Source organism: Mangrovibacillus sp. Mu-81 (genome assembly GCF_036867415.1).
GTDB lineage: Bacteria > Bacillota > Bacilli > Bacillales > Bacillaceae_B > Rossellomorea.
The window spans coordinates 1-47,947 of sequence record NZ_JBAJHU010000019.1 but is presented as its reverse complement, the minus strand read 5'-3'; the positions used below and the strand labels follow the sequence as shown (position 1 = coordinate 47,947).

Genomic DNA, 47,947 nt, shown 5'->3' with positions numbered 1-47,947 from the left:
GGATATAATATTTTTTTGCACAAATTGTTTTTTATAACATATAGTATGTTATAATCTATATGAAACCTATTTTATCGTCGCGGGGTGGAGCAGTTCGGTAGCTCGTCGGGCTCATAACCCGAAGGTCGCAGGTTCAAATCCTGTCCCCGCAATACCATTTTTGCTAAAACATAATATTGAAAGATATTTTGCTGACGCAAAAATCTTTGGTCTGGTAGTTCAGTTGGTTAGAATGCCTGCCTGTCACGCAGGAGGTCGCGGGTTCGAGTCCCGTCCAGACCGCCATTACTTTACACGTAAACGAAACTTTGGTTTCGTTTTTTTATTGTTTAAATATTTTTAAGTTTAAAATAAAAATTGAAAAGTTAAAAATAAAAAGGTAGAACGTTGAAAATAAGTTGCTGAAAGTTGAAAATAAAACATGAAGAGTTGAAAATAATAGGGGGATTTGTCCCGATATGCGAGTAAATCCGGCGATCTGTGTAGTCTAATTATGGCTCATAAAAGAATTTCATACTCTCATTTCTGTTATGCTGACTCTTTTTCATTAATTTTCAACAAAAACTTACTTCCCTATTCATATTGCAACACCTGCCCTTTACTCAAATACCCCAAAAAGGGTAAACTACATATATATCGTCCCTTAGGTGCTATCCTAAGGGTTTTTTATACTCTATTTAAGTTGGGAGATAAATATGGATCAGTTTGAAATCATGACGAATACCCCTGAAGAGACGGGGGAGTTTGCTGAGAGATTGGCACGTTACCTGAAGGCGGGGGATGTGATAACATTGGAAGGTGACTTGGGTGCCGGGAAAACGACGTTTACGAAGGGTCTTGCGAAAGGGCTTGGAGTGAAGAAGACGGTGAACAGCCCGACGTTTACCATTATTAAAGAATATAAGGGGCGTCTGCCTTTTTATCATATGGATGTGTACCGCCTGGATGATTCCTTTGAAGACTTGGGATTTGATGAGTACTTTGAAGGTGGGGGAGTGACGGTTGTCGAGTGGGCACACTTAATTGAGGACCAGCTTCCGCAGGAGTTATTGAGTCTTTCGATTTACAGAGAAGACGATACGGTACGGAAGATTGTGTTAAAGCCTTACGGGGAAAGGTATAATGAGTTATGTAAGGAGATTATTTCATGAAGATATTGTCTATTGATACCTCCAATTATCCGCTCGGAATTGCGTTGATTGAAGAGGGGAAAGTGATTGGTGAGTATATCACTAATTTCAAGAAGAATCATTCTGTAAGAGCGATGCCGGCTGTTGAGCAGCTTTTGAAAGATTGTGAGACGGAGCCGAAAGAGCTTATGAAGATCGTGGTGGCAAATGGCCCTGGTTCATATACAGGTGTCCGTATTGGGGTGACTATGGCAAAGACGCTTGCCTGGTCGCTCAATATTCCGTTGATCCCTGTTTCCAGTTTGGCGGTACTCGCTTCTTCCGGACGTTATTTCAACGGATATATTTCACCTATCTTTGATGCGAGAAGAGGGCAGGTTTATACAGGCTTATATAAGTGGGATGGAGATGTGATCAATCAGATTGAAGAAGACCGGAACCTCTTACTGGCAGACTGGGCGGAAAAGCTGAAAGAGTATGACAGGGAGATTTTATTTGTCGGTAACGATGTAAGCATTCATGAGGCAGTGATAAAAGAAGTGCTGGGAGCTCAGGCGAAGATTGCTCCTTATGTGAGCCATAATCCGAGGCCATCCGAGCTTGCTTTTATAGGCTCTCAATTAGAAGAAAAGACGGCTCACGAAGTCGTTCCTAATTATATTCGGATGGCGGAGGCTGAAGTGAAGTGGCTGGAGTCTCAAAAAAACTCTTAATTGAGAAAAAGGATCGTTAAGAAAAATGGATATTCGGTTTATGACGGTTGATGATTTAGATGCTGTGATGGAGATTGAGCATAGTTCGTTCAGTATCCCATGGAGTCGAGAGGCTTTTTATAACGAGATTGAACAGAATCATTTGTCCACGTATCTTGTTGTGGAAGACGGGGAACATATAGCCGGATATTGCGGTGTCTGGCTCGTTGTGGACGAAGCGCATATCACCAACGTTGCAGTGCTCCCTGATTATAGGGGGCAGGGTCTTGGTGAAGCCCTCATGCAAAGAATCATGGACATTTCGAAAGAAGTCGGTGCACGTTTGATGACGCTTGAAGTCAGAGTGAGCAATGAAGCTGCAAAAGGGTTATATAGAAAGATGGGTTTTCAGGACGGCGGAATCCGGAAGCGGTATTATTCCGATAATCAAGAAGATGCTTTAGTAATGTGGGTGAATTTATGACAAAAGATACGTATGTGTTAGGAATAGAGACAAGCTGTGATGAAACAGCTGTCGCCATTATAAAAAATGGGACGGAAATCGTGACAAATATCGTTTCTTCCCAAATCGAAAGCCATAAACGTTTTGGCGGGGTGGTTCCGGAAATTGCTTCCCGTCACCACGTCGAGCAAGTGACATTCGTTTTAGAAGAGGCACTGAAGCAGGCAGACATGACAATGGAAGAGATCGATTGCATTGCCGTTACAGAAGGGCCTGGTTTGGTCGGAGCACTGCTGATTGGTGTCAATGCTGCCAAAGCTCTGGCGTTTGCTCATAACAAGCCGTTGGTAGGTGTCCATCATATAGCTGGACATATCTATGCAAACCGGTTAGTGAAAGAAATGAAATTTCCTCTGCTCTCCCTGGTCGTTTCGGGGGGGCACACGGAGATTGTGCTTATGAAAGGGCATGGCTCATTTGAAGTAATCGGTGAAACGAGAGATGATGCCGCGGGTGAAGCGTATGACAAGGTAGCCAGAACGCTGAATCTTCCTTACCCGGGCGGCCCTCATATCGATCGGCTGGCGCAGGAAGGGGAAACGAATCTGGATCTCCCAAGGGCTTGGCTGGAAGAAGGCTCATATGATTTCAGTTTCAGCGGTTTGAAATCAGCAGTTATCAACACGCTGCACAACGCCAAGCAGAAAGGCAAGACCATTTATCCACAAGACCTTGCCGCAAGCTTCCAGGCGAGTGTGATTGATGTACTGGTAACCAAAACAGTGAAAGCGGTAAAGGAGTATAATGTAGAACAATTGTTATTGGCTGGAGGAGTAGCTGCCAATAAAGGACTGCGTGCTGCATTAGAAGAGGCGTTTACAGAACTGGACACAGAACTTATTATCCCTCCATTATCCTTATGCACCGACAATGCGGCGATGATCGCAGCAGCAGGGACAATTCTTTTCGAACAAGGTAAAAGAGGGAACATGACAATGAACGCCAATCCCGGATTGGATATAGAGAATTTTTGATTATAAAAAGCTTCGAGGAGGGTAATTTTGAACCTTTTCGAAGCTTTTTTATTAGTAGAACATATGTTTTTATCAACAGACTGTGGATAAGTTGTTAATAACTTAAGGATAAATGTGAACACCCTGTGAAAAAGATATGGGTAAATAAGCGGGTGGATGTGCATAACTCCCACTCATCTTGTGGATAATGTGGAAAACTTCTATGGATAACGGATATTCAACATCCGCCCTGTGGATAATGATGTGGAACAAAAAAAGGTTTGAGTAACACGGTGTTACTCAAACCTGTGGATTACTGTTCTTCTTGGAGAATCTCTTCTAATTCTGTCCATTCTTCTAACAATTCATCAAGTTCTTCTTTGGAAGCATTCAGTTTGTTATTGATATCTTGGACTTTTTCGTGATCCTGAAAGATATTGGGGTCACAAAGCAGTTCTTCCTGTTCTTCGATGACCGCTTCGAGTATCTCCATTTGAGCTTCAATATCTTCCACTCTTCTTTTTCGCTGCCGTTCAAGCTTTTTCGCTTCTTTATCGATTTTGTGACTTTGTTTCTGCTGAGTGGACGAGGCGGCAGCAGGCTGCCCCTTTTCGGTAAGCTCAAGTGCAGCCAGTTCTTCCTGTTCTTGCAGCTTCTCCATATAATAATTATAATCGCCGAGGTATTCGGTCGAACCGTTTTTAGAGAGTTCAAGCACCTTGGTCGCAATTCTGTTAATGAAATAACGATCGTGAGACACAAACAGAATGGTGCCTGGATAATCGATGAGTGCATTTTCCAGCACTTCCTTACTGTCGAGATCCAAGTGGTTCGTCGGCTCATCGAGTATGAGGACATTCCCTTTTTCCATCATCATTTTTGAAAGGGCAAGACGCGCTTTTTCTCCTCCGCTCAGTGTAGAAACGGGCTTTAAGACATCTTCCCCGGAAAACAGGAAGTTCCCGAGAACGGTTCTGATATCTTTCTCGTTTCTCAGCGGATATTCGTCCCATAGTTCATTGAGCACGGCTTTGTTTGAGGAAAGCTCAGCCTGTTCCTGGTCGTAGTAGCTGATCGAGACATTCGATCCGAATTTATAATCTCCTGAGAGAGGAGCAAGCTTATTCACCAGTGTCTTAAGCAGAGTCGACTTTCCGATTCCATTTGGACCTACCAGAGCAATGCTGTCGCCTTTTTTTACGGAGAAATCAATGTGTCGGGAGATTTCTTCAACATTATCGTACCCAATCGAAAGATCATTTACTTTCAGGACATCATTTCCGCTTTGACGGTCGATCTGGAAAGAGAAGGTGGCTGATTTCTCATCACCTGACGGCCTGTCCATCAGATCCATGCGTTCGAGCTTTTTGCGCCTGCTCTGGGCCATCTTCGTTGTAGATGCACGGGCGATGTTCCGTTGGATGAAATCTTCAAGCTTGGCCACTTCCTGCTGCTGGCGTTCAAACAGCTTCAGATCCTTTTCATAATCTTCAGCTTTTTGCTGCAAGTATTTGCTGTAGTTGCCGAGGAACTTTTTGCTTCGTTTTCGGGAGATTTCATATACCTGGTTGACGACATTATCCAGGAAGTAACGGTCATGGGAAACGATCAGGACGGCTCCTTCATAGCTTTGTAAATACGTTTCGAGCCAGGATAAGGTGGCGATGTCCAGATGGTTGGTAGGTTCATCAAGAATGAGAATATCAGGATTTGTCAATAACAGTTTACCGAGTGCAAGACGGGTCTTCTGTCCTCCGCTCAACGTGGAAATTTTCGTTTCGTAGTCGAAATCCGCGAAGTTCAGTCCGTGCAGGACAGAGCGGATATCCGCTTCGTACTGATAACCGCCAGACTCTTTGAAAGAAACCTGAAGCTCATCGTATTCCTTTAACACGCGCTGGTAAAGTTCTTCATTTTCGTAGACAGAGGGATCGGCCATCTGTTTTTCCAATGCACGCAGCTGCTTTTCCTGAGCTATCAGGTCTTCGAAAACGGTCAGCATTTCTGCCCATATGGAAAGGCCGGATTCGAGTCCCGTGTTTTGGGCAAGGTACCCGATCGTGACTCCTTTTGGTTTCGTGATTTCGCCGGCATCATAAGATAAGTGGCCGGCAATTATTTTTAACAGAGTCGATTTTCCTGCGCCGTTTCGGCCAACGAGCGCTACCCGATCTCTCGTCTGTATTTCAAGTTTGATATTCGAAAGGATGGTTTCTGCACCAAAGTTTTTGATCAGTTGATTCACTTGTAGTAGAATCATGCGTTTCACCTCTATTTCATAGTGCTAGTGTACCGTATTTGAGAGGAAAACGGCAATCATACATATCGATGAATGACTGTTAATCTTCATACATATAGGATAGAATATAGTGTATGATGGGTAGGAGAGCCTGAAAAAATGTTTTTCTGTTCATTTTGGAAGCGTTGTCAGACGGTCCAAAGTAACAGGCTTTGAATAGATGTGGGGGAATGCAATATGAACCAGGATACAACGAAAATTCCACAGGCAACGGCTAAGCGGCTGCCGCTTTATTACCGTTTTATCAAGAATTTATACTCATCCGGCAAACAGAGGGTTTCATCCAAGGAACTAAGTGAAGCGGTGAAGGTGGATTCTGCCACCATCCGCCGGGACTTTTCCTATTTTGGTGCGTTAGGTAAAAAAGGGTATGGATATAATGTTAACTATCTACTCTCTTTTTTCAGAAAGACGCTCGATCAGGATGCACTGACTAAGGTTGTACTGATCGGAGTCGGGAACCTGGGTACGGCTTTTCTTAATTATAATTTTATTAAAAATAATAATACTAAGATAGAAATGGCCTTTGAGGTCGATGAGTCAAAAGTGGGAACCCAGGTGGGAGAAGTACCGGTATTTCATTTGGATGATCTGGAAGAAAAATTGGAGAATCAGAATATTGAAGTGGCAATCCTGACTGTGCCGGCATCTTCTGCTCAGAATATCACAGACAGACTGGTCTCTTCAAAAATCAAGGGTATCCTTAACTTTACGCCTGCAAGGCTGACGGTACCGGATCATATCCGGGTCCATCATATTGATCTGGCTGTAGAGCTGCAATCGTTGGTTTACTTCTTGAAGCATTATTCTGAGGAAGACACGGAAATGTCACAAGATGGAATCATATCGGAATAGCCATTTTACATGAATTGCGATATGATAGAGATGTAAAAAGAGGAGGTGTCTCATTATGCCAGGTCCAGGTAGCCTCGTATTAATCGCTATTGTTGCTTTACTGATTTTTGGTCCTAAGAAATTACCGGAATTAGGGAAAGCATTCGGAAATACTTTACGTGAATTTAAAAATGCAACAAAAGGCTTAGCAGATGATGACGATAAATCAAAAGATGCCAAGTAATAGAGTAGGATGAACGCCATGAGTCAAAGTCAGAAAGACATGACATTGTATGAGCATATAGGAGAATTACAAAAACGACTCATGATTGCAGTCGTTTTCTTCTTGTTGGCGGTCATAGCGGGTTTTTTTCTCGCCGGTCCGCTGATCACGTATTTACAGCATGCCGATGAGGCGAAGAACATGACCATGAATGCCTTCAGGGTGACAGACCCCCTGAAGATTTACATGGAGATGATTATCTTCGTCGCTGTAATCATTACTTCGCCGGTCATCCTCTATCAGGTATGGTCGTTTGTATCACCTGGTCTTTATGAAAGAGAGAGGAAGGTTACACTCAGTTACATACCTGTGTCCGTTCTTCTATTTCTTGGAGGCTTGTCCTTCTCATACTTCATTCTGTTTCCATATGTAGTGAAGTTCATGATGGGACTGTCGGAGAATCTTGAAATCCAGCAGGTCATCGGTATCAATGAGTACTTCCATTTCTTATTTCAAATAACGATCCCGTTCGGTTTTTTATTCCAGCTTCCCGTGGCGATGCTGTTCCTGACGCGTCTGGGGATCGTCACACCAATGGTGATGGCACAAGCAAGGAAAGTCTCTTACTTTGTCCTCTTCATCATTGCCGCTTTCATCACTCCTCCGGATATCATATCCCATTTGATGGTGACAGTGCCTCTATTCATCCTGTATGAAATCAGTATCTGGATTTCAAAGATTGGATATAAAAAGGTACTTGAAGCGGAACAGAAGCTTGAGATGGAACAATACGAAGAAGATAAAAATAAGGATTGATCCCAATGGGACCAATCCTTATTTTTTGTTCTTGAGCTGTTTTCTGATTTTGAAGTGAATCATGACCATTCTGAGCCCCGAACCGAAGTCAAGGGTGGCCAGAAAGACAAGTATATAGGTGAAAAATCCCCAACCATCATCTCTTACATTCTGAATTGCAAAGTATGTGAAAAGTATTCCCAGCAGGAGATAGATCACACCCGAGAATAACGGTGATCTTCTCATAAAAATAATCCTCCAATAAATCCTTGAATTTTTTCAGCTTCATTCATGATCTTTTGAATATCGTCCTTATAGATAGATTGGATTAGAACGACAGATGTATTCATCGCAACATGAGCAAAAATTGGCACGAGTATTCTCTTCGTTCTTACATATAAGAAAGCGAAGGTAAAGCCCATCGCAGAATACAGAATGACATGCTCCGGCTCAAAGTGGGCAAGCGCGAATATAATGGAACTTACCAGCGCCGCAAAGAAGAAATTCATCTTCTCATAAAGGACGCCGAAGATGATCTTACGGAACACGATCTCTTCTAAAATCGGACCGATCACGGCTGCCACAAGCATTGTCACTGGCACCTTTTCGATGATCCCGATGATCATCTGGGTATTCTCGGATCCCATTTCAATCCCGATGGCATATTCAATTTGGATGGCAATGGACTGAGCGAAGAAGGCGATGAAAATCCCTGCAACGGCCCAACCGATCGAACTTCCTGAATTGAGAGGGGCACTGCGCTCAAGCCGCGTACTTGTTTCACTTTTTCGAAGGATGGCCCATACAACAATCAGTGCCAGGGAAAAGCTGATAATCAGCCAATAACCGGGAACAAGCTGCTTGACCTGTTCTGCAGGCTGACCCATCACATCCGTCCCGATTTTATAAAGAAGCGGGACCCCGACAATACTTGAAAGCTGCATGACAATATATGCAATCAATATATATCCAAAATGTTTTTTCAACGTTTCGTCTCCTTTAATCGTCATCTTGTTCAATTCTACTAATAATCGCTCAACTCTTCAAATAGTAGCCTTTGGTGCGGGAAGGGTAGAAATCCGGAATACAAAGACAAAACCGGACATAGGATAGAGAGGTGTGAAAAAAGGGGGAAAATGACGAAAAAATTTTAAGCAGGACACTTGCAAAATGAAAACGAATTAATTAATATAATAATTGTGTTAGCACTCACGACAAACGAGTGCTAATAAAAAATACTTACATATTTTCAAGGAGGTTGTTTCACTTGTTAAAACCACTAGGTGATCGCGTCGTTATCGAGCTAGTTGAGTCAGAAGAAAAAACAGCAAGCGGTATTGTGCTGCCGGATTCCGCAAAGGAAAAGCCGCAGGAAGGTAAGATTGTTGCTGTAGGTACAGGTCGCGTTCTTGACAGCGGTGAGCGCGTAGCTCTTGAAGTGTCTGTCGGCGATCGAATCATCTTCTCTAAATATGCAGGTACAGAAGTGAAATACCAAGGCACAGAATATCTGATCCTTCGTGACAGCGACATTCTGGCTGTTGTAGGCGAATAATCAACCAATCAAATATAAAACATTACTTTAAACAATAAGAGGAGGACTTTGAATATGGCTAAGGATATTAAATTTAGCGAAGAAGCACGCCGTTCCATGCTTCGTGGGGTAGATCAATTAGCAAACGCAGTTAAAGTAACTCTTGGACCAAAAGGACGTAACGTGGTACTCGAGAAGAAATACGGTTCACCACTTATCACAAATGATGGTGTGACGATTGCTAAAGAAATCGAACTTGAAGATGCATTCGAAAACATGGGTGCAAAGCTTGTAGCTGAAGTAGCAAGCAAAACAAACGAAATTGCCGGTGACGGTACAACAACTGCAACGGTCCTTGCACAGGCGATGATCCGTGAAGGTCTTAAAAACGTAACAGCCGGGGCTAATCCTGTAGGCGTACGTAAAGGAATCGAAAAAGCGGTTCAAACTGCAGTGGAAGAATTAAAAGCTATCTCCAAGCCGATCGAAGGCAAAGATTCAATCGCGCAGGTTGCTGCAATTTCAGCTGCTGACGAAGAAGTCGGTCAATTGATCGCAGAAGCAATGGAGCGCGTTGGAAACGACGGCGTCATCACAATCGAAGAGTCCAAAGGATTCACGACTGAGCTTGACGTAGTGGAAGGTATGCAATTCGACCGTGGATATGCTTCTCCATACATGGTAACTGACTCTGACAAGATGGAAGCGGTTCTTGAGAATCCATACATCTTGATCACGGACAAAAAAATCGGCAACATCCAGGAAGTACTTCCTGTTCTTGAGCAAGTGGTACAACAAGGCAAGCCGTTATTGATCGTTGCTGAAGATGTTGAAGGTGAAGCACTTGCTACATTAGTAGTGAACAAACTTCGCGGCACATTCAATGCAGTGGCTGTCAAAGCTCCTGGATTCGGTGACCGCCGTAAAGCAATGCTTGAAGACCTTGCCATCCTAACTGGCGGTGAAGTGATCACGGAAGATTTAGGTTTAGACCTTAAATCTGCAAACGTCACTCAACTGGGCCGTGCAGCGAAAGTTGTCGTAACAAAAGAAAACACAACAGTAGTAGAAGGCTCTGGAGATCCACAAAAGATTGCAGGACGCGTGAATCAAATCCGTGTTCAACACGAAGAGTCTACTTCTGAATTCGATAAAGAAAAATTACAAGAGCGCCTTGCCAAGCTTGCAGGCGGTGTAGCAGTCGTGAAAGTCGGTGCTGCAACTGAAACTGAGCTTAAAGAGCGTAAACTTCGCATCGAAGACGCCTTGAACTCTACTCGCGCAGCGGTGGAAGAAGGGATCGTTTCCGGTGGTGGTACTGCCCTTGTGAACGTATACAACAAAGTCGCTTCAATCGAAGCAGACGCAGACGTAGCAACTGGTATCAACATCGTGCTTCGCGCACTTGAAGAGCCAATCCGTCAAATCGCTCACAACGCTGGACTAGAAGGTTCTATCATCGTAGAGCGCCTGAAGAAAGAACAAGTGGGTGTAGGATTCAACGCAGCAACTGGCGAGTGGGTTAACATGATTGAAAAAGGTATCGTTGACCCAACTAAAGTAACTCGTTCCGCACTTCAAAACGCAGCATCCGTTGCAGCAATGTTCTTAACTACTGAAGCAGTAGTTGCAGACATTCCTGAAGAAAACGCTGGCGGCGGCATGCCTGACATGGGCGGTATGGGTGGAATGGGCGGCATGATGTAATAACGCCCAAAACCTTACTGTGAAAAGGTTCGAGGCTTTGTTAAAAATGACATACTGCTTGTCATTTGAAGAAACAAACCCCTATATATGTTATTTACCTCCCAAAAGTTCTCTGAGCTTCTGGGAGGTTTTTACTTTATTTAGAGGACTTTTTATTCGTAAACATCTTTAAGCTCCTCTAAAATAACTATTTTCAAAAAATACTACTTTATCGGCAGCGTGTCATCCAAGTGAATATTTGGTTATGGAACTTTGTACTGCATTAATAATCTTTGACAACCCCTGTACAAAATGCTACCATTGCATTTAAATTCAAAACATTAAAAATTTTAATACTCTTATGAAGAGAGGCGGAGGGACTGGCCCTATGAAGCCCGGCAACCATTTAACAACTGTGTTAAAAAGGTGCTAATTCCAGCAAGGCATATTGCTTTGGCAAATGAGAGGGATGAAAAAGGATTCGCCAGCCTCTCTATGTTCTACTAGAGAGGCTGTTTATGTTTATAAAATAAAAATTGTTTTGCTAAAACTTCATATCAAAAGCTTCAGGTGCTGTGTGGATCATCTACGCGGCTTAAAAGGGAAGACCGGTGAAAAGCCGGCACGGTCCCGCCACTGTATTGGGGAGCAACTTATCGAGTAGCCACTGTTTTATAGGGAATGGGAAGGGATAAGAAGCAATGAACCTAAGTCAGGAAACCTGCCTGTTGTATGCGCTAGTACTCTACGGGGATATAGGGGAGGTGAGAAATACGTGCTCAGTAAACCAGAAGGTTCGAACTCTAGTTAATTATACGTATCAATCTCTCTTTTCTTTTTTTGAAAAGGGAGATTTTTTAGGTTCGAAACTAAGATTTGTATGGAAAAGGAGAGGTAACCCATTATGGAAAAAGTGATAAGCTCGAATGTAGGATACCCAAGAATTGGGGAAAAACGTGAATGGAAACAAGCCCTGGAACAGTTTTGGGCAGGAAAGTTAGAAAAAGAGGCATTCTTAAAGCAAATAGAAGAGATTCGCCTGCAGCATCTTAAAAAGCAGAAGGAGCACGGAATTGATTTAATTCCTGTCGGGGACTTTAGCTTGTATGATCATGTCCTGGATACGGCTGTTATGTTCGGTTTAGTACCGAAACGTTTTAACTACAGCGGCGGGAAGGTGTCGCTTGAAACCTATTTTGATATCGCTCGAGGAACGAAAGAGGCGGTGGCTGCTGAAATGACAAAGTGGTTTAACACAAACTACCACTATATCGTTCCAGAGCTCAATGAAACAGTACCTGCTCTTGTGGAAAATCGTCCGCTTCAATTTTTTCAAGAGGCGAAGCAAAAACTTGGTATTCATGGTAAACCAATTATTTTAGGTCCGATTACATTCGTAAAGTTATCAAAAGGATATGATAAAAGTGACTTTAAAGCAGTTGTCGAGCAATTTGTCCCGCTTTATGCGGAAATTTTACGTGAACTAGAGACAGAGGGAGTGGAATGGGTTCAAATAGATGAACCAATCTTAGCAACTACTATTCCAAGAGATGAGCTTTCTTTAGTTAACGAAGTCTATCAGGCATTACATGATGCAGCACCAAACGTTAAGGTGATAGTGCAAACTTATTTTGATAGTATTGAGCATTACAAAGAGGTCGTATCACTTCCTGTTCAGGGAATTGGTCTTGATTTTGTCCATGATAACGGTCAGAATCTTGCAGCATTGAAAAAGTATGGTTTTCCCAAGAATAAGGGACTTGCAGCTGGAGTTATTGACGGACGAAACATTTGGCGTGCCGATCTCGAAGGAACAATGTCACTTCTAAGCGAAATTGAAGAGGTTGTTTCAAAAACAAGACTAATTGTTCAGCCATCATCAAGCCTATTGCATGTTCCTGTGACAGTAAAAAATGAAGAATTGCTCGATGAGATTCTAAGAAATGCACTGGCATTTGCCGATGAAAAATTAGAAGAAATTAGTACACTTACAAATGGCATGAACAATGGAAAACGAGTGATACAAAAAGAAATCGATGAAACCACAAAAGCAATTCATGAAATAAACCAATCATCGATTCGAAATAATACGCAAGTTCGAGAAGCCATTCGCAGCTTACAGAAGGATCAAGCAGAGCGGAAGGCGCCATATACAGTACGAAGAGGGCTTCAAGAAAAGGCTTTCCAATTACCATTATTGCCTACGACAACTATTGGCAGCTTCCCACAAACGAAAGAAGTAAGAAAACAGCGGTTAAAATGGCGGAAGGGCGAATTAACTGACAATGAATATGAAGTCTATATTAAGGCAGAAATAAAAAAGTGGATCGATATTCAAGAAGATCTTGGTTTGGATGTGTTCGTACATGGGGAATTTGAACGGACAGATATGGTTGAATACTTTGGAGAAAAATTAGCCGGCTTTCGATTTACAAAATACGGCTGGGTTCAGTCATATGGTTCCAGATGTGTGAAGCCTCCGCTAATTTATGGTGATGTTGCTTTTAAGAAACCAATGACAGTTGCAGAAACTGTATATGCCCAATCATTAACAAACAAACCGGTAAAAGGAATGTTGACAGGTCCGACTACGATTTTAAATTGGTCATTTGTCCGTAATGATATTTCACGCTACGAGGTGGCAAGACAAATTGCACTTTCGCTTCGAAAAGAGGTGGAAGCACTAGAGGAAAATGGAATCCGCATGATTCAAGTGGATGAGCCGGCCATTCGGGAAGGGCTGCCGTTAAAACGTGAAAAATGGGCAGGCTATCTGGATGCGGCGGTTTATACATTTAAATTGGCAACATCCTCTGTTCAAAATGAGACCCAAATCCATACCCATATGTGTTATTCAGACTTTAAGAATATTATTCATGCAATTAAAGCACTCGATGCGGATGTTATTTCTATTGAAACATCAAGAAGCCACGGGGAGTTAATTCATGCCTTTGAAGATAATACGTATGATAAGGGAATCGGTCTTGGTGTATACGATATTCACAGTCCGCGGGTACCATTACTAGAAGAGTTGACCAGAAATATTCATCGTGCGCTTCAAGTACTTGATCCAAAGCTATTCTGGATTAATCCCGATTGTGGCTTAAAAACCAGGGGTATGGAGGAAACTGTTGCAGCACTTCAGGTGATGGTGAAAGCGGCAGAACAAACGAGAGAAGAGCTGCTCGTGAAATAAGGAACAAAGTAAGTCTGATAAAGATGAATGTAAAAAAAGCACCTGACTCCTGACACGTTACTGCATTAACGTAATCGGGAAGAAGGTGCTTTTTCCTTACTATAAAAGGTGATATAATTCAGGAGCCTCTACTGTTTTAATAAATATTTTCACCATGAATAGGCAAGTCCTGTGCTAATGATAGACCCCGTTCTCCTCCTCATAACGTATTCATCAATACGTTGATGAAATGCCATCAACAACATAAAATACTTGCTTCAAATAAAAAGAGAGCCACTCCAGCTCTCCTAAATCCTTCACAAAATCAACGACTCATTAAACTTCTTCAACAACTTCCCAAAAACTTCACGTTCTTCGTCCGGCCATTCCTCTATGATCTCCGATAACCTCTTTAAACGCGCTTCCATATGTTCTTTAAAGACACTTTTCCCTAGTTCTGTGATGTCCAGTTTATAGGATCTCCCGTCCAAAGGGTCAGGAATACGGTACAAGAAACCTTTCTGTTCGAGGGAGGCTGCCTGTCTGCTGATGGTGGAAATGTCGAGCATGAATTCTTCTGCCAGCAGTTTCACGCCTGCTGCTCCTTTATTGGCGATTCGTCGCAGCAATAAATATGCGGAGCGGTCGAGGCTGCCCAGTTTTTTGTTGGAAGAGAGATTGGTTGCCCGGCGGATGAGGATGGCGAGCTCCAATTCAATCATTTCTAAATGGTTTTCATTCATACGATAACCCCGCAATACGAACAAGTATATCTTCTATGATACCACATAAAAAGATCGAAGGTTATTGACTCGGCGTAATTTAGTTGTATAATACAATTATAAACTTTCATCATACAACTAAGTTAGAAAAGTTTAAATATATATAGAAGAAAAGGAGAATATGCATGTCATCTATTCAACCATCTGTCCCGCCTTCAATAGACCCGGCCGATGTAGAAAAAAAAGGGATCCTGGCACAGCCGAAAGCGGTCTGGGCTGTTTTTTTTGCGTGTATTATCGCGTTTATGGGTCTTGGGTTGGTGGATCCGATTCTGCCGGCAATCGCGAGTCAGCTGGATGCCTCCCAAAGCCAGGTCACGCTGCTTTTCACAAGCTATAATGCCGTGATGGCGGTTGCGATGCTCATTACAGGAATGCTTTCATCTAGAATTGGGGTGAAAGGCACGCTTCTTTCGGGTATCGTCATCATTGCCCTATTTTCAGCACTAGGAGGGTTATCGAACGATATTTGGACACTCGTCGGACTCCGGGGAGGCTGGGGGCTGGGAAATGCGTTGTTCGTTGCCACTGCTTTAGCGGCGATCGTGTCGCTTTCAAACAGCGGAGCCGCCAAAGCGATCATTCTTTATGAAGCGGCGATCGGTCTTGGGATTTCCGTCGGTCCGCTTCTTGGCGGCTGGCTTGGTGCTATGTCGTGGAGAGGCCCATTTCTCGGAGTTGCGACACTCATGGTCATTGCCTTTATCGGGCTGACCATCTTCATGCCGAAAGCAGAGAAGTCTGCACGGGTTGAGAAGAAAACAACATTTGCTGATCCTTTTCGAGCGTTGAAGCACCGCTCATTATTCGTGTTTGGTGTTGCTGCAGCACTATATAACTTTGGTTTCTTTACGCTTCTTGCTTATGCTCCTTTTGTGATGGGGCTTGATGAACACGGACTGGGTTATGTATTTCTTGGCTGGGGCGTGCTGCTGGCCGCCACTTCTGTGTTCATGGCGCCAAAGCTGCAGCAATGGTTCGGGACCATCAAGTCGATGTGTGCCATGCTCACACTATTCGCCATGCTCCTGCTGGCGATGGGCCTCTGGACATCTGTGCAGTGGGTGGTCATTGCAGCCGTGATTCTGGCGGGTGCATTCCTGGGTAACAACAATACCCTGATTACTACAGCCGTCATGAACGCGGCTCCTGTCGAACGTTCGACAGCCTCGGCAGCCTACAGCTTTCTCCGTTTCTTGGGAGGGGCGATTGCTCCTTTCACTGCGGGGAAACTTGCTGAGATCTACAATCCTAGCCTGCCGTTTATAGTCGGTGCGGGATTTGTCTTTCTATCTGTCATCTTCATCCTTATGAACAAGGAGCACCTAAAGCATGTCGATCATGCAGGAGCCGGACATTAGAATATTGCAGCGTCTCAGAAAAAAAGGTCTCTCATCTTTCACAGGTGAGAGACCTTTTTTGTGCCTCCTTTTGCAGTCCATGCATCCAATTCTCACGTTCAAGGGACAAACATCCTATCTATTATTTTCAGCTCACATAGAATAGATTGAATGGTTCTATTTAATAGAGTCATTAAATTTACATGAAGGCAGGTGAATAGTATGACAGACCACTATAAAAAGTGTAAACGAAAGGTGAAAAAAGGATCTGCTTTCAGAGCATTTTCCACTGAAAGTCAGGTTGTGCCGGCAGATACGTCTGTGAAGTTATTCTTTAAAGAGGAAGAGTTTGACCTCGGACGTGAATATGACCGCTGTGACTCGATTTTTATCCCGCGGAAGAAAGGCATTTATTTAGTGACCGGGACCGTGGGTTTCATACCCGACAGCTTCGAAGAGAATTACCGGACAAGAATCGAAATAAGAATAAACGGCAATCCGTTTGAGGCGGCAGATAATGACTTCTGGGGAACGGGCGTCCCGTTCACAAATGGAGTGCAGGTGACAGCCATTTTGAAGCTTAATGCCGGTGATGAAGTTGAAATTTATACGGAAAGCTCTATTCCGGGCGTTACCGCAATCTCCCAGCCTGGTTTTAACGTTACTGCTTTTGCAGCATCGATTCTGGAACGTATAAACTAAAGCGCCCCTTCATGGAAACTTTATATTGAAGAGCTTACCCGATAAGCTCTTCTTTTTTAAAGGGGGGATGTGAAGTCCTGAATCAAAAGCATGCTCAGGTAATAATTTTTCCAGAAAATTCATCTTGTGTAGGTTTATAATAATAGTCAGAATGGGAAAAAAGCATCAGGAACCAAAATTTGTCTGAACCGTACATATGTGAGGATGAAGAAATTAAATAACCTGGAGGAGAATGTCATGAATCGTAGAAATCCCTTAGCGATGTTGCTGTTATGTATAATATCCAGTCTCATGCTTCTTTCTGCTTGCAGCAGCTCGGCCGATACGCAAGCCGGGAAAGAGGAAGAGAAGAAAGAACATAAATATGAAAAACTCGTAAAGGAAAAAAATAAAGAATTGGAGCTTGAACCAATTGAACTGACTTCATATAGTGATGAAATCGGGATGACGCTTTCGGGACCCGAACATAAAGAATTTGCCGCTAACGGAAACGTCGTCGTGGAAGGCGAGATCGAGAAGCACACCGGTTTGAAGTCGGACTATGCCTGGATCAAAGTCCGCTCTACGGGGGAAGGACCGGCAGGCGATCAACTCGAATATTACACTCCGATCGAGGACGGGAAGTTCAAGCAGACAATTCACTTCTTCAATGGCGAGGGAGAATACAGCGTGAAAGTCCAGCTGCCGAGTAAAGATCAGGAGAATTACTTTTATGATACGGCAGCATTCACTGTCCACAATGTAAATCCCGAGATGAAACGGGATGTGACGTATACTCCTTTCGGCCGTGATGCCGGACTGAATGTAAGTCTTGATTCAAGTTTCACTAAGGAAAATGAGGTATTTGCGCTTCAAGGTAAAGCAGGCGAACTGACAGAAGAAGATACCATTATGCTGAAGTTAAGAAAGGATACTGACACATGGACTCATGTCATCTCTGTAAAAGATGGTAGATTCTCTTATGATGTCCCTTTATTTTATGGGAAAGGGGTTCATGAACTTGAAGTGCTCGTCCCAGATGAGGAGCGCGAGAATTACTATCAGACTGCTACGACTATATTAATAGATAACGAGTCCAGTCGAACGATGAGTCCGATTGAATACTCAGACACGTACATGGAGCGAGGGGTCACATTAGAAACACCGCTATACGGCGGGGATGAATCAGAAGGTTTGTACACGGTGAAAGGCAGCATTGACCCTAAGGCTGAGTTCGGACCCCAAACCGACCATATCTATATCACCACGAAAAAAGGCGAGGATGAAGCACTAGACGTCATTCCAGTTGAAGACTTCACATTCGATGACTCCTTTTATCTCCGCTTTGGTCCGGGCACGTATGAGGTGACGTTGAGTGTACCGGAGATCAAAGAAGAAAACAGCGACTCTTTCAGATTCTATGGATTTGCCAAGTTCGAGGTCGAGTCAACAGGTGAGGACAAACGGGATCTGCTTCCTTCAAGAGGAGTAGAGTCCGACGATCCAAAGATCAAAGAATTGGCACAGAAGCTGACAGAAGGCAAGAAGGCCGATCGCGACAAAGTTAAAGCAATCTACGATTACACAGCCAAAAATGTCACCTATGATGTTGAGAAACTGGAGGACGAAGAATTCGAATGGGATGACAGTGCATTGAAGACACTCGAAGAGAAAACAGGCGTATGCCAGGACTATGCCTACCTTGCGATTGCCCTCTTGAGAGCGAGCGACATTGAAGCACGATTTGTAGAAGGGATGGCAAGCGGGGGGTGGTGGCCGCAAAGGCATGCCTGGGTTGAAGCAAATGTGGATGGCGAATGGCTGACCATGGATCCCACATGGGGTTCAGGCTATATTAAGGATGACAAATTTGTAGCGGATTTCAACGAGAAGTATTTTGACCCGGATAAGGCCGAATTTGAAAAGACACATACCCGCACAGGGGTATCGTACTGATTCTGCTTTTAATAAGTTCTTTGTAATGTAATAAAAAATGAAGTTGGGACAAAAGTATTTTAGTCTAAGTGAAACCCGAACTATTTTGCATACTAACAGGCAAATTAGTCCGGGTTTTTACTTTGTTCAATGTAACTTTAAGGTTTTAGCACTTTCCAGCGGTTGATTGGAGTGCAAGACGAAAACTCCTGCCGAGGAGGCTCACGGGCTAGCCGCGGAAAGCGAAGTCTTGCACGGAAATCATTAGCGGTATTAAGAACATACACTGAAATTGTTCACCTTTATGTCGTGGTTTTATTTATTTTTGACCCATCCTCTTTTTTTATTTCTTCAGTAAATCGCGGATCTCCATCAAAAGTTCGATTTTGGGGTCAACCACGGGGGCTTTTTCAGCAATCTCTTCTTTTCGTTTCAACCGATTGAATGCCTGGATAAATACGAAGAGGGATAGGGCGATGATAAAGAAATCGACAATCGATTGAATGAATAGCCCATATTCAATCAATGCATCCCCAACCGAAACCGTTAAATGTTCGAATCTGATGCCTCCAAGAATTGTACCCACCAGCGGCATGATTATGTAGTCCACTAAGGCGGATACGATCTTCCCGAAGGCAGCGGCAATGACCACTGCAACGGCTAAATCGATCACATTTCCTTTCAGGGCAAACTTCTTGAATTCTTTCAACATATGGGACAACTCCTTTTTAAAGAGATTAGCGATACTTAAGTATTCCTATCTTGCCCCAATTAGAAGTTCACAAGACCGCGAAATACTAGATCTATGATAAAGTAGAAGAAAATAGGAGAGGAAAGGAATATAAATGACTACAAAGCTATATTATGAGGATGCTTACATCAAAACATTTGAAACAAAGATACGTGAACAGCGACAGGATAACGACGGGCGCTGGTTTGTTCTACTCGAACAATCCGCATTCTATCCCACAGGCGGCGGTCAGCCGTTTGATGAAGGGTCGCTTAATGGAATTCAAGTCACGAATGTAGAAGAGGTAAATGGAGAAGTCCGTCACTACATAGAGAGACCAGTTGCAAATACCGCTGTAAGCATACAGGGGGAAATCTGCTGGAACAGGCGTTTTGATCACATGCAGCAGCATGCCGGTCAGCATATCCTCTCAGCTGCGTTTGCAGAAGTATGCGGATATGAAACCATCAGCTTTCATCTGGGCAAAGAGATCCTGACGATCGACCTGTCTGTAGAGAGGCTGACGGAGGAAGAAGCATCAAAGGCAGAAACTCTTGCCAATAAAATAATAGGGGAAGCGAGACCGATTCAAACGAGATGGATGACAGCCGAGGAAGCAGCGGACTATCCACTGCGCAAGCAGCCTTCCGTTTCAGAGGATATACGCCTGGTCATCATCCCGGACTTTGATTACAACGGGTGTGGAGGAACGCATCCCCGCTCAACTTCGGAAGTCGGAGCAATCAAAATCCTCGATTGGGAAAAGCATAAAAACCATATCCGGCTCCAATTTGTGTGCGGCAGCAGAGTGCTTGAACAGCTCCACGGGAAGCATAAGGTCATAAAAGAACTGACGGCCATCCTGCAGGCACCGCAAGACAAGATGGCAGAAGCCGCTCAACAGCTGATTGAAAGAATGCAATCTCAGGATAAACAGCTGGAAGAAACCAATCAGCAGCTCTTAGAATACGAAGCGGATGCATTGATAAAAGAAGCCATTCCTGCAGGAGAAGACTCGACTTTCATTTCATATGCCTATCAAAACCGCCCGATCAAGGAACTTCAAACCCTTGCACGGCTAATCGTCATTGAAAAAGAAGATGCGGTTGTCTTTTTCGTCGTCCAAAACGAAACGAAACTACAACTGGTTGGAGCGAAAGGTAAGAAAGTGAATCTCAACCTGAAAGAGGTTGCACCCAAGATTTTCTCGAAGATCAACGGAAAAGGGGGAGGCAAAGAAGACTTCATCCAGGGCGGTGGAGAAGCAGTCCTTTCCCCGGAACAATTAATCGGACATATCGAGAGTTCCATTCTATAAGCCGAGGAACAACAGAACCAATCAGCCCGCTATACTAAACAGGAAAGCTCCCCTTTCACCGAATGGGGAGCTTTTGATATGACACGGGGTATTTATTCTAATTACCGCTCACAAATAATTACAAATACCTACTAAATTTAACATTTGTAATAATTCACCTAAAACTTACCATGTTTAAAACAATTCCCAATATTGATTTATATACATAGGAACTATTGACTCGCAACTATATACCTTGTTTTCTGTCGAAAAAAACACCGCTTATAGTTCGTTAGAATCATACAAAATTCGACAATCTCCAACAGTCATTGACGTTAGTAGCATCCGATGATAATTAATATATAGGAAAAAATTATGAAGAAAATATGACAAACATGTTTCTAAACGTGAAATTGGTGGTAAATAAGAGTTGAATTAATTCCAAAATATTGAAAAGTGATATGAATGTATCATTTATGGATGTAATTGCCATCGAAATATAATCTCACTCGTAAATACAACATGAGGGAGGAGAGCTGCTTCAAGAATTGTGTCATTCAAATACTCTATTAACTGTTATTTATAGAAAGAAAGGAACATAGTGAATGCTTGAATCGAAGAGAAAAGCTATTATTTTTATTGTTTTATCCATTTTGTTAGCTGTGACGGCGGGGTTTTTAGTTTTGAAAAAAGTTCAGGCACTTAATACGAATTTGGGAACCAGCGTTAAAATATTCGTAGCGGATAAAGAGATTGCGTCACGCAGCCTTATCACGCCTGACAATGTCAAAACAGAAGAAATCCCAAAAAAATTTCTGAAAGACTATCATGTTACGGATGTTGATGACCTAGTCAATAAAGTGTCAGTTGTTCCATTGGCGACAGGAGATATGATTACTACAAACATATTAAAGCGAGCTTCCTCAGTAGTGGATGAGAACAATAGACTGATAACCTTGATGCAGAATGAACGTGTCTTCTTTGATGAACCCTTGGAAGCACTGGATCGGGTCGATATCATCGTTTCTCACCGTTTTAATGATAAAGAAGAAACAACGGTATTTATGAGAGATGTGAAAGTAGCCAGGGTTGCAAAGGACAAAGGTAAAGATTTCAAAGGGGTTCAGCTGGAAGTATCGATGGAAAAAGCACCCGAACTGATCCACATGCAAAACTATGCCGACAGCCTCAGGATCATCAAAGCGAATGTTGGTAAACAGGAAGCAACTCAAGAAGGCGAAGCAGAAAAAGCGGAAGAGACAAAGGCTGAACCTCAATCGGAAAAGAAAGAGGAACCAAAACAGGAAGCCAAGGAAGCTCAACCGAAAAAAGAAGACTCAAAAAATGAGCAGCCTGCTAAACCGGAAGAAAAACCTAAACAATAATAGACAGTTAGAGAGATAACGGAGGGGCCTTATGAGTAAGGAAAATCAGATATTCCTCATTGGAGAAGAAAACGATTTAAGCAAAAACATAATTGAACTGCTGAACACTTCTTATGAAGTGATTTATATACCTGAAGAATCCTGGTCCACAGAACTTAGAAAATATGAACCGAGTGTGGTCGTCTTTTATCAGGGAGATTCCAACCTTCCAGTAACCCTGAAGATTAAAGAACTCAGAAGAGACTTTCCGGATTCTGCTGCGATATATGTACATACAGAGCAGGATTTCGAGTTGTTAAGGGAAACTACCCGTGCTGGAGTGGAAGATTTTATCCTCATACCTGAAGAGGAACCTTCGATAAAAGAACGGATCAATTTTATTCTCCAGCATACACAGACGAAATCGGAAACTGCTGTATCATCAGGGAATTATAGAAGGGGAAAGGGTCAAATTTTTGCATTTTACAGTGGAAAAGGCGGATCAGGAAAGACTTTGCTCAGCACTGCTTTTGCCCAGACGCTGAAACTGGAGTCTACAGCACAGGTCATTCATATTGACTTTAACCTGCAATATGGCGGTTCTGAGACATATTTGGGAATAGAGAGTAACCGCTCTTTAATTGATCTTCTTCCTGTCATAAATGAAATCAATGAGCATCACTTGAAGAATATCTCCGAGATGGAAACACACTCAAAGTTAGAAGTGCTCGTCAGCCCAAGGGATGCAGAAATGGCTGAAAAAATAGACGAAGAATTTGTAATAAGGCTTTTGAGGGCATGTAAAAGAACATATGATTTTATCATCATTGATTTGCCTTCAATAATGGATGTGAAGACATACACTGCTTTGGAAGAGGCAGACCGGGTTTATTATGTAATGACTCTTGATACCCCTGCAATCAGAGTCCTCAAGCATGTTGAAGACCTTCTTAAGAGATTGGGGCCGCAGACATTGGAACAGATGGAGCTTGTTGTGAATTTTACAGGACGAGAAAACGAATTAACGAAAAAAGATATTGAGAGATTTATTGACCTGCCTGTAACTGTTGAAATCAGAAGAGATCTTAAAGGTGTACAAGCAGCTATTAATCAAGGGCAGCCGTTAAGAAAAGAAGTAAAAGAGAAGAAGTTGACGGCACCTGCAAAAGATATACAAAAGTGGGTTACTTCAATGTTGAAATAGAAAACAGAATAGAAAGAAGGAGGTGGATACATGTCACTCTTTCAAAGAAACCAGGTTAAAAAACCTGAGAAGGATTACAATTATGAGGGGAGTAGTAAGTCCTCATCAAATCCCTATATAGATGAATTGGTTGAACACTATAAAGCCAGATTGCTGACAGAGACAAACCTCGAAGAATTGACTAGTCTACAATCTGGAGAACGCCGCCTTTCTATTGAACGATTAGTTAACCAATTCATGGCTGAGGAAAAAGTTGTCATACCGAGTCATGAAAAAGAATCAATGTTAACCAGATTAATCGACGAAAGTGTTGGTTTTGGACCTTTAGAAGGGCTGTTAAAGGATGAAACGATAACGGAGATCCTGGTTAACGGACCTTCTGAGGTGTTTATTGAGAAGCATGGTAAACTGCAAAAGTCGGATGTTACGTTCAAAAATGAAGAACACGTTCGCCATATCATTGATCGTGTAGTCGCTCCGCTCGGAAGGCGGATTGATGAAAGCTCACCAATGGTGGATGCGCGCCTGCCTGATGGAAGCCGTGTAAATGCGGTTATCCCTCCAATAAGCTTGAACGGGACACTCATTTCCATTCGTAAATTTAAGAAGACTCCATTTGAGATGGAGGACCTGATGAACTATAACACCTTCACAAATGAGATGGCATTCTTTCTAGAATCAATTGTAAGAGCAAAAATGAATATCCTTGTATCTGGAGGAACGGGCAGCGGAAAAACAACTCTTTTAAATGCCATGGCAAAATCAATACCTATTAAAGAACGGGTCATCACCATTGAAGATTCTGCAGAATTAAAGTTGAACCGTGCAAGTGTGGTAGGGATGGAAGCGCGTCCAGCAAACGTGGAAGGTACGGGGGAAGTATCGATTCGACAATTGGTAAAGAATGCTCTTCGTATGCGTCCCGACCGAATCATTGTCGGGGAGGTCAGGGGATCGGAAGCCTTCGATATGCTGCAGGCAATGAACACCGGGCATGAGGGATCTATTACAACAGTCCACGCTAATACCCCTTCTGATGCGATAAGCCGTGTAGAAGGAATGGTTGTAATGGCGGGGATGGATCTCCCAACTCATATTATCCGCGAGTATATTGTGGGAGCGTTGGACTTTATTGTACAGGCCGAACGTTTATCTGATGGAACCAGGAAAATCATGAATATTTCAGAAGTGTTTGTCAACGATCATAACCAGATCGAAGTTCAGGATATTTTCACTTTCGAACGAACTGGTCTCGGTAAAAATGGTGAAGTGATCGGACAATTCAAGCCAACGGGCATAGTGCCGCGCTGTCTGCATCACTTAAAAATACATGGAATCGAAATGGATGAGACCTTGTTCCAAAGACGGGAGGGTATGGATCATGCAGCTATTGACGGCCTCCATACTCTATAGTCTAGCCGTTTTTTTATTCCTTTGGGGTCTGTACTTCCTTTTGGGATATAGAAATCAAAAAAGGGAATGGAAGCAAAAGGTCAATAAATGGTATCCGGAGCAAAAAAGAAAAAGTTCACTTAGCCTCTTGGGAGATCGATTTGATAAATCCGAATCGTCACAGCCTCTTGCACTAAAATTGCAAGGTTCTAATATTGCCCTTCTTCCATCGGAATACATAGGGGTCCACATTCTGGGGGCGCTGGTACTATTTGTTCTCCTATTCAATATTTTTAAGCTTCCAGGAAATATCACGATTATATTAATCCCTGCCATCCTGTTCGCTTCTCATTTTCTATTATTCTACTTAAGAAAGAATAAATATGAGGATCGGTTCAATAGTCAGCTTGCAGATATATGCCGGCTGTTGGGAAATGGAGCCAGATCAGGTCTTACGATAAACCAGGGCATCGAAATGGTGGCAAGAGAGGCGGGGGCACCTGCAGGGGAGGAGTTCAAAAGAATTTCGAATGAGCTAAAGCTGGGGGTTCCACTTGAAACGGCACTCCGGTCCATGCAAAAGAGAAACAAGTCTAGAGAGTTCCAGTTATTTATTGCAACCATACTTATACAGAAGAAAACAGGCGGGAACTTGGCTACTACTCTTGAGTCAATGTCCAATACCCTCGAAGATCGGAAAGTACTGAATCAAACGATTAAGACAATGACTTCCGAACAAAGATATATTTCTATCATCGTTCCTGCAATGCCGATCTTCATTGTGCTCATGATGAACAATATCATAGAAGGATTTACTGATTCACTAAAAACTGTACCCGGGATGATTATTCTTGCCCTGTTTCTTTCGGGAATCGTACTCTCATTCTTTCTAATTAGAAAAATAACAAATATAAAGGTGTAGCCTATGGATGCCATAATTATTCTAGCCATAATCTTATTCTGGATTACTTTCGTCATTGCCATACGTCATTACTCTGTCTATATAAAAGAAAAGAGGATGCTCCTGGAGCATGTATCTGACGTTACAGAGGTAAATGCATTTGATAAGAAAAGTCGAAAGAAAAATAAAACAAGCTTATTTGAAAAACTAACAAAATATGCCGATGAATTTACCGATTTGGGTCAAAGAATCAACTTCTTCAGTGAAGATCATGACGTGAAAGATTGGCTCCAGAAATCAGGAAACAAATACGGGCTGACAGTTGAGAGGTTTCAAGGTCTTAAGATTGTCCTGTTATTAATTGGATTTATTGCGGGTTTTTTATCCCTGGTAATTGGCCTGCCTTTCTCACAATATGCCATTATTTTTAATCCGATTATCGGATATTTCCTGCCGATAATACTGGTAAGAAATCAAGCAAAAAAACGCCAGGAAGCATTGCGCCAAGACCTGCCTGATTTCCTGGATACAATCAGTACCAGCTTGCAGGCAGGCGTCAGCTTAGACCAAGCTTTAAGGGAGGTGATCCGTTTCTTTGAAGGACCGCTCAAGGATGAGTTCTCAAGGTTCAATCATGAAATTGATCTGGGTGTACAAAGGGAAACGGCCTATCGGAATTTGCTGAACCGAAATGATAATCCTGAATTCCAGAGTTTAATAAAGTCATTGTTGCAAGGGCTTAAGCTCGGGGTGCCGATTGCAACGACATTTAAGGTTCAAGCAGAAGATATGCGCCAGTTCCGTGAAGAACAAGTAAAGGAGCTCGCAGCTAAAGCTTCACCAAAAGTTACACTCGTAACCACTTTTGTGGTTGCACCGGTATCAATCCTTATGATTGCAGGCTTGATGTTGCTTAATCTTATTTATGGCGAGAACAGTATTTTTAAACTACTAAACTTATAAATGGAGGATACACACAATGAAAAAAATGTCAGAACTTTATACAAAATGCTCAATCAAGTTAAACGGAATGGTACGTAATGAAAGAGGATCACAGACTCTAGAGTGGATTGGAATTGCCGCAGTTGTTGTCATTGTAGTTGGAGTGATTTCAACAGCATTTTCCGGTGATCAACAATTCGGTAAAGATGTAGTAAAGAAATTCTCTAAAATGATTGAACAAATTGGTGGGGGCTGAGAACAGTAAGTACTCACATAGGGGTAAGAAACTAAAATTTCATTAAAGGAAATGGACAATTAGATATCCTTTTCCTTGGTGTGCATAAGTATTTGGGGAAAGTCAGGAGGAAAAAAGAATGAAAAAGAACATTATGGTAATTTTATTTACAGTTCTCCTGGTACTAACTGGTTGTAATGAAGACGAAAAAAAAGTAAATAATTCTAATGATCAAAAGACAGCGGAGAATTCTGTTAGTGAAAAGGAAACTACTGAGGAAGATAAAAAAGAAAAACATTTCAATGTTGAAGATCTTCCAGCTGTTCCAAGTACACCAGAAGGAATTGTAAATCAAACTCCCGGGATCTTTGCTGGAAAGTATGTAGAGGAAGATCCTTGGACAACTAAGATGCTGGAAAAAATGAAAGAGGTTCCAAATCTGCCGGAAAATGCTACAGAAGAAGAATACGATCAGTATTTTAAATATATTTATTCTTTAGCAGCAGACGATTTCCCGGATCCGCAGGAGTTAATAAAGAAATGGGAATACGCTATATCTGGTACTCCTGAGGCTACAGATGAACGCTTTCAATTCAAAGAAAATTATAATATAGAAATTATCCTTGATTCCAGTGGAAGTATGAACAATATGGTTAACGGGAAGACCCAAATGGATTTAGCTAAGGAAACCATCAATAACTTCTTATCTACTGTTCCGGATAAAGCTAATGTCTCATTAAGAGTTTATGGACATAAGGGTACTGGTTCTGACTCCGATAAAGAGTTAAGTTGTTCGAGCGTAGAACAAGTATATGGGTTTGAAACCTATAACAATGAGAAATTTAATAAAGCGTTAAATAAATTTACTCCAAGTGGCTGGACGCCAATTGAAGAGGCATTAAAATCTTCCAAAGAGGCGTTCTCAAAATATGATGCAAAAAACAATACTAATTTAATTTATTTAGTAAGTGATGGAATTGAAACATGTGATGGTGAACCAGCAGAATTCGCTAAAACTTTACCGACGTCTAACATTAAGCCAATTGTAAATGTCATTGGATTTAATGTAGATGGGGAAGCACAGAAACAATTAAAGGCTGTAGCGAAAAATAGCGATGGAATGTATACAACTGTAACAAGTGCAGAGCAGTTGGAAAATGAATTCAACAGAACAAAAGAAGTTCTTGAGAGCTGGAATCAATGGAAAGAAGACGCACTTTATGATTTGGATGGGAAAAGCACAGATGTGTTTTTTGATATAAGAGATTACTCCATTAACTATGATCAAAAAGCTAGATCACAAGAGAATAGAATTTGGAAAATAATACAGATTTCCAATTTAGAAGAGTTAATAACGGATGAACAGGAAAAAGAATTAACGGAAAGAAGAGAAGACATGGAAGACTTGACTACCGAAGCTTTAACTAAGATCGAAAAAGATCTAGGTAATATCGGTGACAAAAAGATAGAGGAGATCGAAAAAGAAATAAATGAAAAGTATAACTCAAGCGTCCCTCAAGAATAATTGCGATGAGTAAACGTAAAACCTTATAATCGGAAAGGAATTAAGAACGATGTATGAAAAAATAACAAGTAAGGTTGTTGTTACAATCGCTCTACTCATCGTTCTTTTCCAATCATTTTCTTTTCCTATCTATGCAAGCGCAACAATCCAGCCTTGGAAAGGGAATCCTTGGTCTGGACAGGATTGGAAAGGTACCCCATGGGATGGGAAAGACCTTCAGTGGGAAGGTGAATCCTGGGAAGGGAATCCGTGGGAAGGAAAGTCAACAAGCGGAAATGATTGGGAAGGAAACGGTACTGAAGGCCAAGGAACGAGCGGACAAGGGACAAACGGACAGTCTTGGGAAGGTTATCAATGGACAAATGCCCCCTGGTATATGGACCCTTGGCTAAATAATGGTTGGACACCGAATGGGTTTGAAGGAAGTCCTTTTAGCGGGAATGGAACCAATGGTGATCCGTTTTCGGGTAATGGTACAAACGGAAATCCATTTTCAGGAAATGGGACCAGTGGCAATCCCTTTGCCGGGAATGGCACTAGCGGAAATGCTTTTGAAGGTAGTACAACCGCAGGTAATGGTACTGAAGGAACCTCATTTGAAGGGAGTCCTACAGATGTAAAGCTGCCATTGGGTTATGAGGTTGCAAAGTATATTTCGAATGATATCATTGGCGGACAAGTGAATCTGATTAGTGACTTTAATAGTTTTGATTTTGAAGCTAACCCAAATGGATTTAGGCCAAATGCGACTTTCTTTTCATCACTTATGTTAAATGGAGTGAAAGTTGGATTAGGTGACAAAACGCCATGGTTTGTTAATGGGGTTGCTGATGCTCATGATGGTGTTCTTAAAACAGTTGATGCCGTAGGAGCTGCTAAAGATTATAAGTTAATCAAAGATGCTGCAACATTGGCTCAGAATGGTGGAGCGAGTAGAGGAGCATTAAATTTAGCTGATAATGCTGATTTATTGTCAAACTTATCAAAAGTTGGTTCGATATCTAAACTAAACGTTGCAACTGCTGCTGTAGGTGCTGGATACTCAGCCTTTGAATTAGGGTTTAATGGGGCAAAAGCTTATGAAGTATTAAATTCTGATGTAGCTGGCAATCAAAAAGTTTCGGCTGTAGCTGAAGCGACAAGCAGCTTTGGAGATTTGATGATGAACGCGGGAGTAGTTACAGCTGCAATCCCGGGAGGGCAAGCAGCGGGTGCCGTAATGATTGCAGGGGGAGCTGCAATATGGGGTGCATCCAAATTAACTAAGCTGGTGGCTGATAATTGGAGTGGAATTAAAAAGTTCTCGAAAAATCCTGTTAAAAACACAGCAAAAGCTATTGGTAAAGGGATAAGTACAGTAAAAGGATGGTTTAGTTAAACCCTATGATAAGTAGAGGGGGAGATTGATTTTTCTCCCCTTCTTTTTATACTCTAACCATAAAGGAAGTTATATCATGAATGTGAACCTCTTAAAAAAGGAAGCAAATAAACATAAAAAATTTCTTGAAAATAAGGTGATGTTGAATCCATATAGTTACACAGTTAATAACATTCCTTATTACTTAGTAATTTATCAAAAAGGCGAGAAATTTAAAGGATATGCTGTAATATCAGAATCTGGATTTAAGAAAACAGATGCTTTAAATGCTTTTGAAAGGTTAATCATTTTTAATGTCTATGTTAATCGTTTTTTTGAGATAGAAGAATCGAAAATGAAATTAAAACCGGAAACATTTGTGAATATAAAGAGGGTTATTCAGGATTACCTAAGTCATGAGGAAGTTAATGAAAAGTTGAGTGAAAGTATAAATTTACTTACGAACCTTGAAATGCTCTTGAAAGATTTACAGCGGCACCTAACTGAATACACTCGACATTATGATAATGATATATTAACCACTAATAGAATAGATGAAGAAGAGTTGCACACTTTATGGAAGACTCTTTCGTACGTAAACCGTATTCAATACCTTCAAGGTAAAGAGCTAATTGGTAACTTCGAGACATTAACAGATTTGTACAAAAAAATGAAAGAATTAAAACTAGATAAAAAACTTTCAGAATATGACATGAACGTTTTCAAAGAATTGACTAGCGAAATAAATACCACAAAGAGAAGTATAAATTCATTAGGGTTCGAAAAAGAGCACGCAAGTTTGTCAGAAAGAGAGTTTGTTGAACTCTCTATAAAGAGATTTAAAGGGCTGGGAGAGGAAAAACTTTCTCATTATAAAAAAGATTTACGCTATCCAAAACCCTGAGGTGAGAAACCATGGATAAACCAATACGATACACTTTCTCATTCATCGGGGAAAGGTTCGAAAAAATATTACTTATTATTTTGTGTGTGCAATTACCCTTGCTGTTGCTGCACTCACTCATTACTAATTATATATACGCCATAACCCCAAATGTAGGAACAATCTATTCGGTCTCAGACATTTACTATGCTTTACTTACGATTTTAATTTTTATTTATGCTCAAGTTCCGTTTGTGAAATATACCTTCAATGAACTAGAGGGAAGGGAAGATTCTTTAAAGAATGCCTTCTACACGTTTGTTGTAAAAGGATTTCCTATCTTTGTTTTTGCCTGTCTGATCAGTATACTAACTATTTTAGGATTTGCGTTATTCATTGTCCCCGGAATAATCATTTTGGCTGTGTTTATTACCGCGCCTATTATAGCGATTGTGGATAACAAATCTGTATTTAAATCGATTAAAGAATCGGGGTTACTATTTAAGAAGAAATTCATAAAGATAATTCTATTAATCTCATTATGGGGCATTTTCGAAATGATACTGGGAATGATCATAAACGGTTTAATTTTAAGAATAACGTCATCTTATGCGGCCATAGCAGGCGTCCAGATGATTACAAATATGATTTTTTATCCAATCTTCTTAGTTTTATTAACCACTTATACGCTGAAATGGAGAGCAGGATTAAGAAAGCTTGTGTAGTCGGAATGGGGGAAGACAAATGAAAAGAATTATGGAAAAACTAAAAAGTGAAAAAGGTTCGTCTACGATTGAATTTTTAGGTATTCTCCCCTTGATCCTTGTGGTCGTAATGATTGCCTGGCAACTGATCGTAAGTGTCCAAGCTGTAGTGGTTGCGCAGTCAGCAGCAAATGAAGCTGCTAAGGTTTACTCTATTACAGAAGACTCATTGGAGGCTGCTCAGGCAGCCCAAGATATTGTTAAAACCGGTGGATCGTACCTTACTTTTAACGGGGCATCGGGTATGACTCAGAAAGATTTCACGGCAAATGTCAGCGTTTCGATAGACTTAGTGTTTCTTCCTAAAAAGATCATGCCAGGTAACGGTACACCCTCTATCTCATACACTTCAAAGGCCACTGGTAAGGTGATTAAGAATGAAAGCTAGAGTAATAGATATTGTACGGCAGGAGAGAGGGAATGCGGCAATACTTATGATTGGGCTTCTCAGCATTATGATGGTGTTATTCATATTTGTTTTTAATCTTTCAAAAATATTTGCTGTAAAAGAAGAAGCGAATACAACTGCCCAGCAAGCAAGTTTAGCTGCTACTTCAGTACTTTACTCTCAAGTGGATGAAGTGATTAATGACTATGAGAAAACTCTGGAAGGTACAGTGGATAAAGTTCCTGAATCAATCGGAATGAAGATTCAAAAGAAAGAAATCGAGCTTAAATCTTCTTCAAGCTATGATGATTATTCTGACAATGAAATTGAACTGGAAGCAATGGATATTGTACTTACAGAAGAGTTGTACCGTGGGGTGGGTAAGGATAAACTTCACGATATGTTGAATGAAGAACTTTATCAAATCACCTTAGAAGAAATGCAATCTCAAGCGCAAACGACAATTATTCAAAACAATGGGAATTTATCTGGTGCTACTCTAGTCGTTGACGATGGCCAGGTATTTGTCCGCGCGTCCAACACCGTAGAAGGAACGTCATTTAAAGGTTTCTTTACAGATTTAAAAGAAGACCTCTTTCAAACAGCTGGAGGACCCAAAGTTGATTTCCTTACTGAATTAAGTAAGTTTGATGTAAAGATTGAAAGATCACTTGACTGATATTCATGACGGGAGAGGATACAATGTCCAAAAAAGAAAAACGCTGGAGAAGATTTTACTTGTTCTTAATGATCTTTTTTTATGCAATTTATGTGCCGGTGTCAATAATTGAATGGCTGGCAGGAGATGGCGGACTCCCTCTGACTGCTGTTGTAGTGGGAATTGCATTGCCATATATGAGGAAAAATCATTTACATCAGATTCAGATGAAGGGAAATACGGGAGCTTGAATATGATGTTTTGCTCTGAGAGAGAAAGGGTTGGACGAACAGCTTCATAAACTAATTTTCACTTTGGAAGAACAAGGATCAGAAACTATTAAAAATGTGGGCCCTTCTAAGAAACACTGAAATACCGGAAGAATTAAGAGTTTAATCAAACGTTTGTTTAAAAAGCTTGAATCCCGACTTCAAGCTTTTTTTACGGTCTTAATTCGTTTGTATCCTGCATCCAAGCATTTCCCCGACCAAAACATTCGGCAAAACCACTATAATTGGATAGAATAGAAACAATGGCTGTATTGACTAACGGTTGGAATGTAAAAGGAGAGTAACCATGACACACTACACAGATGATAGCTTAGCTTTACATACAGATTTGTATCAAATCAATATGACGAAGGCCTACTGGGATGATGATTTCCATAATCGAAAGGCTGTTTTTGAGGTGTTCTTTCGAAAGCTGCCTTTTGGGAATGGATATGCAGTGTTTGCCGGTTTGGAACGTGTGATTGAGTTTGTGAAGAATTTTCATTTCAGTGAGAGTGATATTGAGTATTTAAGGGAGCTTGGGTATGAGGATGAGTTCCTTCAATATTTAAAGGATCTTCGTTTTACCGGGACGATCCGTTCCATGGTGGAGGGGGAGCTTGCGTTTGCCAATGAGCCTCTTTTGCGGATTGAAGCTCCTCTTGCCCAGGCGCAGCTTTTTGAGACGGCCATCCTGAATATTGTCAACTATCAAACGTTGATCGCGACGAAAGCAAACCGGATCAAGCAGGTGGTTCATGATGAAGTGGTGATGGAATTCGGTACCCGGCGTGCGCATGAGCTTGATGCGGCGATTTGGGGAACGCGTGCAGCATTCATCGGCGGTTTTGATGCCACGAGTAATGTCCGTGCGGGGAAAATGTTCGGAATGCCGGTTTCGGGAACTCACGCCCATTCGCTTGTTCAGGCGTATCAGGATGATTATACGGCTTTCCATAAGTACGCGGAGAGCCATAAGGATTGCGTATTCCTGGTCGACACGTACGACACCCTGAAATCAGGGGTTCCCGCTGCAATCAAGGTAGCAAAAGAGCTTGGAGATAAAATCAACTTTAAAGGCATCCGTCTCGACAGTGGTGACATGGCTTACCTATCAAAAAAAGCCCGTAAAATGCTGGATGATGCAGGTTTCACTGGAACAAAGATCATTGCTTCTAATGATTTGGATGAGTACACGATTTTAAATTTGAAAGCGCAAGGGGCGCAGATCGATGTGTGGGGAGTAGGTACAAAGCTTATTACTGCATACGATCAGCCGGCACTCGGTGCGGTGTATAAGCTTGCTTCCATCGAAAACGAAAATGGCGGGATGGACGATTCCATTAAGATCTCCAGTAATGCTGAAAAAGTTTCCACGCCCGGGTTGAAAAAGGTTTACCGCATCATCAATCAGGTTAATCATAAATCAGAGGGGGATTATATCACTCTTGAACATGAAAACCCTCAGGAGGAAGATCGTTTGAAGATGTTTCATCCGGTTCACACGTATATCAGTAAGTTTGTGACCAATTTTGAAGCCCGGGAATTACATGTTGATGTGTTCAGGGATGGAGAACTGGTGTATGAAACACCGCCCTTGCAGGTCATGCGGGAATTCGTCAATGATAATCTTGAGCTTTTATGGGATGAATACAAGCGCTCGATGAACCCGGAAGAATACCCGGTTGACCTAAGTGATGAATGTTGGACAAATAAGATGAATCTGATCCAGAAGGTGAAGGCAGAAGTGAAGGAAAGATTCAATTCCGGCAGGTAAATCAGTTGTGAACGGATAACAATAAGAGGTATACTTTGATGTAATAAAACCTAACATGGAGTGTGAAATGATGGATTCTCTTCAGAAACAGATTGTGGAAGAAATGATGGTTTCCCAAAATATCAATCCTAAAGAAGAAATACGCCGCAGTATCGATTTCATGAAAAGCTATTTGAAGAAGCATTCGTTTATAAAAAGTCTGGTTCTGGGTATTTCCGGCGGCCAGGACTCGACCCTCTTAGGAAAACTTGCGCAGATGGCTGTTAATGAATTGAATGAAGAAACGGGTTCAGATGAATACAATTTTTACGGAGTGCGCCTTCCGTACGGTGAGCAGGGAGATGCGCAGGATGCGATCGATGCCGTGGAATTCATCAATCCATCTGTTTCGATGACAGTAAATATTCAGGCTGCGGTGGATGCGAGTTACTCTACATTGAAAAAAGCGGGCATCGAGATGTCCGATTTCGTGAAAGGGAATGAAAAGGCACGCGAGCGAATGAAAGTTCAATTTGCGATCGCCGCGATGAAGAACGGAGTCGTGCTTGGAACGGATCATTCAGCGGAAGCAGTCACGGGCTTCTACACGAAGTTCGGTGACGGAGCGGCGGACCTTGTACCGCTTTTCCGACTGAATAAACGGCAGGGAAAAGCAATACTGAAAGAGCTCGGATGTCCTGAGCATCTATATAATAAAAAACCGACAGCCGACCTGGAAGAAAACAAACCGCTGATTCCCGATGAAGAAGCCCTCGGTGTGACATATGATCAAATCGATGATTACCTCGAAGGGAAAGAAGTGCCCCGGGAAGCAAGTGAAACAATCGAGAAGCACTACTTGAAATCACAGCACAAACGTCATCTGCCAATTACGGTGTTTGATGACTTTTGGAAATAAGACAAAGGAAGAGGCTGGGACACAAGTGTTTTAGTCTAAATAAAACCCGAACTAATTTGAACTCTAAGTTCAAGTAAGTTCGGGTTTTTTAGTAGCTTTATCCAAAAGTTTATTTTGTATATAGCTTGTTCCAGCGGTTGATTGGAGTGCAAGACGAAGACTCCTGCGGGAAAAGTAGGTTATTAGAAAAGTGGAAGGGCTTTGCTCAGAGGCGGGTTTGGCTTATGACATGTGCCTCTAAGCCCTGCTGCTAGACAAGTGAGACCCCTCAGGCAATGCCGAGGAGGCTCACGGGCTACCCGCGGAAAGTGAAGTCTTGCACGGAAATCATTAGCGGTATTCAGGGTCAACACTGATCATGTTCGCCTTTAGGCAGTTGTTTTTTAGTTTTGACCCAGCCTCTTCTTAGTTGGAATTCTTGGGCTGGCGATGATTTGGGATAGAATGTAATTCGGCAGAATCAGGACCCGTTAGGTTTTGGGAAAAATGAAAAGATTATGAGCATAGAGGTTATGTGACAAATTTCCTAAAAATTCGTATTATTTTTCTCTTAAAATGGAGGATTTTTGGAAAACGAAACGAAAGTATTAATAGTTAGAGAGAAAAAAACATCTAAAAGGGATTCAGGAGGGGTCATATGACGCAAGAAGTAGTAAATCCGAAACTGCAAAATGTCGTTGAAAATATAGAGAAGGTCATGATTGGGAAGAGGAAGGTAGCGGAGTTGAGCGTCGTGGCTTTATTGGCAGGCGGTCATGTCCTGCTTGAAGATGTTCCCGGCGTCGGGAAGACGATGATGGTAAGGGCGCTTGCGAAATCTGTCGGGGCTAGTTTTAAAAGGATCCAGTTTACGCCGGATCTGCTGCCGTCGGATGTTATCGGGGTGTCCATTTATAATCCGAGAGAGATGGAATTCAATTTCAGGCCGGGACCGATCATGGGGAATATCATCTTAGCTGATGAGATCAACCGTACCTCGCCAAAGACGCAATCAGCGCTTCTTGAGGGGATGGAAGAAGGAAGTGTGACCATCGATGGAAATACACGGAAGCTTGATAAACCGTTTTTCGTAATGGCCACACAGAATCCAATTGAGTATGAAGGGACATATCCGCTTCCTGAAGCTCAGCTTGACCGCTTTCTACTGAAAATGAAGATGGGGTACCCGGAGCCTGCTGAAGAGATGGAGGTCCTCCACCGTGCTCAGAAGAATCCTCCTATTGAAGACTTGGAGCCTGTGATGACGTTGGAGGAGCTTCGCCATCTTCAAGATGAAGTGAAGGAGATTTTGGTGGATGATACCATCAAGAAATACATCGTTGATATTGCGGGTCGTACGAGAATTCATGCGAACGTCTATCTGGGTGCGAGTCCGAGGGGATCGATTGCATTGATGAAGGCGTGTCAGGCATATGCGTTCTTACGAGGGAGAGGGTATGTTGTTCCTGATGACGTTCAATTCCTTGCACCATTTGTATTTGCACACAGAATCATCATGAAATCGGAAGCGCGTTACGAAGGAATCACGCCGGAAGAAGTTGTGGAGAGAGTGATGGCGCGCATTCCCGTACCGGTTCAAAGGCTTGTGAGATAGCATGAAGACCAAATTTCAGGTAGTAAAGAAAATTGGCAAGCTGCTGCTGCTTCTACTATTAATCGCCATCACCTTCATCTATGCCATGTTTCAGGGCGGGTTTGTCAGCTGGTTTTTGTTTTACAGCTTTCTTCCGTTTGCTTTGTATTCAGTGTTCGTCTTTATTTATCCGCTTTCCGATTTTTATGTGGAACGCAGGTTCGAATCAATTGAATATAAAGCAGGGGATGAATTAAAAGTAACATTGACGCTCAGGAGAAAGGTTCCGTTTCCATTGTTTTATATGGTCCTTGAAGATGTCGTGACAGAATCACTTTTTCAGCAGTCTTCTTTTCATAAAGCGAAATCGATGATCTATCCCGGGTTCAGAAGGGAAATGAAGCTGTCCTATTATATAGATGAGCTTCCGCGCGGTGAGCACATCTACTCTGCGGTACGTCTTAAAACGGGAGATTTCTTCGGGGTGTTTGAGAAAGATGCCGTCATTGAATGCAGGGATCAGCTCCTTGTCTATCCTTCGTTCGTCGAAGTTCAATACAGGCCGCTCGAGAACCGTTACGATCAGGGGATGACTTCCTCTAATGTGAAGATACAGAAGGATACGACGATGGCAACGGGCGTCCGGGCGTATCAGCCGGGGGACCGCTTTTCCTGGATCCATTGGAAGTCCTTTGCCCGCACCAATGAATTGATGACTAAGGAGTTTGAAGAACGGCAGTCCCATGATGTACTCATCGTTCTCGACCGCGAGTATTCGTCAGCTTTCGAGCCGATGGTCACGTTCACCGCTTCCGTCATACGTTCGATTATTAAAAAAGGGGCGCAGGTCGGGTTGGTTTCTATCGGTAGAGAACATCAGTCATTCGCGATCAGAGGGGGAGAGGAGCATCAGGGTCAGCTCTACCATCATCTGGCAAAGGTACAGCCTGACAGCCAGTTTGCGCTGGGCAAAATCCTTCAGGGCGAAGGGCTCAACTACTCGCAATCTGCAGCAGTATTTTTCATTACCGCTTCCGTTTCGAAAAAAATGATCATGAGCGTCAATAATTATTCAAAGCGGAACAGTTCGGTCGTTATTTTCTTGATTAAGTCCAATGGGGAGACCTATACGTCGGAGGAAAAATCATTGAGAGCTTATGCCTCATCCCGCGGGATCTGGCTGAAGGTATGCTATGAAGGGGATTTCTCGTCTGCGTTTGCGGAGGTGAAGCGAGCATGAGGGGAAAAGCTTCGGCCAATGTGTTATATTCCATTTTGATTTATCTGTTCGGGTTCCTGCTCCTTTGGGAGTGGCTGAAACCTTTGAAGGTCGTTACCAATACGGGTGATTTAACATTCTTTATCCTATTTATCGCTTTATCCCTGACATTTTCGTATTTCAGGGTGCATTATCTGCTGTCCGGAACAGTGAAAACCGTTTTGATCCTGGTGTCTTTACATGCACTCTATTTTGAAGGGTCCCTGTTTGATCTTTCCTGGGTGAAAGTATTCATTGAAGACTTATTGCATAACGCAGGTTTGACGATTGGGAGGGATTGGTCAAACTTATCGTTCATCTATCGCAGTCTGCTGTTTTTCATTCTGTTATGGCTGATGACGTATCTGATCTATTACTGGCTGTCGGTCAGGAAGGCGATCCTGCTTTTCTATGTGATGACGGTCACCTATATCAGCGTCATGGATACATTTACTGAATATGAAGGGGATGCAGCGATCATACGCGTGGTTATTTTCGGCTTCATGCTGATGGGACTGCTCGCACTTGAACGTTTGATACAAGGTGAAAAGCTGCTTGGGGCGAGGATGAGCAGACACAGGTGGATTGTTCCGCTGACGGTGATGCTCGGTGTCAGTTCGATTGTGGCATTTGCCGCTCCTAAAGCCGATCCGCTCTGGCCGGACCCCGTTCCGTATATTAAATCCTTTGCTGAAGGATCCGGGGGATTGAGCGGTGTGAATAAGCTTGGCTATGATACAGACGACTCGCAGCTCGGCGGACCCTTCATCGGCGATCCGACCGTGGTATTCACGGCTGAGGTTACCAGAGAGCATTACTGGAGAATCGAAACGAAAGATTTGTATACCGGAAAAGGCTGGGAGCAATCGATGGAAGAGGAGTCCGGGGTGCCGTTCAATTCGGATGAAGATCTCCCGTTTGCTCTCACCCCCAAAAACGAAGAACGTGAGCTCCAAACTGAAAAAGTCATGGTGGAAAAAGGGTACTCCCACGTAGTCTATCCTTATGGAATTGAAAAAGTTATGGGGAATGACGGGGGCTCCTTCGAATTTATGCCCGTGAACGAGAAAATCAGGAGCCTCGATGAATCAGGTGACCCGGTAAAGTTAGAGGAGTATGCACTCTCTTATCGCTCGCCTTCTTATTCTCAAAAAGGAATGAGGGCAGCGAATGCTGAACAGGAAGCCATGCAGGTTCCTGAATTCGTGGACAGATATACCCAAATTCCGTCTTCCACACCACAGAGGGTAAAAGATTTGGCTGTAGAAATCACTCAGGGTGAAGAGGATTGGTATGAGAAAGTGCGTGCCATCGAAGGGTATTTTGAGAAAGAAGCATTCGTTTACGATCAGTTTGATGTTCCCGTTCCGGAAGAAGGACAGGACTATGTTGATCAGTTCCTATTTGAAACCCAAAGAGGGTATTGTGATAACTTCTCGACTTCAATGGTCGTCATGGTCAGGTCGCTCGGAATCCCTGCCCGCTGGGTGAAAGGATATACAGAAGGGGAGTACACCCGTCAGGCCGATACTCAATACCGGCTCTATGAGGTGTCTAATAATAACGCCCATTCCTGGGTGGAGGTATTCTTCCCTGAAGTCGGCTGGGTTCCCTTCGAGCCTACAGTCGGGTTCAGCAACAACATTGCCTATGAGTATGATTTAGATCTTGAAGAGCCGGAGGAAGATCAGACTCCATTACCGGAGAAAGAAGAAACACCTAAAAAACCGTTAGCACCACAAGAAGATGAAGCGGCCGGCGGCGGATTCTCTTTCAAGGATTTCTGGGAAGGTCTTAAAACTTTCTTCGTTGAGAACTGGGGCAAACTTCTCATCGGTTTCTTACTGTTGATATTTGCATCGGTGATGGCCTATATTTTCAGAAGACGCTGGCTTCCTTACTATCTGATTTTCTATTTCAGAAGGAGAAGGTCGGAAGATGTATACTCTGAAGCATACATTTCACTTGTAAAACAATTAGGAAGATATGGATTAAAAATGCAGGACGGCCAAACCCTCAGAGGATTTTCCCGTTATATCGATTCCTTCTTTGGAACCTATGAAATGACGAGTTTGACCAACCGGTATGAACGTACATTGTACGGCCATAAGCCCGATCAGGAAGATTGGGTTAAGATGAGAGAATTATGGGAAAATTTAATTAAAAGGACAACTGGTTGACCGCTTCATCAACAAGGTTTAAAATGATGTCAAATTAATAATGGAGTTCGTTAGCATCCTTCGTATATCCTCGATAATATGGTTCGAAAGTTTCTACCCGGTCACCGTAAACGACTGGACTATGAAGGCAGTGTTCTATGTAGACATCTTTTGTATGCCAAAAAACTAGAATCCTGCCTTTTTCACAGGCGGAGTCTAGTTTTTTGCTATTTTTGGACATGTTTGATGTCTAAAATCAACAGTAAGATTTTTGAAACGATTGAGGCTTATTGTTGGTAATGACCGGCTCCAGCTGTTTGATAGGAGTGCAAGACGAAGACTCCTGCGGGAGAAGTGGCCAATGTGAGACATGTCCAGCTCTGGGGCTTAGAGGCACATGTCATAAGTCAACTCGTCCAAGAAGGCAAAGAACGCCTTCATGGCCGATTCGCCTTATGCCACCCGCCTCTGAACAAAGCCCCTCCGCTTTTCTAACCCGCAGGAGCTTTAGCGACGAGGAGGCTCACGGGTCACCCGCGGAAAGCGAAGTCTTGCTCGGAAATCAACAGCGGCGTTAAAAGGGCAATTTTTTAAAAAAGGATGCTAACAAAAAGGATGTATGTGGATGGTAAGGGAATCATACACAAAAGAGAGATAATAACTGGATGAGGTGAACTGAATGCTAGGTAAAGAAGAATTGCATAATCAGGAAATGATCGTCGTATTAGACTTTGGAAGTCAATATAACCAATTGATCACACGAAGAATCCGTGAGTTCGGCGTGTACAGTGAGCTTCACCCGCATACCATCATGCTGGAAGAAATCCAGGAAATGAATCCGACTGGAATCATTTTCTCGGGTGGTCCGAACAGTGTATACGGCGAGAATTCATTCCGCTGTGATGAACGCATCTTTGATCTGGATATCCCGATCCTCGGTATTTGCTACGGCATGCAGCTGATGACGATGCATTTCGGCGGTAAAGTTGAACGTGCCAAACACCGTGAATACGGTAAAGCAGCCATTCAAATCGAGAAGACATCAAAGCTCTTCTCCGGACTTGAAGATGAGCAGGTTGTATGGATGAGTCATGGTGATCTTGTCATGGAAGCACCTGAAGGTTTCGATGTGAATGCTACGAATCCATCATGTCCGATTGCATCGATGAGCAATGAAGAAAAAGGTCTTTATGCCGTTCAGTTCCACCCGGAGGTACGCCACTCTGTTCACGGGAATGAAATGCTTAAAAACTTCGTATTCGAAGTGTGCGGCTGTGAAGGCGACTGGACGATGGAAAGCTTTATCGACATGGAAATGGATAAAATCCGTCAGACCGTCGGAGATAAGAAAGTCCTTTGTGCCCTGAGCGGCGGAGTGGATTCTTCTGTCGTAGCGGTTCTCATTCATAAGGCAATCGGTGATCAGCTGACATGTATCTTCGTTGACCATGGGCTCCTGCGTAAAGGGGAAGCGGACAGCGTAATGAAAACATTCGCTGACGGCTTTAACATGAATGTGATCAAGGTGGATGCACAGGACAGGTTCCTCGACAAACTCAAAGGCGTTTCTGATCCTGAGCAAAAACGCAAGATCATCGGTAACGAATTCATTTATGTATTTGATGATGAAGCGACGAAATTAGAAGGTATCGAGTATCTGGCGCAAGGCACGCTGTATACGGATATCATTGAAAGCGGAACAGCGACTGCCCAAACCATCAAGTCTCACCATAACGTTGGCGGACTGCCTGAAGATATGCAGTTTACGTTAATCGAACCTTTAAATACATTATTTAAAGACGAAGTGCGTGCGCTGGGTTCTGAGCTTGGCATTCCGGATGAAATCGTTTGGAGACAGCCGTTCCCTGGTCCGGGTCTCGGTATTCGGGTCCTTGGGGAGATTTCAGATGAGAAGCTTGAAATTGTGCGTGAATCCGACTATATTCTTCGTGAGGAAATCAAGAAAGCCGGTCTTGACCGTGATATCTGGCAGTATTTCACTGTCCTTCCCGATATCCGCAGTGTCGGTGTCATGGGAGATGCCAGAACGTATGACTATACGATCGGAATCCGTGCCGTTACATCAATCGACGGGATGACGTCCGACTGGGCCCGCATTCCTTGGGATGTTCTTGAAAAGATCTCGACACGGATCGTGAACGAAGTCGATCACATCAACCGCGTGGTGTATGATGTGACGAGTAAGCCGCCTGCTACGATTGAGTGGGAATAGATTTGTAATTAAATAAGGGAAGAAATCTAATCCGAACATTTTCTAATTAACTTTAAAAAATGTTCGGATTTTATATTGACTGCAATCATTCCCGTTGGTACAATAGTCTTGTCATAATAAATATATAGTTACTATTACGTCGTATAATTTCGGGAATAGGGCCCGAGCGTTTCTACCAAGCTGCCGTAAATGGCTTGACTACGAGGTGATTGATAGGCGGACTGCATTAATTGCACTGGTCCATTCTATTTTTTATCTTGCAGTCAAAGCTCTGAACTCTTGGTGGTTCAGAGCTTTTTTATTTGGGATCCGCGACGGCACGAGGAGGAGTATAGAAATGAAGAATTTCTTTCAGTTTGAACAGCTGGGCACCAATTATAAAAGAGAAATAATCGGGGGTCTGACAACCTTTCTATCCATGGCTTATATCTTGGTTGTCAACCCGTTGACACTGACGCTTCAGTCAGTACCGGATCTTCCGGATAGCATGAGAATGGATTCAGGTGCTGTATTCGTTGCAACTGCATTGGCCGCTGCAATCGGGTCATTGATTATGGGGCTGCTCGCGAAGTACCCGATTGCCCTGGCGCCGGGTATGGGACTCAATGCATTTTTTGCTTACACGGTTGTTTTGACAATGGGCGTTTCATGGCAGTCCGCCCTTACTGGTGTTTTGATCTCAGGATTGATTTTTATTGGTTTAACACTGACTGGTATACGTGAGAAAATCATTAATTCCATCCCGGCTGAATTGAAGTTTGCAGTCGGGGCGGGGATCGGGCTTTTCATCACATTTGTTGGTTTTCAAAATGCAGGAATCATCGTCAATAATGATGCAGTGCTTGTGGGCATTGGGGATTTGACACACGGTAACACCTTACTTGCGATCTTTGGAATCATCATTACGGTCATCTTAATGACAAAAGGTGTAAAAGGCGGTATTTTCATCGGGATGGTCGCAACTGCGATTGTCGGCATGATTGTCGGTCTCATTGAAACGCCGACAGGTATTGTCGACGCGGCACCTAGTCTTGCACCAACCTTTGGGGCGGCACTTGATCCGTTGTTCAATGATGCGGGCAGCATTTTCACCATCCAGATGCTCGTTGTAGTGCTTACGTTCTTATTCGTTGATTTCTTTGATACAGCAGGTACACTCGTTGCAGTAGCAAATCAGGCAGGATTAATGAAAAATAATAAGCTTCCACGTGCAGGAAAAGCACTATTCGCCGATTCTTGTGCGACAGTGGTTGGGGCTATTCTTGGTACATCAACAACGACATCTTATATCGAATCGTCCGCAGGGGTTGCGGCAGGGGCAAGAACCGGATTTGCTTCCGTCGTAACAGGCGTCCTATTCCTGCTTTCCATTTTCTTCTTCCCGCTGCTGGCCGTCATTACGGCGCCGGTTACGGCACCCGCACTGATCATCGTAGGGGTTCTGATGGTTTCTTCATTAGGGGAAATCGACTGGAAGAAATTCGAAGTAGCTGTTCCGGCGTTTTTGACGATCGTGGCCATGCCTTTGACTTATAGTATCGCTACCGGTATTGCAATCGGATTTATCTTCTACCCGATCACCATGATCATCAAAGGGCGTACTAAAGAAATCCATCCGATTATGTATGCACTGTTTGTCATTTTCGTCCTGTACTTTATTTTTATCGCGTAATCAAACATTATGAAAACTGATCTCTGTTATAGAGGTCAGTTTTTTCTTTTTTAAAAAAGAGGATGTGGGAAGGCGGAAGAGAATGTAATACTTAAGGGGATTGTATTTAATTGAAATAAATGTTCATTTTCGTTAAAATCATGTAATCAGATAATGTCGGAAATGGTCGAATTAATGGGGAGAAATACTTATGTCTACTTTGAATGTGAAGAAAGCATTAAATAATAATGTGCTGATCGCGCAGCATGCAAGCTACGGGGAAGTCGTTCTGATTGGAAAAGGGATCGGTTTCAACCGAAAAAGCGGAGATCCCATACAGAATGATATCGCAGAAAAAATGTTCGTCCTGAAAGGGGAAAAGGAGCAGGAACAATATATAAACCTGCTGCCGCTCCTGGATGAAGATATTTCGAATGTCATCATTTCTGCAATCGAACTGATAAGAGAACGGACAAATTCGTTCTTGAATGAACACATTCACATTGCCCTGACAGACCATATCCTCTTTGCCATTAATCGACTGATGAGAGGAATGGAAATACGTAATCCCTTTTTAGTGGAAACGAGGACTCTCTATCCATTTGAATATGAAATTGCCCGTGAAGTCGTCGGGATGATCAATGAGATGACGGATGTAAACCTGCCTGAAGGGGAAGTCGGCTTCATCGCGCTCCATATCCACAGTGCCATGATGAATAAAGATCTTTCGGAGGTCAATCAGCATTCACAGTTGATATCGAGGCTAACATCCATGATCGAACAGCAGCTCGAAGTCAAAATCAATAAAGAAAGCGTTGATTATATGAGGCTGGTTCGTCATATACGATATACAATCGAGCGTGTCCTGCGTGAAGAGCGGGTCGAAGAACCTGAAAAAATAGCAAAACTGTTGAAAGAGGAATACCCTCTCTGCTATAATTTATCTTGGAAGCTGATCAAGATGATGCAGCAAACATTAAGGAAACCTGTTTATGATGCAGAAGCAGTGTATCTAACGATGCATCTGCAGCGTATACAGACCAAAGTTAAATAATGTACTTATCTATCTCTACGTGTTACTGATTCGATCAGGCATGAGTAAAGAAGATAATTGAAACGTATGAAATGGGGCAGTCTATCCTTATACGTTCATTATCCTCTTTTCTCATGCCTTTTTTCATGGCCAGCTCCAGCGCCTGGCCCTTCGAGTCGTTTCGGACCGCCCAATGAATCAAAGAACGACTTCACTGGTCGGCCCTCCAACGCTTGTCGGGGCTGAACAATGCGCTTGCGCTTTTCTTGTTTGCAGCTATCATCTAATCTGCTGAATTATGTACAATTATTAAAAGGAGGAAAACTATTATGTTTAAAAAGGCTTTTGGCGTCTTGCAAAAAGTCGGTAAAGCGTTAATGCTTCCTGTTGCTATCTTACCGGCTGCCGGACTTCTGCTTGCATTTGGTAATGCTCTGCAGAATCCTACTTTATTAGAAATTGCACCTTTCCTAAACAATGGCGGTGTAGAAATGGTTGCCAGCGTCATGGAACAAGCAGGTGGAATTATCTTCGGGAACTTGGCACTTCTCTTCGCAGTCGGAGTGGCCATCGGGCTCGCCGGCGGTGAAGGTGTTGCCGGACTCGCCGCCATTGTTGGATTCTTGATCATGAACGTAACGATGGGGACAGTGGAAGGATTGGGAATCGGTGATGTAACAGGTGATGGGGTCGACCCTGCCTATGCACTTGTTCTTGGGATCCCGACACTTCAAACCGGTGTATTCGGGGGTATCATCGTCGGGATACTGGCAGCGTATATGTATAATCGTTTCTTCCAAATCGAACTTCCTTCTTACTTAGGATTCTTCGCAGGTAAACGATTCGTACCGATCGCAACAGCAGCATCTGCAGTTGTATTAGGACTATTGATGCTTTTGGTATGGCCTCCGATCCAAAACGGCCTGAACGCATTCTCGAACTTTATGCTTGGTGAAAACAGAGCGTTTGCAGCGTTCATCTTCGGTGTCATCGAACGTGCCCTGATCCCGTTCGGACTTCACCATATTTTCTATTCACCATTCTGGTTTGAGTTTGGAACGTATACTTCAGAAGCTGGTAACATCATCCGTGGTGACCAGGCGATCTTCATGAAGCAAATTCAAGATGGTGTTCAAGATTTAACGGCAGGTACATTCATGACAGGTAAATTCCCATTCATGATGTTCGGTCTTCCTGCAGCGGCACTTGCGATCTATCATGAAGCACGCCCGGAGCGTAAAGCGGTAGTGGCAGGTATCATGGGATCTGCAGCATTGACATCATTCTTAACAGGTATCACAGAACCGATTGAATTCTCATTCTTATTTGTAGCGCCGGTCCTATTCGGTATTCATACGATTTTTGCAGGTCTTTCATTCCTGACGATGCATCTGCTGGATGTAAAAATCGGTATGACTTTCTCAGGCGGTCTGATCGACTATATCTTATTCGGTCTGATCAATCCTCAAACTAACGCTTGGATCGTCATTCCTGTAGGACTTATATTTGCGGTCATCTACTACTTCGGATTCCGTTTTGCCATCCGCAAATGGAACCTGATGACACCCGGACGTGAAGAAGTGGAAGATGAAGATGACGCAGGTACAACAGGAACAGCGGGAGATCTTCCTTATAATGTTCTTGAAGCATTGGGCGGAGAAGAAAACATCGCTCACTTAGACGCGTGTATCACCCGTCTGCGCGTTTCGGTTAACGAGGCGAAAGATGTAGATAAAACAAGACTAAAAAAATTAGGTGCCTCAGGGGTGCTTGAAGTCGGTAACAGCATTCAGGCGATCTTCGGTCCTAAATCCGATACACTTAAATCACAAATGCAAGACATCATGCGCGGAAAAGCACCACGCAGAACTGAAACAAGTGCAAGTGAAGAAGTGGAGCAGCAGATCGAAGAAGTGAACCCTGACGCACTTCAAACAACAGAAGAAGAAAAGAACGAACGATTCGTTTCGCCTATCACAGGTGAAATCAAAGATATCACAGAAGTACCGGACCAAGTATTCTCCGGTAAAATGATGGGAGACGGATTCGCGATCATCCCATCGGAAGGAACGATCGTTTCTCCTATAGACGGCAAAGTAGTGAACGTATTCCCTACCAAGCACGCATTGGGACTCGAATCCAAGAATGGCCGCGAAGTGTTGATTCACGTCGGAATTGATACCGTTAAACTTGAAGGTAAAGGCTTTGAAGCCCTTGTAAAAGAAGGGGACCAGGTAGAAGCAGGTCAGCCGTTGCTGAAAGTGGACTTAGACTACATTAAAGAAAACGCGCCTTCCATCATGACACCGATCGTCTTCACGAATCTTAAAGAAGGGCAGCAAGTGACCCTTGAGAAGACTGGTAAAGTGAATCGTAACGACGAAAATATCATAAAGATCGACTAGTTCTTGCGAAAAAAACCCCGCACCGGATCACTTGATTCGTGCGGGGTTTTCTTTTATATAGAAGAAAGAGGCAGTAACAATAGTGAATGACAGATGAAGAGTGATTTTCGGGAAATGCTATATTCCTGATTTTCTGAGTGTATAACCTGTAAGTGGTGCGAGCTTTAGTAGATCCGGTATCTTCACCTGGCTTCCGCGTCAAATTGGAGCATGCGGAAATGAAGACTTACATGATGTAAGTGGTGTGATTTCGTAGATAGAGTCTGATAGAAAAGGGGGGGCTGCCAAAAAGTTTATATTAATTTGGTAGAAACTGTTGACGGAACTCGAAATGGTTGATATACTTTAAAAACCGTCGCAAGTGAGACGCAAAAACAACTTGATTGATAGAAAAATAAATTAAAAAAGTTGTTGACAAGAACGTTTCATTCTTGGTATGATGGTCAAGTCGCTTCAAACGAAGCGCATC

Annotated in this window: 41 protein-coding genes, 2 tRNA genes and 4 riboswitches; of the genes, 38 read left to right on the top strand and 5 right to left on the bottom strand. The window is 42.7% G+C overall.

The features are described 5' to 3' along the window. Window positions 1–78 precede the first annotated feature (78 nt). The 6 genes from V6B33_RS21355 to tsaD all read left to right on the top strand — a co-directional run bounded on the left by V6B33_RS21355 (window position 79) and on the right by tsaD (window position 3,319). Window positions 79–152 (top strand) — tRNA-Met (locus tag V6B33_RS21355). 56 nt (window positions 153–208) lie between these two features. Next, window positions 209–285: transfer RNA gene (locus tag V6B33_RS21350), tRNA-Asp, on the top strand. Window positions 286–695: 410 nt separating this feature from the next. Then, on the top strand, window positions 696–1,151 hold the full coding sequence (tsaE, locus tag V6B33_RS21345; protein WP_334219673.1) for a tRNA (adenosine(37)-N6)-threonylcarbamoyltransferase complex ATPase subunit type 1 TsaE: 456 nt from the start codon (window positions 696–698) through the stop codon (window positions 1,149–1,151). After that, window positions 1,148–1,843 carry a tRNA (adenosine(37)-N6)-threonylcarbamoyltransferase complex dimerization subunit type 1 TsaB gene (tsaB, locus tag V6B33_RS21340; RefSeq protein ID WP_334219672.1) on the top strand — a complete coding sequence of 232 codons (696 nt, stop codon included), beginning with the start codon at window positions 1,148–1,150 and terminating at the stop codon, window positions 1,841–1,843. Before tsaE ends, tsaB begins: the two co-directional genes overlap by 4 nt. Before the next feature lie 25 nt (window positions 1,844–1,868). Then, window positions 1,869–2,306: a ribosomal protein S18-alanine N-acetyltransferase gene (rimI, locus tag V6B33_RS21335; protein ID WP_334219671.1), complete on the top strand. Its 438-nt coding sequence runs from the start codon at window positions 1,869–1,871 to the stop codon at window positions 2,304–2,306. Further along, window positions 2,303–3,319: a tRNA (adenosine(37)-N6)-threonylcarbamoyltransferase complex transferase subunit TsaD gene (tsaD, locus tag V6B33_RS21330; protein WP_334219670.1), complete on the top strand. Its 1,017-nt coding sequence runs from the start codon at window positions 2,303–2,305 to the stop codon at window positions 3,317–3,319. The genes rimI and tsaD overlap by 4 nt, the downstream gene beginning before the upstream one ends. 292 nt (window positions 3,320–3,611) lie before the next feature. On the opposite strand, the gene V6B33_RS21325 is transcribed toward tsaD, so the two are convergent. Beyond that, on the bottom strand, window positions 3,612–5,558 hold the full coding sequence (locus tag V6B33_RS21325) for an ABC-F family ATP-binding cassette domain-containing protein (protein WP_334219669.1): 1,947 nt from the start codon (window positions 5,556–5,558) through the stop codon (window positions 3,612–3,614). 216 nt (window positions 5,559–5,774) lie between these two features. Here V6B33_RS21325 and V6B33_RS21320 point away from each other — a divergent pair, with 216 nt between their 5' ends. Genes V6B33_RS21320 through tatC form a run of 3 tightly spaced genes read left to right on the top strand, consistent with a single transcriptional unit; the run spans window position 5,775 to window position 7,470 of the window. After that, window positions 5,775–6,452: a redox-sensing transcriptional repressor Rex gene (locus tag V6B33_RS21320; protein WP_334219668.1), complete on the top strand. Its 678-nt coding sequence runs from the start codon at window positions 5,775–5,777 to the stop codon at window positions 6,450–6,452. Between the two features lie 55 nt (window positions 6,453–6,507). Continuing rightward, window positions 6,508–6,675, top strand: a complete 168-nt coding sequence (locus V6B33_RS21315; protein ID WP_032085426.1) for a twin-arginine translocase TatA/TatE family subunit — start codon at window positions 6,508–6,510, stop codon at window positions 6,673–6,675. A gap of 18 nt (window positions 6,676–6,693) precedes the next feature. Continuing rightward, window positions 6,694–7,470, top strand: coding sequence for a twin-arginine translocase subunit TatC (gene tatC, locus V6B33_RS21310; protein ID WP_334219667.1), 777 nt, complete (start codon window positions 6,694–6,696; stop codon window positions 7,468–7,470). A gap of 18 nt (window positions 7,471–7,488) precedes the next feature. Here tatC and V6B33_RS21305 read toward each other — a convergent pair whose 3' ends face one another. Continuing rightward, on the bottom strand, window positions 7,489–7,695 hold the full coding sequence (locus tag V6B33_RS21305; protein ID WP_334219666.1) for a YdiK family protein: 207 nt from the start codon (window positions 7,693–7,695) through the stop codon (window positions 7,489–7,491). Then, the gene (locus V6B33_RS21300; protein ID WP_334219665.1) at window positions 7,692–8,435 is read right to left on the bottom strand and encodes a CPBP family intramembrane glutamic endopeptidase; all 744 of its coding nucleotides are present in this window, start codon (window positions 8,433–8,435) and stop codon (window positions 7,692–7,694) included. Before V6B33_RS21300 ends, V6B33_RS21305 begins: the two co-directional genes overlap by 4 nt. A gap of 281 nt (window positions 8,436–8,716) precedes the next feature. Here V6B33_RS21300 and groES point away from each other — a divergent pair, with 281 nt between their 5' ends. The 3 genes from groES to metE all read left to right on the top strand — a co-directional run bounded on the left by groES (window position 8,717) and on the right by metE (window position 13,865). Beyond that, complete coding sequence (groES, locus tag V6B33_RS21295) at window positions 8,717–9,004, top strand: co-chaperone GroES (RefSeq protein WP_172250819.1); 288 nt, start codon at window positions 8,717–8,719, stop codon at window positions 9,002–9,004. 54 nt (window positions 9,005–9,058) lie between these two features. After that, complete coding sequence (groL, locus tag V6B33_RS21290) at window positions 9,059–10,690, top strand: chaperonin GroEL (RefSeq protein ID WP_334219664.1); 1,632 nt, start codon at window positions 9,059–9,061, stop codon at window positions 10,688–10,690. 335 nt (window positions 10,691–11,025) lie between these two features. After that, window positions 11,026–11,136, top strand: a riboswitch (SAM riboswitch). A gap of 84 nt (window positions 11,137–11,220) precedes the next feature. Beyond that, window positions 11,221–11,412: riboswitch (cobalamin riboswitch) on the top strand. A gap of 161 nt (window positions 11,413–11,573) precedes the next feature. Continuing rightward, window positions 11,574–13,865 (top strand): 5-methyltetrahydropteroyltriglutamate--homocysteine S-methyltransferase, encoded by a 2,292-nt coding sequence (gene metE / locus V6B33_RS21285; protein ID WP_334219663.1) that lies wholly within the window; start codon window positions 11,574–11,576, stop codon window positions 13,863–13,865. Between the two features lie 296 nt (window positions 13,866–14,161). Here the strand turns inward: metE and V6B33_RS21280 are convergent, their stop codons facing one another. Then, complete coding sequence (locus V6B33_RS21280; RefSeq protein WP_334219662.1) at window positions 14,162–14,587, bottom strand: MarR family winged helix-turn-helix transcriptional regulator; 426 nt, start codon at window positions 14,585–14,587, stop codon at window positions 14,162–14,164. A gap of 164 nt (window positions 14,588–14,751) precedes the next feature. Here V6B33_RS21280 and V6B33_RS21275 point away from each other — a divergent pair, with 164 nt between their 5' ends. The 3 genes from V6B33_RS21275 to V6B33_RS21265 all read left to right on the top strand — a co-directional run bounded on the left by V6B33_RS21275 (window position 14,752) and on the right by V6B33_RS21265 (window position 18,603). Beyond that, entirely contained in the window at window positions 14,752–15,987 is a 1,236-nt protein-coding gene (locus V6B33_RS21275) for an MFS transporter (RefSeq protein WP_334219661.1), read from the top strand. Between the two features lie 201 nt (window positions 15,988–16,188). Then, entirely contained in the window at window positions 16,189–16,668 is a 480-nt protein-coding gene (locus V6B33_RS21270; RefSeq protein WP_334219660.1) for an ABC transporter permease, read from the top strand. Between the two features lie 237 nt (window positions 16,669–16,905). Next, window positions 16,906–18,603, top strand: coding sequence for a transglutaminase domain-containing protein (locus tag V6B33_RS21265; protein WP_334219659.1), 1,698 nt, complete (start codon window positions 16,906–16,908; stop codon window positions 18,601–18,603). 322 nt (window positions 18,604–18,925) lie between these two features. Here V6B33_RS21265 and mscL read toward each other — a convergent pair whose 3' ends face one another. After that, window positions 18,926–19,294: a large conductance mechanosensitive channel protein MscL gene (gene mscL / locus V6B33_RS21260; RefSeq protein WP_334219658.1), complete on the bottom strand. Its 369-nt coding sequence runs from the start codon at window positions 19,292–19,294 to the stop codon at window positions 18,926–18,928. A gap of 133 nt (window positions 19,295–19,427) precedes the next feature. Between mscL and V6B33_RS21255 the strand changes: the two genes are divergently transcribed. From V6B33_RS21255 to ptsG, 23 genes are all read left to right on the top strand, one after another. Next, window positions 19,428–20,630 (top strand): alanyl-tRNA editing protein, encoded by a 1,203-nt coding sequence (locus V6B33_RS21255; protein WP_334219657.1) that lies wholly within the window; start codon window positions 19,428–19,430, stop codon window positions 20,628–20,630. A 662-nt stretch (window positions 20,631–21,292) separates the two neighbouring features. Then, complete coding sequence (locus tag V6B33_RS21250; RefSeq protein WP_334219656.1) at window positions 21,293–21,994, top strand: flagella basal body P-ring formation protein FlgA; 702 nt, start codon at window positions 21,293–21,295, stop codon at window positions 21,992–21,994. A 31-nt stretch (window positions 21,995–22,025) separates the two neighbouring features. Beyond that, window positions 22,026–23,177: an AAA family ATPase gene (locus tag V6B33_RS21245; protein WP_334219655.1), complete on the top strand. Its 1,152-nt coding sequence runs from the start codon at window positions 22,026–22,028 to the stop codon at window positions 23,175–23,177. 30 nt (window positions 23,178–23,207) lie between these two features. Beyond that, complete coding sequence (locus V6B33_RS21240) at window positions 23,208–24,590, top strand: CpaF family protein (protein WP_334219654.1); 1,383 nt, start codon at window positions 23,208–23,210, stop codon at window positions 24,588–24,590. Continuing rightward, complete coding sequence (locus V6B33_RS21235) at window positions 24,559–25,491, top strand: type II secretion system F family protein (protein ID WP_334219653.1); 933 nt, start codon at window positions 24,559–24,561, stop codon at window positions 25,489–25,491. The genes V6B33_RS21240 and V6B33_RS21235 overlap by 32 nt, the downstream gene beginning before the upstream one ends. A 3-nt stretch (window positions 25,492–25,494) precedes the next feature. Continuing rightward, window positions 25,495–26,433: a type II secretion system F family protein gene (locus V6B33_RS21230; RefSeq protein WP_334219652.1), complete on the top strand. Its 939-nt coding sequence runs from the start codon at window positions 25,495–25,497 to the stop codon at window positions 26,431–26,433. A 16-nt stretch (window positions 26,434–26,449) separates the two neighbouring features. Continuing rightward, entirely contained in the window at window positions 26,450–26,668 is a 219-nt protein-coding gene (locus V6B33_RS21225) for a hypothetical protein (RefSeq protein ID WP_334219651.1), read from the top strand. A gap of 118 nt (window positions 26,669–26,786) precedes the next feature. Then, the gene (locus V6B33_RS21220; RefSeq protein ID WP_334219650.1) at window positions 26,787–28,172 is read left to right on the top strand and encodes a vWA domain-containing protein; all 1,386 of its coding nucleotides are present in this window, start codon (window positions 26,787–26,789) and stop codon (window positions 28,170–28,172) included. A gap of 49 nt (window positions 28,173–28,221) precedes the next feature. Then, window positions 28,222–29,550, top strand: a complete 1,329-nt coding sequence (locus V6B33_RS21215; protein WP_334219649.1) for a hypothetical protein — start codon at window positions 28,222–28,224, stop codon at window positions 29,548–29,550. 76 nt (window positions 29,551–29,626) lie between these two features. After that, window positions 29,627–30,433 carry a hypothetical protein gene (locus tag V6B33_RS21210; RefSeq protein ID WP_334219648.1) on the top strand — a complete coding sequence of 269 codons (807 nt, stop codon included), beginning with the start codon at window positions 29,627–29,629 and terminating at the stop codon, window positions 30,431–30,433. An 11-nt stretch (window positions 30,434–30,444) separates the two neighbouring features. Continuing rightward, window positions 30,445–31,137, top strand: coding sequence for a YciC family protein (locus V6B33_RS21205; RefSeq protein WP_334219647.1), 693 nt, complete (start codon window positions 30,445–30,447; stop codon window positions 31,135–31,137). 19 nt (window positions 31,138–31,156) lie between these two features. Continuing rightward, complete coding sequence (locus V6B33_RS21200; RefSeq protein ID WP_334219646.1) at window positions 31,157–31,564, top strand: TadE/TadG family type IV pilus assembly protein; 408 nt, start codon at window positions 31,157–31,159, stop codon at window positions 31,562–31,564. Continuing rightward, window positions 31,554–32,243, top strand: coding sequence for a TadE/TadG family type IV pilus assembly protein (locus V6B33_RS21195; RefSeq protein ID WP_334219645.1), 690 nt, complete (start codon window positions 31,554–31,556; stop codon window positions 32,241–32,243). Before V6B33_RS21200 ends, V6B33_RS21195 begins: the two co-directional genes overlap by 11 nt. 23 nt (window positions 32,244–32,266) lie before the next feature. Next, window positions 32,267–32,473 (top strand): hypothetical protein, encoded by a 207-nt coding sequence (locus V6B33_RS21190; RefSeq protein WP_334219644.1) that lies wholly within the window; start codon window positions 32,267–32,269, stop codon window positions 32,471–32,473. Window positions 32,474–32,798: 325 nt separating this feature from the next. Next, complete coding sequence (locus tag V6B33_RS21185) at window positions 32,799–34,268, top strand: nicotinate phosphoribosyltransferase (RefSeq protein WP_334219643.1); 1,470 nt, start codon at window positions 32,799–32,801, stop codon at window positions 34,266–34,268. Between the two features lie 70 nt (window positions 34,269–34,338). Further along, window positions 34,339–35,166 carry an ammonia-dependent NAD(+) synthetase gene (nadE, locus tag V6B33_RS21180; protein ID WP_334219674.1) on the top strand — a complete coding sequence of 276 codons (828 nt, stop codon included), beginning with the start codon at window positions 34,339–34,341 and terminating at the stop codon, window positions 35,164–35,166. 637 nt (window positions 35,167–35,803) lie between these two features. Then, window positions 35,804–36,760 (top strand): AAA family ATPase, encoded by a 957-nt coding sequence (locus tag V6B33_RS21175; RefSeq protein ID WP_334219642.1) that lies wholly within the window; start codon window positions 35,804–35,806, stop codon window positions 36,758–36,760. A gap of 1 nt (window position 36,761) precedes the next feature. After that, complete coding sequence (locus tag V6B33_RS21170) at window positions 36,762–37,979, top strand: DUF58 domain-containing protein (RefSeq protein ID WP_334219641.1); 1,218 nt, start codon at window positions 36,762–36,764, stop codon at window positions 37,977–37,979. After that, a complete protein-coding gene (locus tag V6B33_RS21165; RefSeq protein ID WP_334219640.1) occupies window positions 37,976–40,177 on the top strand; it encodes a transglutaminase TgpA family protein in 2,202 nt (733 codons plus the stop codon). Before V6B33_RS21170 ends, V6B33_RS21165 begins: the two co-directional genes overlap by 4 nt. 40 nt (window positions 40,178–40,217) lie before the next feature. Next, a riboswitch (purine riboswitch) is annotated at window positions 40,218–40,319 on the top strand. Between the two features lie 516 nt (window positions 40,320–40,835). Next, complete coding sequence (guaA, locus tag V6B33_RS21160; protein ID WP_334219639.1) at window positions 40,836–42,389, top strand: glutamine-hydrolyzing GMP synthase; 1,554 nt, start codon at window positions 40,836–40,838, stop codon at window positions 42,387–42,389. Between the two features lie 119 nt (window positions 42,390–42,508). Further along, window positions 42,509–42,610: riboswitch (purine riboswitch) on the top strand. Window positions 42,611–42,726: 116 nt separating this feature from the next. Next, window positions 42,727–44,061 carry an NCS2 family permease gene (locus tag V6B33_RS21155; RefSeq protein ID WP_334219638.1) on the top strand — a complete coding sequence of 445 codons (1,335 nt, stop codon included), beginning with the start codon at window positions 42,727–42,729 and terminating at the stop codon, window positions 44,059–44,061. Window positions 44,062–44,251: 190 nt separating this feature from the next. Further along, window positions 44,252–45,094 (top strand): glucose PTS transporter transcription antiterminator GlcT, encoded by an 843-nt coding sequence (gene glcT, locus V6B33_RS21150; protein WP_334219637.1) that lies wholly within the window; start codon window positions 44,252–44,254, stop codon window positions 45,092–45,094. 308 nt (window positions 45,095–45,402) lie between these two features. Then, window positions 45,403–47,478: a glucose-specific PTS transporter subunit IIBC gene (ptsG, locus tag V6B33_RS21145; RefSeq protein ID WP_334219636.1), complete on the top strand. Its 2,076-nt coding sequence runs from the start codon at window positions 45,403–45,405 to the stop codon at window positions 47,476–47,478. Window positions 47,479–47,947: the final 469 nt, after the last annotated feature.

Coding starts and splice junctions, on each gene's coding strand:
- tsaE (WP_334219673.1), top strand. CDS start 696: ATGGATCAGTTTGAAATCATGACGAATACCCCTGAAGAGACGGGGGAG.
- tsaB (WP_334219672.1), top strand. CDS start 1,148: ATGAAGATATTGTCTATTGATACCTCCAATTATCCGCTCGGAATTGCG.
- rimI (WP_334219671.1), top strand. CDS start 1,869: ATGGATATTCGGTTTATGACGGTTGATGATTTAGATGCTGTGATGGAG.
- tsaD (WP_334219670.1), top strand. CDS start 2,303: ATGACAAAAGATACGTATGTGTTAGGAATAGAGACAAGCTGTGATGAA.
- V6B33_RS21325 (WP_334219669.1), bottom strand. CDS start 5,558: ATGATTCTACTACAAGTGAATCAACTGATCAAAAACTTTGGTGCAGAA.
- V6B33_RS21320 (WP_334219668.1), top strand. CDS start 5,775: ATGAACCAGGATACAACGAAAATTCCACAGGCAACGGCTAAGCGGCTG.
- V6B33_RS21315 (WP_032085426.1), top strand. CDS start 6,508: ATGCCAGGTCCAGGTAGCCTCGTATTAATCGCTATTGTTGCTTTACTG.
- tatC (WP_334219667.1), top strand. CDS start 6,694: ATGAGTCAAAGTCAGAAAGACATGACATTGTATGAGCATATAGGAGAA.
- V6B33_RS21305 (WP_334219666.1), bottom strand. CDS start 7,695: ATGAGAAGATCACCGTTATTCTCGGGTGTGATCTATCTCCTGCTGGGA.
- groL (WP_334219664.1), top strand. CDS start 9,059: ATGGCTAAGGATATTAAATTTAGCGAAGAAGCACGCCGTTCCATGCTT.
- metE (WP_334219663.1), top strand. CDS start 11,574: ATGGAAAAAGTGATAAGCTCGAATGTAGGATACCCAAGAATTGGGGAA.
- V6B33_RS21280 (WP_334219662.1), bottom strand. CDS start 14,587: ATGAATGAAAACCATTTAGAAATGATTGAATTGGAGCTCGCCATCCTC.
- V6B33_RS21275 (WP_334219661.1), top strand. CDS start 14,752: ATGTCATCTATTCAACCATCTGTCCCGCCTTCAATAGACCCGGCCGAT.
- V6B33_RS21270 (WP_334219660.1), top strand. CDS start 16,189: ATGACAGACCACTATAAAAAGTGTAAACGAAAGGTGAAAAAAGGATCT.
- V6B33_RS21265 (WP_334219659.1), top strand. CDS start 16,906: ATGAATCGTAGAAATCCCTTAGCGATGTTGCTGTTATGTATAATATCC.
- mscL (WP_334219658.1), bottom strand. CDS start 19,294: ATGTTGAAAGAATTCAAGAAGTTTGCCCTGAAAGGAAATGTGATCGAT.
- V6B33_RS21255 (WP_334219657.1), top strand. CDS start 19,428: ATGACTACAAAGCTATATTATGAGGATGCTTACATCAAAACATTTGAA.
- V6B33_RS21245 (WP_334219655.1), top strand. CDS start 22,026: ATGAGTAAGGAAAATCAGATATTCCTCATTGGAGAAGAAAACGATTTA.
- V6B33_RS21240 (WP_334219654.1), top strand. CDS start 23,208: ATGTCACTCTTTCAAAGAAACCAGGTTAAAAAACCTGAGAAGGATTAC.
- V6B33_RS21235 (WP_334219653.1), top strand. CDS start 24,559: ATGCAGCTATTGACGGCCTCCATACTCTATAGTCTAGCCGTTTTTTTA.
- V6B33_RS21230 (WP_334219652.1), top strand. CDS start 25,495: ATGGATGCCATAATTATTCTAGCCATAATCTTATTCTGGATTACTTTC.
- V6B33_RS21225 (WP_334219651.1), top strand. CDS start 26,450: ATGAAAAAAATGTCAGAACTTTATACAAAATGCTCAATCAAGTTAAAC.
- V6B33_RS21220 (WP_334219650.1), top strand. CDS start 26,787: ATGAAAAAGAACATTATGGTAATTTTATTTACAGTTCTCCTGGTACTA.
- V6B33_RS21215 (WP_334219649.1), top strand. CDS start 28,222: ATGTATGAAAAAATAACAAGTAAGGTTGTTGTTACAATCGCTCTACTC.
- V6B33_RS21210 (WP_334219648.1), top strand. CDS start 29,627: ATGAATGTGAACCTCTTAAAAAAGGAAGCAAATAAACATAAAAAATTT.
- V6B33_RS21205 (WP_334219647.1), top strand. CDS start 30,445: ATGGATAAACCAATACGATACACTTTCTCATTCATCGGGGAAAGGTTC.
- V6B33_RS21200 (WP_334219646.1), top strand. CDS start 31,157: ATGAAAAGAATTATGGAAAAACTAAAAAGTGAAAAAGGTTCGTCTACG.
- V6B33_RS21195 (WP_334219645.1), top strand. CDS start 31,554: ATGAAAGCTAGAGTAATAGATATTGTACGGCAGGAGAGAGGGAATGCG.
- V6B33_RS21190 (WP_334219644.1), top strand. CDS start 32,267: ATGTCCAAAAAAGAAAAACGCTGGAGAAGATTTTACTTGTTCTTAATG.
- V6B33_RS21185 (WP_334219643.1), top strand. CDS start 32,799: ATGACACACTACACAGATGATAGCTTAGCTTTACATACAGATTTGTAT.
- nadE (WP_334219674.1), top strand. CDS start 34,339: ATGGATTCTCTTCAGAAACAGATTGTGGAAGAAATGATGGTTTCCCAA.
- V6B33_RS21175 (WP_334219642.1), top strand. CDS start 35,804: ATGACGCAAGAAGTAGTAAATCCGAAACTGCAAAATGTCGTTGAAAAT.
- V6B33_RS21170 (WP_334219641.1), top strand. CDS start 36,762: ATGAAGACCAAATTTCAGGTAGTAAAGAAAATTGGCAAGCTGCTGCTG.
- V6B33_RS21165 (WP_334219640.1), top strand. CDS start 37,976: ATGAGGGGAAAAGCTTCGGCCAATGTGTTATATTCCATTTTGATTTAT.
- guaA (WP_334219639.1), top strand. CDS start 40,836: ATGCTAGGTAAAGAAGAATTGCATAATCAGGAAATGATCGTCGTATTA.
- V6B33_RS21155 (WP_334219638.1), top strand. CDS start 42,727: ATGAAGAATTTCTTTCAGTTTGAACAGCTGGGCACCAATTATAAAAGA.
- glcT (WP_334219637.1), top strand. CDS start 44,252: ATGTCTACTTTGAATGTGAAGAAAGCATTAAATAATAATGTGCTGATC.
- ptsG (WP_334219636.1), top strand. CDS start 45,403: ATGTTTAAAAAGGCTTTTGGCGTCTTGCAAAAAGTCGGTAAAGCGTTA.